This window comes from Rhizobium tumorigenes (genome assembly GCF_003240565.2).
Lineage (GTDB): Bacteria > Pseudomonadota > Alphaproteobacteria > Rhizobiales > Rhizobiaceae > Rhizobium > Rhizobium tumorigenes.
On sequence record NZ_CP117255.1, the window covers coordinates 3,277,501 to 3,334,019 of the forward strand.

Consider the following 56,519-nt stretch of genomic DNA (forward strand, 5'->3'; position numbering starts at 1 on the left):
GGGAAAGGTGAAAAGCACCCCGACAAGGGGAGTGAAATAGAACCTGAAACCGGATGCCTACAAACAGTGGGAGCCCGAAAGGGTGACCGCGTACCTTTTGTATAATGGGTCAACGACTTAGTGTAACTAGCAAGCTTAAGCCGGTAGGTGTAGGCGAAGCGAAAGCGAGTCTGAATAGGGCGATATAGTTAGTTGCATTAGACCCGAAACCGAGTGATCTAGCCATGAGCAGGTTGAAGGTTGGGTAACACCAACTGGAGGACCGAACCCGCATCTGTTGCAATAGATTGGGATGACTTGTGGCTAGGGGTGAAAGGCCAATCAAACTCGGAAATAGCTGGTTCTCCGCGAAATCTATTTAGGTAGAGCGTCTGACGAATACCCCCGGGGGTAGAGCACTGGATGGGCTATGGGGACTCACCGTCTTACTGATCCTAACCAAACTCCGAATACCGGGGAGTACTATCAGGCAGACACACGGCGGGTGCTAACGTCCGTCGTGAAAAGGGCAACAACCCTAACCTCCAGCTAAGGTCCCCAAGTCATGGCTAAGTGGGAAAGGATGTGAGGATCCCAAAACAACCAGGATGTTGGCTTAGAAGCAGCCATCATTTAAAGAAAGCGTAACAGCTCACTGGTCTAGTCAAGGGTCTTTGCGCCGAAAATGTAACGGGGCTGAAGCCATGCACCGAAGCTGAGGATTGGCAAAACTCTAGCGAGTTTGCCAGTGGTAGCGGAGCGTTCCGTAAGCCTGTGAAGGGAGACCCGTGAGGGCTCCTGGAGGTATCGGAAGTGCGAATGTTGACATGAGTAACGATAAAGGGGGTGAGAGACCCCCTCGCCGAAAGACCAAGGGTTCCTGCTTAAAGTTAATCTGAGCAGGGTTAGCCGGCCCCTAAGACGAGGCGGACACGCGTAGTCGATGGGAACCACGTTAATAATCGTGGGCCTGGTGGTAGTGACGGATTGCGTAACTTGTACGATCTTATTGGATTGATTGTGCAGGGAAGCGGTTCCAGGAAATAGCTCCACCGTATAGACCGTACCCGAAACCGACACAGGTGGTCAGGTAGAGCATACCAAGGCGCTTGAGAGAACTATGTTGAAGGAACTCGGCAAATTGCACGCGTAACTTCGGAAGAAGCGTGGCCCCACTCGAGGCAACTCTTGTGGGGTGGCACAGACCAGGGGGTAGCGACTGTTTACCAAAAACACAGGGCTCTGCGAAGTCGCAAGACGACGTATAGGGTCTGACGCCTGCCCGGTGCTGGAAGGTTAAAGGGAGGGGTGCAAGCTCTGAACTGAAGCCCCAGTAAACGGCGGCCGTAACTATAACGGTCCTAAGGTAGCGAAATTCCTTGTCGGGTAAGTTCCGACCTGCACGAATGGCGTAACGACTTCCCCGCTGTCTCCAACATAGACTCAGTGAAATTGAATTCCCCGTGAAGATGCGGGGTTCCTGCGGTCAGACGGAAAGACCCCGTGCACCTTTACTATAGCTTTACACTGGCATTCGTGTCGGCATGTGTAGGATAGGTGGTAGGCTTTGAAGCAGGGACGCCAGTTTCTGTGGAGCCATCCTTGAAATACCACCCTTATCGTCATGGATGTCTAACCGCGGTCCGTTATCCGGATCCGGGACAGTGTATGGTGGGTAGTTTGACTGGGGCGGTCGCCTCCGAAAGAGTAACGGAGGCGCGCGATGGTGGGCTCAGACCGGTCGGAAATCGGTCGTCGAGTGCAATGGCATAAGCCCGCCTGACTGCGAGACTGACAAGTCGAGCAGAGACGAAAGTCGGTCATAGTGATCCGGTGGTCCCGCGTGGAAGGGCCATCGCTCAACGGATAAAAGGTACGCCGGGGATAACAGGCTGATGACCCCCAAGAGTCCATATCGACGGGGTTGTTTGGCACCTCGATGTCGGCTCATCGCATCCTGGGGCTGGAGCAGGTCCCAAGGGTTTGGCTGTTCGCCAATTAAAGCGGTACGTGAGCTGGGTTCAGAACGTCGTGAGACAGTTCGGTCCCTATCTGCCGTGGGTGTAGGAATATTGACAGGATCTGTCCCTAGTACGAGAGGACCGGGATGGACATATCTCTGGTGGACCTGTTGTCCTGCCAAGGGCATAGCAGGGTAGCTAAATATGGAATGGATAACCGCTGAAAGCATCTAAGCGGGAAACCAACCTGAAAACGAGTGTTCCCTATCAGAGCCGTGGAAGACGACCACGTTGATAGGCCGGGTGTGGACGTGCAGCAATGCATGAAGCTTACCGGTACTAATAGCTCGACTGGCTTGATCGTTCTCATTGCTTGTGCTCATCTCAGGGCAAGTGCAAAGCACTTGTCCCGACAGAGCGAAAGCGTAGCTTTTGCGTACAACCCGGCAACCGCTTCGCGGTTGTCCGGACCGACGCCAAACGTGTTCACATAAACTCAAGAAAAGCAGGGCATAGCCCTGCACCAGCTTCTCAAATGTTGCGCTTTGCCGACCTGGTGGTCATGGCGGGGCACCTGCACCCGTTCCCATTCCGAACACGGCCGTGAAATGCCCCTGCGCCTATGGTACTCCGTCTTAAGACGCGGGAGAGTCGGTCGCTGCCAGGTCTGCAAAACGCAACATAATTCTCATTCACAATCGCATAACCACACAACGTCGTTCCAAAAACCAACAATCAATACCGTTTGCATAACGCAAACAGACAACGGCAAATGCCAACGTCACATTCCGCGGGGTGGAGCAGCCCGGTAGCTCGTCAGGCTCATAACCTGAAAAGTCCAAGCTCAGAAATCTCACCTCTATAAATTGATTAATAACCGCCGGCGTCGTGTCTGGCGGGTTTTGCGTTTCTTACGCGGTTGCAGCCAGCTTCGGAGATGCTAAATTTCTGCAGCGGGTGCAAAAGCCACGGATCTCGATCGTCGTCTTCTCGCGCTTGAAATCGCTTTTTTCCTGCCACATCGCCAGACGTTCGCTGATGATGTCGTCGTGGAACTCTTCTACCTTGCCGCATGTCTCGCAGATCGCAAAGACGGTCACGCCACCGCTGTGGCTGTGGCCGGCGTGGCTGCAGGCGACGAAGGCATTGATGCTTTCGAGGCGATGGACCTTGCCGAATGCGAGGAGTTTTTCCAATGCGCGGTAGACCTGAAGCGGGGCCCGAAAGCCATCGTCGCGGAGCCGTTCCAGGATCGTATAGGCGCTGACCGGCTCGTGCGACTTTTCGAGGATGCCGAGCACCAGGGCCTGATTCTTCGTGAGCTTTTCCGGTACGGTCAAATTTTCGTCGCCAATGTTGTTTCTAGCATCCGTTCGTCGCCTGTATCGCCGGATCTATATCAACGAAGCTCCAGGCTCAATCAAGGTGTGGTCGGCGCGACCGGAAATCAATGCCGGACGGCCGACGGTAGCGCCGACTGAGGCGCTACCGTCGATAGACTATTTCTTCTCCAGTGCAGAAGCAATCTGGTTAACGTTATAACGGAACATCTTTATATAAGTGGATGCAGGGCCGTTTTGGTCGGACAGGGCCTCGACGTAGAGCTCGCCGCCCGGCTGTGCCCTTGTCGCGGATGCGACCTGTTTGACCAGCTTCGGATCGTTTGAATTCTCGAAGAAATAGACCTTGACGTTCTCGGCCTTGATCTGGTCGATGAGTTTGGCGACATCGGCAGCCGACGCCTCTGTTTCTGTCGAAAAGCCGATCGGCGCCAGGAACTTGACCTTGTATTCCCGGCCGAAATAACCGAATGCGTCGTGGCTTGTGAGAATCTTGCGCTTGTCGTCAGGCACAGGATCGAGCTTTTCATGGGCGTATACATCGAGAGACTTCAACTGCTTGCGATAGCTCTCGGCATTCTGCTTGAAGGTCGCAGCGTCTTCCGGATCGGCGGCAGCCAGGGCTTTTTCGATATTGTCCACCCAGACCATGACGTTGACCGGGCTGTTCCAGACATGCGGGTCGGTGACGGTTTTTCCGTCTTCTTCCATGGTGCGGGTGTTGATACCGTCGGAAACGGTGATCGGCGTGCCCTTGTAGCCGGATGCGGTGATGAGCCGGTCCATCCACCCTTCCAGCCCGTCGCCGCTGACGAAGACCAGATCAGCCGCCTTTAGGTTGCGGGCGTCGTCCGGGGATGGTTCGAACTCGTGGGGGTCGCCGTTCGGCCCGACCAGCGTCTTGACCTCGACATTCTTGCCGCCGACCTCGTGGACGACGTCGGCAAGGACCGTGAAGCTTGCAACGACATCCAGCGTCTTTGCTGAAGCCGTTGAGGCCATGGCGGTCAACGCCATTAGCGCTGTGCTGGCGTATGCGATAGTGCGAAGGTATGTCACGCTTTCACTCCTGTATTGGCATCATCAGATGCGGCTCGGAAACAGGCGCCGGACGGCGCCAGAGGGGCAGAACAACAGCGACAGGCAATAGAGCGAGGCGGCGACCAGGATGATCGTCGGTCCCGATGCCAGGCCGAAGTGGAAGGAGACGATCAGGCCGACCAGCCCCGAAAGCGCGGCAATGCATGCCGAGATAGCGAGCATCACCGGCAGGGTTTTTGCCCAGAGCTGTGCGATCGAGGCTGGCAGCATCATCAGGCCGACGGCCATCAGCGTGCCCAGCGCCTGAAAGCCGGCGACAAGATTGAGGACGACAAGAAACAGGAACAGCACGTGGTAAAACGACCCGTGGCCACGCACCGAACGCAGGAAACCGGGATCGAAGCACTCGGCCACCAGCGGCCGGTAGACGACTGCAAGCACGAGGGCGGTGAATGTTGCGATGCCGCCAACGAAGTAGAGAGCGGTGGCATCGATTGCGAGGATAGTCCCGAACAGCACATGCAGCAGATCGATGTTCGAGCCGCGTAGCGAAACGATCAATACGCCAAGGGCCAGCGATGTCAGGTAGAAGCTGGCAAAGCTGGCGTCTTCCTTGAGGACCGTGGTGCGGCTGACCAGTCCCGACAGAAGCGCGACAACGAGGCCTGCAACGATGCCGCCGAGACCCATGGCCGGCAGTGACAGGCCACCGGCAATGAGGAAGCCGATGGCAGCTCCTGGCAGGACTGCGTGGCTCATGGCGTCGCCGACGAGGCTCATGCGGCGCAGCATCAGCAGGACGCCGACGGGCCCGGAGCCTAGCCCAAGGGCTACGCAGGCGATCAGTGCGCGGCGCATGAAGCCGTATTCGACAAAGGGATGGACGAGGGCGTCGTAGAGCATCACAGGACTACCGGCTCCGGCTGTTCGATAGCGGCGTTTTCAGCCATGGCGCGCGCCTTCTGCAGGTTTCCAGTCGTCATGGTACTTTCTGTCGGCCCCCAGCTTACGGCCTCACGGGCCATCAGCAGCGTTTGCGGGAAATGGCTGCGGACCTGCTCGAAATCGTGAAGCACCGCGATGATGGTGCGACCGTCATCGTTCCACTGGTGGATGATCTGCAGCAGATCACGCGTGGTAGCGGCATCGATAGCGGTAAACGGCTCGTCGAGCACGATCACCTTGGCATCCTGCAGCAGCAATCGTGCAAACAGGACGCGCTGGAACTGGCCGGCAGACAGCGAACCGATATGCTGTCGCTCGAAACCGCCAAGACCGACCGCTTCGAGCGCTGCCCGTCCACGCTCGGCAGTCTCACGCGAAATGCCGCGGAAAGCGCCGCTGCGGTTCCAGGCACCAAGCATGACGGTATCCGCGACGCTCAGGGGAAAATGCCGATCGATCTCGGCCGCCTGCGGCAGGTAACCGAAATCCTTCGGTCGCAGGGCATCGAGATGGATGGCGCCCGACTTGAGCTTCAGGTCGCCCATCAGGCCTTTCAGAAGCGTCGATTTCCCAGCTCCGTTCGGGCCCGCGATGGCGGTCAGGCTTCCTTCTTCGAAGGTCCCGGAGATATTCTTGACCGCCAGGTTCTTTGCATAGGCAATCGAAACGTTTTCAAGGCGGATACGCTGCATGGTCATGGGAGGCTTACCGCCCATGCTATAGCCAGCCAGAGCATGGCAAGCAAAATCGCCACGGCCACCAGCCGAACGACGGAAGAGCGGCCCATCAGCGACCGGCGAAAGGGATCTGAGTTTGGTGACATCGCGATATCCACTGGCATCGATGGTTTGTTATAACATATCATTTTTTCTGTCGACTATAATTTTGGCATCCGATCCGTTTAGCGTGAGCATGCCCGTAATGTGCGCATCAGCATTTCATTTCCAGCCGCGTTGCAACGAGCTGCGAGAAGTTTGTCCCCATCGGGTCGTTGAAGAACAGGCTGGTCAGGGTCGCCTGGTTCTGCGCGATGATCTCGTCCGGGTTTGGCCGGACGACCTTGCGGCTGCAATGGGAAAAGCCGGCGCCTGATGTCGCCATGTCGTTGTCGCTGGCGAAATCGACTGCGGTATAAAGTGTCTGGTCGTAGATCCCGAAGATAGCCGTGCCCACCAGCTTGGTCTTGGTCACCGGCTTGAGAGAAAAGGTCAGTATCAGCGCGCCATCCTGGTAGTCCGCCTGTATGGACTCAGGCTTGGCCATGGGGACCGCTTTGCCGTTAACGGTGACGTTGGTGTAGTATTTGTATTGTTCGAGCGAGTTTCGCACCGTCTTGCCGACGGCCAGCAACTCTGATTTGTCGAGCGTGTTGTTTTCGTTCTTGTCGAAGTCCAGAAGCACCGAAGACGAGAAGACATCGTCGAATTTCCAGACGTTGCGAAGCTCAGTCAGTGTTCCGTCCGCCGAGGCGACGGCCTCGAACCTGGCGTCGATAAAGATATGCGGATGGGCAAAGGCCTGGGCGGGTACGGATGCGGCGAATGCTGCCATCAGGATCGTCAAGCGGACCACGAGGTCTCTCCGCGCTGCCAGGATGATGAATGATCGTCGCCGTTTTTTCGCTGTCGCGATTTCGGCGTAACGGTTGAGCGTTTCAACACTGCAATGGTGGCGACAAGGAGACGACATGTCCTCCCATGCAAAAAGCATCTTGTCGGATATGAGCAGGCGAAAGAGGGGATTTTCTGCGTCAGGCTCCTCCCAGCACGCGCGAAATTGCTCTTCCGCCAAATTTTCGCTTTCGCGCGCCGTCCGGATTTTCGAGCTCCGGCACGAAAATCTTGGCTACGGTTATCGGCACTTCCGGGCTGGATAGAGTAACGGCAACGGCTCTCCCTATCCCCGCCCGCCTCAGCCCGTCGAGTGAATTGGAGAGCAAAACCGCCGGACCACCCGATATCGCTACAGCTTCGATTGGGCGCAACGCAGGGTCGATCGCAAAGCACTCCAGCGTTTCAACCGGCAGCGGCTGGGTAAAGCAACCTGGATCGATATCGTCGCGCGCGCCGCTGATGAACGTCAAGCGCGATTGCGCGGCTTCTGTGATGGCCCTGATCCCCGCGCGGATCGGATCGGGGTGGGTTCCGCTGCCGTGGCTGACGTCGCGATAGAGCGGCTGGCGTCGTGTCGCAATGTCTGCGGGGCCCAAAAGGGCCGAGTAGCAGGGAATTCCGATGTCGCTGGTAATATCGAACAAGACGAGTTTCAGCCCAGCTTCTGTGATCCGCCTCGCTAGGCCGTCGATGACGGGGTCGCGGAAGGCGCTGGCGGCAATGCAGCATTGATGGCGACGCTCCCGGCTTGTCACCTGCCATAAAACATAGGCATCGCGTTCGATCCTCTCCAGCAATCCATGCAGCACGGCTTCATCATAGGTGTTGCCAGAGGCAAGGCCGTCCGATGACTGCCAGAACCGGCCCGTCTTGGTTCGGTCCAGGACTGCCGCTTCGTAAGGTACATAGGTTGGCTCTCCTGACAGGAGATCGACGCCGGCGACCCATTCGACCGGCTCATCCGGTGCAATGTCGGCTTTTCCGGCGGCAACGAGACCGTCCAATCTATCGGCCAACGCGCCAGCATCCGTGAGCCAATTCCAGCTTCTCAGGGGTTTTGGGATGTCCGGCGCGCCGGCAATGGCTCGCTCCAATGCTTCCATGGCAGCCGAAACCTTGGCATCAATATCCGTGATGCCCTTGCCCTGGTTGATAACGATGGAGAGCGCATTGGGCGATACTGCATTCCAGACGGGAATGCCGATGTTGTCCAGGCCGGTCAGCCTGGAAAGCCGGGTGATACCGTAGCGCTGCAACAGCGGCGAAATTCGGCGCAGAGTTTCCGCAGGCGCGCGGATCCGGTCGGAATAAGCCGATCGCAGGCTTTCGATGTCGGATGAACTCGATACCAAGGCAACTCCCGTCGGCTCCGCAGGGCTGCGCCCAGAGGCTGCATGGCAGACATTATCGAAAGTCGATGCTACCAGACACCGTCATGCAATGCGCTGGCTTCCTCGCAAAGAAGAGGCCCGACGACGACAACCTTCCGCTGGCCAGCCGCAAAGACGGTGCGGCACGGGAGATCGAGCGTCGGGTTTTCCGGATGGTTTCCGGTGATATCCTTCAACTGGCTTTCGCTGAGGCCATAGACGACCCGGCCGACGCCGGCCCAATAGGCCGCGCCGGAGCACATGGCGCAGGGCTCGGCGGAGGTATACATCGTGCAGCCTGCCAGAAACTGGGGACGGTAGGCCTGCGACGCTCGAGTCATCAGCACGCGCTCGGCATGGCCGGTCATGTCCTGCATCGGATTGTAGGCGTTTTCCTGTTCCAGCAGTACTGTGCCATCAGGTCCGGCAAGGATTGCCCCGAACGGATGGTTTCCATTACTTCGGGCCCGGCTTGCGACTGCAAAGGCCTGCCGCAGCAGGCGTTCGTCATTGGCTGCCCAGAAGGCTTGGTCTGTCATGGGATATTCCTTCACGAACGTTGACGACACCTTCGGTGATCGTTCGCCGGCTGACAAGAGTCCATTTTCGATGCCATCGTGCGAGTAACTGCACAATCGGGGCAATGGAGTGCTTCGGCACTACGCTCCTTCCGTACGTGATCAACAAGCTCCATAAAGTCTAGCCTCGCCGGGATAGTCGTTGCCTTCGCGCCTCGGGCGTTGATCAAAAGTGCGTTAGATCGGCTTGCTGTGAAGGTGCGGCCTTTGAAAATGGCATTTCTTCGGTATAGGAATTGACCGCAAGCGATGCAGGACCGAGGACGATGAAGAAATGACATTTGCGCCCGAGGCTGCCGCGACCGAGATGGACCGAAAAGCGCATGGCTTGATCTATACGACGATCTCCAGCCTGCTGTGGCCGTCCTTTTTCATCGGCGGTCTGATCGGCTCCTATTTCGCCTTCAAGACCTCGGTTCCGCTGCTGTGGTTCAACGTCGTTTATCTGACGGTCGTCATCCTCATCAGTCTTTCCGAACGCCTTATGCCCTACGAGCAGACCTGGCTGCGCCGGGATGGCGAGACTTTCAACGATTTCGCCCATACGCTGCTCAACAAGGGCGGCGTACAGATCGTCGCAGCCATTGGCACCTCCTTTCCAATGGCCGTCGCCACCGTCGCCCAGCCCTTGTTCAGTCCGCCGACGTTTCTCTGGCCCCACAATGCACCATTGTTTCTGCAGGTCATTCTCGGGCTGATCGTTGCCGAATTCGGCCTCTACATCGCCCACCGGGTTGCCCACGAAAACCTGTCGCTCTGGCGTTTCCACGCGCTGCACCACAGCGTGGAGCGCCTCTGGGTCATCAACACCGGCCGTTTTCATTTCATCGATTCGCTGCTGAAGATCGCGCTCAGCCAGATCCCGCTCTACCTGCTCGGCGCGCCGCTGCCTGTCTTCCTTTGGATCGGTGCGGTCACTGCCTTTGTCGGGCTGCTGACCCATTGCAACATCGATGTCAGGACCGGTCCGCTCGACTGGATACTCAGCACGCCGCGCCTGCATCGCTGGCACCATTCCAGGCTGCTCGCCGAAGGCAACACGAATTACGGCGAAAACCTTGTTCTCTGGGACCAGATCTTCGGCACCTACTATAATCCGCCCCGCCCGTCGTCCGTTGATATCGGCATCAGTGGGAAGGTCGCCAAGGGGTTTCGTGCCCAACTCGCACAGCCCTTTTCCGCTAAGGGACGCCGGCAGATCATCGGCAAGGCGCCGAAGCCTACCGACGTGGTTCCACCCGTTCTGCAAAGCGACTTTGCCCGGCTGGCAAGAAGGCTGCGACTGATCGGCCGCAAATGAATGGCTGACTCGCAGGATGCGGGTGACGCATTTCTGAATTATTTTAGATCTGATGCCCTCTAAATAGGCATATTGGGGTCCAGCTTACAGCGGCTCTACATTTTATGGATATCAGCCCCGCATATGGCAGTCTTTCCCTTGGCCTAGGGTGGACGCTACTGTTGACTTTAATCTTGAGAGAAGTCCGGGGCGCGAACTTATGGCTTATACGATGACGGCCGGCGGCCAGCGCTTTCGGTTCGACTGTCTGAAGGATGTCCTGGCCGTGGCCTCGCCTGCTCGATCTGGTGATGCTCTTGCGGGGATCGCGGCGCAGTCGGATGTCCAGCGCTTCGCTGCCAAGATGTGCCTCGCCGACCTGCCGCTCTCCATCTTCCTGAATGAGGCCGTCATTCCTTATGAGAATGACGAGATCACGCGGCTGATTATCGACAGCCATGATGCAGATGCCTTTCGACCGATCGCCAGCCTGACTGTCGGCGATTTCAGAAATTGGCTCCTGTCCGAAGAGGCGACCACATCAGCTTTGAAGGCCATTGCGCCTGCCGTGACGCCGGAGATGGCCGCGGCAGTCTCGAAGCTGATGCGCAATCAGGACCTGATCCTCGCCGCAAAGAAATGCAACACGCCGACGGCTTTCCGCAATACGCTGGGGCTTCCCGGCAGGATGGCAGTGCGCCTTCAGCCCAATCATCCGACGGACGACCTCAAAGGCATCCTCGCCTCGACCATCGACGGGCTCCTCTACGGCTGTGGCGATGCCGTGATCGGCATTAATCCCGCCAGCGACAATCCCGCAGTTCTGTCCGGCATCCTGCGGATGCTCGACGAATTGATCGAGCGCTTTTCGATCCCGACGCAGACCTGCGTCTTGACGCATGTGACCTCTTCTATCGAAATGATCAACGCCGGCGCGCCGGTCGACCTGATCTTCCAGTCGGTGGCCGGCAGCCAGAAGGCCAACAGTTCATTCGGCATAGACCTGAAGGTGCTGCAGGAGGGACTGGACGCCGGGCGATCCCTGAACCGCGGCACTGTCGGCAACAATTGCATGTACTTCGAGACCGGCCAGGGGTCGGCCCTGTCTGCCGATGCCCATTTCGGCGTCGATCAGCAGACGATGGAGGCCCGCGCCTATGCTGTTTGCCGGCAGTTCGAACCACTTCTGGTCAACACTGTGGTCGGTTTTATCGGCCCTGAATATCTCTACAACGGAAAGCAGATCGTTCGGGCGGGGCTGGAAGATCATTTCTGCGGCAAGCTGATGGGACTGCCGATCGGTGCCGACATCTGCTATACTAACCACGCCGATGCCGATCAGGACGACATGGACACGCTGCTGACCCTGCTGGCGACGGCCGGCGTCAATTTCGTCATCGGTGTTCCCGGTGCCGACGATATCATGTTGAACTATCAGTCGACCTCGTTTCACGATCAGCTCTATGTACGCGAACTTCTGGGCCTCAGGCGGGCACCGGAGTTTGAGGCATGGCTGCAAAGCAGCGGTATCAGCGATGCCGCTGGCCGGCTTCTGCCGCAAAACGCTTCGAACAACGCGCTGATGTCGCTTGCAGAAGATACGATGATGGGAGCGGCAGCATGAGCAACGGTGACATCCCGGCCGGGCGTCGCGCCTCGCTTGCAAACATCGATGGTTGGGCCGGGCTGAAGAGCCACACCACCGCCCGCATAGCGCTCGGCCGCGCCGGCGCGTCGTTGCCGACATCGGAAGTCCTGAATTTCGGCCTGGCCCATGCGCAGGCGAAGGACGCGGTGCATCTCGCATTCGACGCCGATGCCGTAGCGGCCATTGTCAAGTCGATGGGGCTCGAGCCGTTGCTCGTGGAAAGCGCAGCGCCCGGCCGCGAAAGTTATCTGCGGCGGCCGGACCTCGGACGACGGCTTGCAGACGAAAGTCGGGCCATGCTTTTCGCCGATCGGCAAGAAGGCGCGGATATCGGCATCGTCATCGGCGATGGTTTGTCCGCCACTGCCATCCACCGCAATGTCGAACCTCTTCTGAGGGCACTGACACCGATATTGCGCGTCAAGAACCTGACGGTCTCTCCGGTTGCTATCGCCCGCAATGCCCGCGTGGCTCTTGCCGACGAGGTCGGGGTGGCGCTCGGTGTCCGCTGCGTGCTGATGCTGATCGGCGAGCGGCCCGGCTTGTCGTCTCCCGACAGCATCGGCGCCTATCTGACCTTCGATCCACGCGTCGGAAAGAACGATGCCGACCGCAACTGCGTTTCTAACATCCGGCCCGGCGGTCTGTCTTTCGGGGAAGCGGCCCACAAGCTGGTCTGGTTGATCGAGGAAGCTTTCCGCATGCAGGCGACAGGGGTACAATTGAAAGACAACAGTCCGACATTTGTTTTGCTGGGATAGGCCGCGTTCCCCTACGGGGTGTGTAAACGACGCTGGGCTTCCATCAATTGTGCGCTGGCTCCGTGATGGCGCGGAAAGGGAATTTGCGGCCACAATGGCAGCGGATGATCGAGCTTTCCTGAAATTTCGAGGCACGTTGCTCGTAGAAGCCACGCGGCATCACATCGATCGCAAAACCAGGGTTTTTCCGGTTGCGGTCGTCATCCTCGGATGCTTCGGCAAAACCGGAATGTCCGCATTGAGGACAGATGAGCTTTTTTGAAAAGCGGTCTCGGGCAGCCATTTAAGTCTCCGATGTCGCCCCGGCAGCTCTCATTTCACCTGGGTATCGACAATGCCATCAATCGAAGGGATGGCGGACAAGGTGGGATTCGAACCCACGGTACGCTTTCACGCACACACGCGTTCCAGGCGTGCGCCTTAAACCACTCGGCCACCTGTCCATCTGCACTTCGCATCCGGTAAAGGAGCAATCGTGGGAACGGCGCGATATATACCGAGGAATGCGCGGGGATCAACCCCATAAGCAAGAGTATTTTCGACTTCTCCGCACAAACCGTCCGCCAATGCACATTGCGCAGATAGCGGCTCTGACATATCCATTGCAGGGGGATGGCCAGGTCGGAGGCAGCAGGCCATTGACCGCTGGATCCGGGCCATTGGAGGAATAGATGCTTTTTCTGTTGCGCTTGGGAAGCCTCGTCTGTCTGGTCATGGCGACAATCGCAGGGACTATCGATTCCATCCGCTCAGTCGCCTCTTCGGCCGTGGTCATCACATCTTTCGCCGACCTCTGGAAAAGCTTCAGCCCTTCCACCTTCGAGCGGCTGCAAGCGGCAATCCCGGCCGGGGACGATGGTGGAAAATTCTATATGCCGGCCGTGGAGTGGTCCTTGTCGCAGCCGGCCTTCGCCGTGCTCCTGGCGGTATCGTTGCTGCTGTGGATGGTGGGCTACAGGCGGGTCCCGGCCACTGGCCGGTTTTTGGCTTAGCCTGTGCAGAGCGAGCCTGATATGGCCAAAATCTTGGTTTGGCCTGGAGAATATCGAAGGCTATGGTCTTGAGGCTTCGGTGTTTGGTAGCATCCTGATGACTATAAAAGCCGCATATTAGCGCCTTCTACGTTCAAAAATCAGCCAGCCAAGCTGCCTTTTCGGCAGTTCCCACAAATCTTTACCAACTGAAAAATTTCTGATGAATTTTGGATGTCAGCATGCAAGGATGCGCCCAAGCCAGGCCTCGGGGGAGGTCGGCGGTTCCGCAGACATGTCCCGGAAAACGGGCTTGCGGGAGGACCCCATCAAAGCAACAACAGGGCTGCGCTAATGAAAAAATCTGTTTTGACCCTTTTTGCCTTGGCCGCGATGTCGGCGTCGGCTCTCGCTGCCGATATCAAGCCGGCAATCGTATATGGCACGGGCGGCAAGTTCGATAAATCCTTCAATGAAGCGGCCTACAATGGCGCCGAAAAGTTCAAGAAGGAAACCGGCATCGCGTACCGCGACTTCGAGCCAAGCGGCGATACGCAGGGTGAACAGGCATTGCGCAACTTTGCCAGCAAGGGCTTCAATCCGGTTATCGCAGTTTCCTTTGCCTGGTCTTCGGCACTGCAGAAGGTCGGTGCAGAATTTCCAAAGACCCAGTTCGTCCTGATCGATGACCAGGTCGACCTGCCGAATGTCCGTTCCGTCATGTACAAGGAAAACGAAGGTTCCTACCTTGCCGGCGTCATGGCTGCCATGTCTTCGAAGACAGGCAAGATCGGCTTCATCGGCGGCATGGATATCCCGCTGATTCGCAAGTTCGAATGTGGCTACGAGCAGGGCGCGCGTGCGACCAATCCGAAGATCGAAGTGTTGCAGAACATGACTGGCACCACCGGCGCAGCCTGGAACGATCCGGTGCGCGGCGGCGAACTGACCAAGAACCAGATCGACCAGGGTGCGGACGTTGTCTACGCGGCTGCCGGTGCCACAGGCCTCGGCGTCCTGCAGACCGCTGCCGACAACAAGAAGCTTTCGATCGGCGTCGACTCGAACCAGAACTACCTGCATCCCGGTTCGGTTCTGACCTCGGTCGTCAAGCGCGTCGATCTCGCAGTCTACGATGCCTTCATGGACTCCAAGAACGGCAAGTTCACGCCCGGTGCCCAGCATCTTGGCCTGAAGGAAGACGGCGTTGCCGTTGCCATGGATGACAACAACAAGCCGCTGATATCCGCCGAAATGCTGGCTGCCGTCGACAAGGCCAAGGCCGATGTCGTATCCGGCAAGGTCACCGTACACGACTACACGGCGGACAATACCTGCCCGAAATGAGTTGACGGAAGGGCGTATGGCGAGCGGCCATACGCCCTTTTCATATCCGGACGTGCCGTTTCTGGAGCAGTAAAGTGAGCCAACCGCCTGCCATCGAGCTTGTGGGTATCGACAAGAAGTTCGGTGCCGTACACGCCAATAAAAACATAGACCTGACCGTCGCCAAGGGCACCATCCACGGGATAATCGGCGAAAACGGGGCAGGGAAATCGACGCTGATGTCGATCCTCTACGGATTCTATCAAGCCGACAGCGGCGAGATCCGTGTCAATGGCAAACCGGTCACCATCCGCGACAGCCAAGCCGCAATCGATGTCGGCATCGGAATGGTGCATCAGCATTTCATGCTGGTCGAAAATTTTACGGTCCTCGAAAATGTCATGCTCGGCGCCGAGGGTGGCGCCTTGCTTGCCAAGGGCGTGGCAGCGTCGCGCGCCGAATTGAAGCGGCTGGAAACGGACTATGGCCTCGATGTCGATCCGGACGCGCTGATCGAGGAGCTCCCCGTTGGGCTGCAGCAGCGGGTCGAGATCCTCAAAGCCATGTATCGCGGTGCCGAGATCCTCATTCTCGACGAGCCGACCGGTGTTCTGACGCCGGCAGAGGCCGACCACCTGTTTAGAATTCTCCGCGTCCTGCGCGACCAGGGCAAGACGGTGCTCCTGATCACCCACAAGCTGCGCGAGATCATGGCGATCACCGATACGGTGTCGGTCATGCGTCGCGGCGAGATGGTGGCGACGCGCACGACTGCCGACACCACCGTCGAGGAGCTGGCGGAACTGATGGTCGGCCGCCGCGTCCTCCTGCGGGTCGAGAAAGGCGCCGCCAATCCGGGCAAGATCGTCATGTCCGTACGCAATCTCACGGTCAAGGACGGTCGTGGCGTCACCATGGTCGACAATGTTTCATTCGATGTCCGTGCCGGCGAGATCGTCGGTATCGCTGGCGTGGCTGGCAATGGCCAGTCGGAGCTGCTGGAGGCGCTGGCGGGGATACGCAAGCCGACTTCGGGCGAAATCCTGCTGCATGGCAAGACCATCGACAAGGTCGATCCGGCCCATCTTAGGACATTGGGGCTGGCGCATATTCCGGAAGACCGCCATCACATGGGCCTGGTGCTGCCGTTCGAGGAGTATCAGAATTCCATCCTGGGTTATCATCGGGACCCGGCCTACAGCACCGGTCCATTCATGAACCTCGACGCGATCCGTAAGGATGCGGCGCTGAAGATCGAGAAATACGACATTCGTCCGCCAAATCCCCGGCTGCGGACCGCCAATTTCTCCGGCGGCAACCAGCAGAAGATCGTGGTCGCCCGCGAGATCGAGCGTGATCCGAAGATGCTCCTGATCGGCCAACCGACACGTGGCGTCGATATAGGCGCCATCGAGTTCATCCATCGCCGCATCATCGAGATGCGCGATGCCGGCAAGGGCGTATTGCTGGTCTCGGTCGAACTGGACGAAGTCCGCGCACTGTCCGATCGTATACTCGTGATGTTCGCCGGACATGTGGTCGGTGAAAAGACGGCTGATGCCGGTGAACAGACCCTCGGCCTGATGATGGCCGGTATTGCCGCGTGAGGCCTGAATGAGTACTGCATCCGTCCGCCTCCCCAGTTGGATCACCTACGGGCTGATTCCAGTCATGAACCTGTTGCTTGCCTTCCTGATCTCCGGGATTGTTGTCTGGGTAATCGGCGAGGACCCCATACAGGCCCTCGTGCTGCTGCTTCAGGGTGCTCTTGGAAATGGGGAGGGCATCGGCTTCACGCTGTTCTATGCGACCAGCTTTATTTTCACAGGTCTGTCCGTCGCCGTCGCCGTCCACACCGGCTTGTTCAACATCGGCTCCGAGGGCCAGGCCTATTTCGGCGGCCTCGGCTGTGCGCTGGTGGCACTGACGCTCGACCGCTATGTGCCGTGGTACGTAACCATGCCGTTCGCGGTGGTGGGTGCTGCGATCTTCGGCGCGGCCTGGGCCCTTATTCCTGCCTGGCTGCAGGCCAAGCGTGGCAGCCACATCGTCATCACGACCATCATGTTCAACTACATCTGTTCGGCGCTTATGGTCTATCTGCTCGCGCATATTCTCATCGTGCCCGGAAAGATGGCGCCGGAAACGCGCACCTTCCTCGAAGGGGGACAACTGCCGAAGCTCGGATGGCTGATCGAGATGTTCGGCTCCACTATCGGCGCGGCACCCTTCAATGTCTCCTTCCTGATCGCACTGGTGATGTGTTTTCTCGTCTGGCTGCTGATCTGGCGCACAAAGCTTGGCTACGAGATGCGGACCCTCGGCATCAGCCCGTCGGCTGCCATCTACGCCGGCATTCCCTATGCCCGCACGGTCATCATCGCCATGCTGATCTCGGGCGGTCTCGCTGGTATGATGGCGCTCAACCCAGTGATGGGAGCCTCCGCGCGCCTGCAGGTCGAGTTCGTCGGTGGCGCCGGCTTCGTCGGTATCGCCGTGTCGCTGATGGGGCGCAATCATCCCGTCGGCATCATCCTGGCAGCCCTGCTGTTCGGCATCCTTTATCAGGGTGGGGATGCGCTTTCTTTCGACATGCCGAACATCACACGCGAAATGATCCTGGTCATCCAGGGTCTCGTCATCCTGTTTGCCGGTGCTCTGGAATATATGTTCCGCCCGGCACTGGTGCGCATCTATCAAAAAATCGCCAGGACGGGAGGATAGCATCATGGACTATTACGACGTCCTCATCAGCATCATCGGGTCTACCGTCCGTCTCTCGGTTCCCCTGATTTTCACGGCACTGGCAGGTCTTTTCTCCGAACGGGCAGGCGTGTTCGATATCGGGCTTGAGGGAAAGATGCTGGCCTCTGCCTTTGCGGCCGCCTGCATTGCCTATCTTACCGGCTCGGCCTGGGCCGGCCTGGCGGGCGGCATCACCGCCTCGGTCGCACTCAGCCTCGTGCACGGCTTTGCCTCGATCACCAACCGGGGCAATCAGATCGTGTCGGGCGTCGCCCTCAACTTCTTTGTCGCAGGTATCACTATCGTCCTAGGCCAGGCGTGGTTCGGCCAGGGCGGCCGCACGCCCCAGGTTTCCGGCGACGGCCGTTTCTCGCCGATCATCCTGCCCGGTGCCGATCAGATCCGCAGCGTCCCGGTGATAGGCCCGCTCTATGCTGACGTCCTGTCCGGCAACAACAGCCTGACCTACCTCGCCTTCGTGGCCGTGCCGGTCTCGTGGTGGATCCTCTATCGCACCCGGTTCGGATTGCGGCTGCGCGCCGTCGGTGAAAATCCCGGTGCCGTCGATACGGCCGGTATTTCGGTGAGCTGGCTGCGCTACCGCGCAGTCATCTGCGCCGGCATTCTCTGCGGCTTTTCCGGCACCTATCTGTCGATTGCCCAGTCTGCGGCCTTCATCAAGGACATGTCGGCCGGCAAGGGTTACATCGCTCTGGCAGCATTGATCTTCGCCAAGTGGAAGCCTGTGCCTGTCATGTTTGCCTGCCTGCTGTTCGGCTTCCTCGATGCTTTCGCCAACTTCATGCAGGGCAAGTCCGTGCCGCTGATCGGCCAGGTGCCGGTGCAGATTTTCCAGGCCTTGCCCTACATCCTCACATGTATCCTGCTTGCCGGCTTCATTGGCGTCGCCCGTCCGCCGAAGGCCGGTGGCGTGCCCTATACCAAGGAGCGATAGAATGTCGCACGATCTGTTCGAAGCCGCCCGCGCGGCCATGACACATGCTCATGTGCCCTATTCGAAGTTCCCTGTCGGCGCTGCCATTCTCGCTGATGACGGCAAGGTCTATGCCGGCGCCAACATCGAGAACATCTCCTTCCCGCAAGGCTGGTGCGCCGAGCCGACTGCCATCAGCATGATGATCATGGGCGGCGGCAGGAAGATCGTCGAGATGGCGGTAATCGCCGAGAAACTTGCGCTCTGCCCACCCTGTGGCGGTTGCCGCCAGAAAATCGCCGAGTTTGCCGGCAAGGGCACGAAAATCTACCTCTGCGACGAGGCCGGCGTCCAGAAGACCATGACGATGGAGGAGCTCCTGCCCTTCAGCTTCGAGACCGATATTCTCGGATGACCGGCGCCCTTGTCAGTCTCTTGCGCGACCGGCTGGGTGGCCAGACGCCGCGTACCGGTATCATCCTTGGTTCCGGCCTCGGAGCCCTCGTCGAAGAACTCGATGATGTCGTGCGGATTGCTTATGGCGATCTGCCGGGTTTCCCGGTCAGCGGTGTCTCCGGCCATGCCGGGGAAGTCGTTGCGGGCTCGCTGGGCGGCAAGCCGGTGATCATGCTTTCCGGTCGTGTCCACTACTATGAAAAGGGCGACGCAAACGCCATGCGCGTGCCCATCGAGGTCCTTGCCGGTCTCGGCGTCGAAGAGTTGATCCTCACAAATTCTGCCGGTTCGTTGCGGCAGGATCTTCCGCCGGGCGCGGTTATGCAGATCACCGACCACATCAATTATTCCGGCATGAACCCGCTCATAGGTGTCGACAGCGACAAGCGATTCGTCGGCATGACCAGCGCTTATGACGCCGAACTGGTGTTGCGCATGCATAGCGCAGCCAAAAAATGCGACATCCCGCTGGGGCAGGGTGTCTACATGTGGTTCTCCGGGCCGAGCTTCGAAACACCTGCAGAGATCCGCATGGCTAGGGTTTTGGGCGCCGATGCAGTCGGAATGTCGACGGTGCCGGAAGTCATTCTGGCGCGTTTCTTCGGTCTGCGGGTTGCGGCGGCATCCGTCATCACCAATTATGGTGCCGGCATGACCGGGGGCGAACTCAGTCATGAAGAGACGAAGGATATGGCGCCGATCGGCGGCGCACGTCTCGCGGCGATCCTGAAGCAGATGATCGCCGGTGGAGGAGATGAGATATGACGGACCACACGTATCGGGAAACGGCCGCTTTCGCACTTTCCCTGCTTGATCTGACGAACCTGAAGGACGATTGCACGGATACGCAGATCGTCACGCTTTGTGCGCGCGCGCAGACGCCCTTTGGCCATAGCGCGGCAATCTGTATCTGGCCCCGCTTCGTTACCCGCGCCCGCAGTATTCTTGGCACGAACCATGCGGTGAAAATTGCCACCGTCGTCAATTTTCCGGCAGGCGACATGGAGGTTGCCGACGTGGCCGCCGAAACGCGGGAGGCAATTGCCGATGGCGCAGACGAAATCGACCTCGTCATTCCCTATCGCAAGCTGATTGCCGGCGACGAACAGGCGGTCACCGAGATGGTCGCGTCAATTCGTGCCGAATGTACGAGCCCCATTCTCCTCAAGGTTATTCTCGAAACTGGCGAATTGAAGGACACGGGCCTGATCCGGCGCGCCGGCGAACTGGCGATCGCTGCCGGCGCCGACTTCATCAAGACATCGACCGGCAAGGTCGCCGTCAATGCGACGCTGGAGACGGCGGATGTCATGCTGCGAACCATCCGTGACAGCGGCCGAAAGGTCGGTTTCAAGCCTGCCGGCGGCATCGGCTCGGTTGCCGAGGCAGCTCTTTACCTCCGTCTTGCCGAGACGATCATGGCACCGGACTGGGCCATGCCGTCGACGTTCCGCTTCGGTGCATCCGGTCTGCTGGATGATATTCTGTCAGTCCTTAGTGGCGGTCCGCCGATCACGCTCGCTGCCGGCTATTAACAGATGATGCCGCAGGAGTTCATCCGGCGGAAACGTGACGGCGAAGCCCTGCGCGCCGCCGATATCGACAGCTTTATCGGTGCACTTGCCCGCGGCGAACTGTCGGAAGGCCAGATCGGTGCTTTCGCGATGGCCGTATGGTTCAAGGGCATGTCGCGAGACGAGACGGTGGCGCTGACGCTGGCGATGGCCCACTCAGGCGATAGCCTGAGCTGGAAGGGCATCGATAGGCCGATAGCAGACAAGCATTCTACCGGCGGCATCGGTGACAACGTCTCGCTGGTGCTGGCGCCGGTTGCCGCTGCCTGCGGCCTGGCCGTGCCGATGATTTCCGGTCGTGGCCTCGGCCATACCGGCGGCACGCTGGACAAGCTGGAATCGATCCCCGGATACGACATCACGCCGGATTCGGCACGTTTTCGCAAGGTGGTCGAGGAGGCAGGCTGCGCGATCATCGGCCAGACCGCTTCGCTCGCTCCCGCTGACCGACGCCTCTATGCAATCAGGGATGTGACGGCTACCGTCGATTCGGTACCTCTCATCACGGCCTCGATCCTGTCGAAGAAGCTTGCGGCCGGACTCCAGACGCTGGTCCTCGACGTCAAGATCGGCAATGGCGCCTTCATGACATCCAGGGAAGAGGCGGAAGTGCTGGCTCGCTCGCTGGTAGAAGTCGCCAACGGCGCCGGTTTGCAAACCTCGGCCTTGATCACCGACATGAACGAACCGCTGGCCGACGCCGCCGGCAATGCGTTGGAACTGCGCAATGCAATCGAATGCCTGAAAGGAAATAAGACAGGGACGAGGCTTGAATTGCTGGTACTGGCTTTCGCCGCCGAGATGCTGGTTGGCGCAAAAATGGCAGACAGCCTTGAACTCGGCAAGGATCTGGCGCGGAAAGCGCTGGTGTCCGGCACGGCTGCAGAAGCATTTTCCCGGATGGTCAAGGGCCTCGGCGGACCGGCCGATCTCATGGACCGGCCAGACGCCTATCTCATTGGCTCGCCTGTTCAGAGAGCCGTTCTCGCCACCTCCGATGGCTGGCTCGCAGGCTGCGACGCCCGCGCTATCGGCATGGAGGTCATAGCCCTCGGCGGCGGTCGTCTTCGGCCGGAGGATAAGATCGATCATCGCGTCGGTTTCAGCGACTTGCTGCCGCTTGGGTCATTCGTCCGGAAGGGTGACCGCATCGCCACCGTCCACGCCGCAGAGATGTCCGCCGCCGAAAGGGCCGCTGCCGTTGTTTCAGCGACATACCGCATAGACGAGGAACGGCCCGATCACGCGCCGCTCGTCGTCTCGCGCATTTCAGGCTGAAGAGGCTTACTGTTCAAGGCGGAGCGCGCCATCCTCGACGCTGTAGGAAGCCAGCTTCTTCAGAAAGCTGACGCCTATAAGGGTCGAACTCAACGCTTCATCCTTCAGGACAAGGGCATCGACGTCACGCACGCGGATACCGCCGATATCGATATGGTCGAGGCGCACATAGGCGGCTTTGGTCTGGCCATTCGCGGTGTTAACTGCATTGCGGAAGTCGAGCGATGCCATTGCATAGCCGAGATGGCGGGCCGTCGTCTCGTTCAGGGCCACATAGGTAGCGCCCGTGTCGATCAGGCCCTGCACGGACTTGCCGTTGATCTTGAAATTTCCGCTGTAGTGACCCTGCGCATCTGCCCTGAGCTGTACATTGCCGCGGGTATCCACTGCCAGTGCCTGTTGTGCTGGTGCGGAGATGCTGAGAAGGGATGGTACCGGATTTTGAGCGGCGCCGCTCGTTTGGAAGAACGAGGGCACCTGGGTGGCGAGCGTGGCGAAAACGCCAGCAAATACGAGGCTCCGTACAAGCATCGACAAGAATCCTTCCTGTATAAACCTGGCGTCATGCGAGGCGTGATGTGCTGTGACCCTTATCTTAAGATTACTGCCAAGTTACTAACGTCGCTTGGCGTAATCGAGCGAATTTGAGAAACGAAACGCACAAATACAGGTATAGGTTAAGGAAGTATGAAGTCTATTTGGTCCCATACATCCTGTCGCCGGCATCGCCAAGGCCAGGGACGATATAGCCCTTTTCGTTGAGGTGACTGTCGATCGACGCAGTGTAGACAGGCACATCGGGATGGGCGTCGGTGAAATTCTTCAGACCTTCCGGTGCGGCCAACAGGCAGAGGAAGCGGATGTTGTGAGCGCCGCGTTCCTTCAGCTTGTCGATCGCTGCAATCGATGAATTACCGGTCGCCAGCATCGGATCTACAACAATGATCAGTCGTTCGGCAATATCTTCCGGCGCCTTGAAGTAATACTCCACCGGCTGCAGCGTCTCATGGTCACGATAGACGCCGATATGCGAGACACGTGCTGAAGGCACGAGGTCGAGCATACCCTCGAGCAAGCCATTGCCGGCACGCAGGATCGACGCGAAGACGAGCTTCTTGCCTTCGAGGATCGGCGATTCCATCTCCTGCAATGGCGTCTCGATGGTTTCCATCGTCAGTTCTAGGTCGCGTGTGACTTCATAGCAGAGCAGTGTCGAAATCTCGCGCAACAGGCGTCGAAAGCTGCCGGTCGAGGTGTCCTTGCGCCGCATGATAGTGAGTTTGTGCTGCACAAGCGGGTGATTGATAACCGTAACGCCGTCCATGATTTCAGCCTTCCGCTTGGATTTCAGAATAAAGCCTGTTCTTCCACGGAAGTTGCCCTCACCGCAAGAGAACGTGGCGATTCGGTTCCAGGCATCCCCAGTCTCTGATCGCCGACGTGGTCAAATCATCGCTAGCAGCCTTGAACGTGTCTCCTCGTCGACAAAGGCTGCTTCCAGACCGGTGCGGGTCATCGCGTTGATCTCGGCCTCGCTGAAGCCGAATGCCAAACTCGCCAGCGCATATTCGCGCTCCAGCGACGTCTTGAAAAACGGCGGATCGTCGGAGCTGATTGTGACGCGGACCCCCGCCTCCTTCAAACGGCGTAGCGGATGCGATTTGAAGTCGGGAAAGACATTCAGTGCGATGTTGGAGCGGGGGCAGACCTCGAGGACTGTACCGAGATCCGCCAGACGCCTGACAAGCTCGCTATCCTCGACCGCGCGAACGCCGTGGCCGATGCGGCTCGGGCGAACGAGATCGAGGGCATCCGACACGCTGAAGGCGCCACAGACTTCGCCGGCGTGGATCGTCAGGCCAAGGCCCGCGTCGCGCGCGATATCGAAGGCCCGGGCGTAATCGGCAACACGCCCCATGCGCTCTTCACCTGCCATGTTGAAACCGGTAATCAGCGGATTGTCGCTCCGTGCGGCATATTCCGCAGCCTTGATGACGCGCTCAGGCCCGAAGTGCCGTTCCCCGGTGACGATCAACCGCGCCTCGATCCCCGTTCTCGCCTTTGCCGCGTGAATGCCGGCCGATACTCCGGCAATATAGGCATCTGCACCAAGGCCGATGCGGTCGCCGTGGTCAGGAGATACGATCAACTCGCTGTAGATAGTTCCGATGGCCGCCAACTCGTCGAGATAAGTCTCGGTCAGCAGGGCATAGTCTTCCACTGTGCGGTAGACTGACGCGACCTGGTCGTAGGCGACGATAAATTCCGCGAAATCATTCCAGAGATAGGAACCATCGCGCAGGAAGCCGCTGGTATCGACGCCGTATTTCAGCGCTTGCTCTGCCGTCAGGCTCGGCGGAGCGGCACCCTCGAGGTGGCAGTGAAGCTCGATCTTTTTCAGGTGCGAAGTCACAGGAAGCTCCTCCCGTAGGGTCCAGCGGCAATGCCGAGATGGGCAGCGACGGTCTCGCCGATATCGGCAAAGCTTTGCCGAATGCCGATGGCACGCGAGCGGAGGCCGGGCCCGTAGGCGATGATCGGCACACGTTCACGCGTATGGTCGGTGCCACGCCAGGTAGGATCGCAGCCATGGTCGGCGGTCAGGATCACCAGATCGCCTGCCTTGAGCTTGCGATGCACTTCCGGAAGACGCGCATCGAATGCCTCGAGTGCGGCCGCGTAGCCGGCGACATCGCGACGGTGACCATAGACCATGTCGAAATCGACGAAGTTGGTGAACACAAGATCGCCGTCCTCGGCATATTCCATGGCCTTCAGCGATGCGTCCATCAAAGCGTCGTTGCCGTTTGCCTTGACCTCCGTCGAAATACCTTGATGGGCAAAGATATCGCCGATCTTGCCGATCGCATGGACTTTTCTGCCACCGGCGACCAGCCGATCCAGCAGCGTCGGCTCCGGCGGCAGGACGGAAAAATCACGACGGCTACCGGTGCGCTCGAAATTTGCAGCCGTACTGCCGACGAACGGTCTGGCAATGACACGCCCGATATTGAATTCATCGAGCAGCGCCCGGGCGATGCGGCACACATGCAGCAGGCGATCGAGCCCGAAACTCGCCTCGTGCGCGGCTATCTGGAATACTGAATCCGAGGACGTATAGCAGATGGGCCTGCCGGTCCGCATATGCTCTTCGCCATAGCGGGCAATGATGTCGGTTCCGGATGCGTGGCAATTGCCGAGAATGCCGGGGATTTCGGCAGCACGGCAGAAGCTCGCGACGAATTCCGGGGGAAAGGCGTCGCCCTCCGCTGGAAAATAGCCCCAGTCGAAGGTCACGGGCGTGCCGGCGATTTCCCAATGACCGGAGGGCGTGTCCTTGCCGCGCGACACTTCATTGGCGCATCCGTAAAGACCATAGATGCGTTCCGGCATCGTCATTCCGGCGGGGTAGGCACCAGCCGCACTCTTGGCGATCTGCATCAGCCCCAGTGCCGACATGTTGGGAAGTGCCAGCGGACCCGCGCGAAGGCCTGCACGGTCTGCCGCTCCTGCGGCGCAAAACTCGGCAATATGGCCAAGCGTATCGGCGCCCTGGTCGCCGTAGGATGCTGCGTCCGGGCCACCGCCGACGCCGAAGGAATCAAGAACGAAGAGAAAAGCGCGCGCCATGAGCTACCCGACATAGACGATCAGTATCCGCGACGGATCTTCCGGCGGCTTGCAGGCGAGTACCCATATAGTGGCAGTAGGCACTTGGCAATTTCGGCGGGTTCTCGTCGTCAGCGCATCAGCAATCGTCGCACTTGATCGAAGTGCCGGTCCGCTGGCGGTAGAAGTATTGCCGCTGCATGGTGATCGAATTCATGCCCGCCGGTAGGAAGTTCGGACCAAAGCTGATGAGCGTATATGGCACGGCAAGTTCGGTCCTCACAAGGAACGAATTTGGTTTGTTGAGTGCGGTCGGCACCCCCGTCACAGTACTGCTGACCGCATAGGCAGTCGTCCCGTCCTGCTCCCACGACCAAAGCACCGTAGCCTTGCTGCTGGCATCGATTTGTATGCCGGTGATCTTCAGGGTCATGCCGGCAATGGTGTAAGGCACAAAGATCGCATTGGCGACGGATGGCATGGTCGAGAGGATAGATTTCGATACCGTCGACTGCTGCGTAACAATATCGGCGACAGTTCCTGCCGCCCGGCTCGTTCGCTGAGCGATGCTGAGCGCAACCGTCGTCTGCAGCGCGCCGAGGTACAGAAGCAGCAGGACCGGAACGAGTATGGCGAATTCGATTGCGCCAACGCCGCCTTCGTCGCGCACCAGACGTAAACCGAGGCGCACAACACGACTATCGAGCGCTCGTTGTAGCGTCTGGCGCACCCCGTAGCTGTGCAGATGTGGCTTCGGGGCGCTCAAGGGTATTTCTCATTTTGAAAGGCCGTTGTGGCGACAATCAGGAAATCGGTCGGCATCGAGCCGTTGGCCGGTCGGATAGTGGTGATATAAGGCCGCACGATGTCGGTGGTAATCTTCCAGCGATAGTAAGCGCGCACCATGTTGATGGAACTCGGGCCGCCTGGCGCAAATTTGAAGCCCGACGGATCTATGTCGGCGTACGCAGCAGTGGAGACACGAGGAATTTTCACCGGAATGTCGGCGAAGGACGTGTACGTCTCGACATCAAGATACAATTTCGCCGGTGTGGCGATCTCGCTCGGGGAGCAGCTGATCATGATGGCAATCTCGGCACAGAATGCAGTCCGAAACTTTGTTTGATCCATGTCGGTCGCGGTGCGTCCCATCGCGTAGGTAATCTGGCCGGTGCGAAGTTTTCTCGACAGCGTATCTGTGGCATTCACCACCAGCTGTTCGGCAGTAAAGGCGACGAATGTCTCGATAATTGCAAAGATGATGATGAAGTAGGGGACGGCCAAGAGGGCGAACTCGACCGCAGTCGCCCCATCTTTCGAGCGCAGAATGCCTTGTAGACGCATCAGAAAAGGCCGCCGCCCGAGCGCGGTGTCACCTCTATCCTGCCCATCCACCGTCATAATGATTTCCACGCTTGTACTGCTGCGCAGACCCTAGGCGCATTTAATTGATATTCCGTTGCGTTTTCTTTTAAAGTGCCAGTGGTGAAACATCGTCTATGGCGTGGCGGCAGCTGGCGCGGCAGCGCTGTTCTGCTGAGCGTGAACCTCGCAGTTCGGTGTGCAGGAAAGAACGGAGCGCTCTGTCTGGCGGTAGACGCGCACCGTATTGCCTTCGTCGATCGAGACAAGAATACGCTCGTCGACAATAGCGTTGCCGTCGGAGTCGAGAAGAACGATGTTTGTCGTGCCGAAACTGCGACCTGTCAAAACGATCGTCTTCGGGTCTGCGACTGTCGCATCGGCCACCTGCGAGTTTCCGATTATCACTTTGCTGACCGGGCGATCCAGCCTCAGAATGCGCGCATGATCCATGAACACCCGCAGCATGTTATCCCCGGCCAGGGAGATCTCTGGCACGAGACCTGTAGCTGCGACGATGCAGCCGAATAAAACGGATCTGCCTTGCTGGAACATGAAGGGGGCCTCTCGGGCGAATTCTCGGTGCTGGTACGTGATAGAATGAAAAGTATTAGTAAACTAAGCGTTAATACGTCAAATAAAGCTCCATTTCATAAGTGGTGAATACCCGATATGTGTAGAAATGGGATCTCGGGAGACGCGTCCATGTGCCATAAGAAGCCTCCTGTTTTACTCTGTGACATGTCTGTGGCTGTTACTGGGTTGCAGTCTATGACTCGAAACAATACTATGCGTTATTCGCTCTCTTCGTTAACTACCGCAATCGCGAAAGCTTATTATCATTTTATTTACTATTTTTTTTAAGTCGATCGAAACAGCCATTCGGTAATTTCCTCTCATCCGATCAACGGCAAACAGTTGGCGGACTTGCTGTCAACATGTGGAGTAGGAGTTTCCATGACCAAGCTTTTCGCGCGTTTCTTGAAAGACGAATCCGGTGCGACTGCAATTGAATACGGCTTGATCGCTGCTCTGATCTCCGTAGCCCTGATCGCCGGCGCAACCACCCTCGGCGGTGCCTTGAACAACCAGTTCGCCACCATTGCAACGAAGATCCATTGCACTGCCGGCGCCAACGTCGCTTGCTGATATCGAGTCAAACTGGCCAAACAGAAAGCCGCCTTCTTCCGGAGGGCGGCTTTTCGTAATCTTCGACTTCGTAGACCGGTCATTCTTCCTTAGGCAATGGCTGTTACTATCACAGCGAATTCTCGGAGAAGACGATGATCGGTGCCGCAATTTTCTTGATTTTTCCGCTTTGCATGGCGGTTGCTGCGTTCTCAGATCTTTTCACGATGACGATCCCAAATCGGGTTTCCGTCATCCTCGTCGGCACATTTCTGCTGGTCGCTCCCTTCACGGGCCTGCCGCTGACGGATATCGGAATGCATTTTCTTGGTGCGCTGATTGTCTTTGCCGTTTGCTTTAGCTTCTTCGCGCTCAACATCATGGGCGGGGGCGATGCCAAGCTCCTGAGCGCCGCCGCCTTGTGGTTCGGCTTCGATCAGTCTCTTCTGGAATTTGCCATATATGTCAGTGTCGTTGGCGGCCTCATGACAATGCTGATCTTCGCCATGCGCGCCCGTGCCGACATCCTTTCCGTCATCGGTATGTCGATACCCCAATCCCTGACGCATGCTAAAAAGATACCCTATGGCATCGCCATAGGTATCGGCGGCTTCCTCGCTTTCCCGTCCTCTCCCCTGTTCCTGGCCGCACTCAATCAGTCCTGATGTCGGGATTGGAGGGTAGTCTGTATTCATGACTTCTTAAGCTAAGTTGTAAGTCATTCATTAACCATAAGTATACCAATTGCGGTGCATCCTTGCTCGTGAACAGTCTTGTTCCCAAGGATGGATAATGAAACCCGCTCGCCTGATCATTCTCGTTGTTGCAGTTGGCGCGGCAGGTCTTGCCGGCGTACTGGCAATGCGCCTTGCGGGCGGTCGCAATGTCGTTCCGGAAGTTGCAGCGGTGATGCAGAGGGAACCCTCCGTCAAGGTTCTGGTCGCAGCCGCCAATTTGCCTATCGGCTCACGTTTGAACGATAGCTCGATCCGCTGGATGGACTGGCCGCAGGCGGGTGTGGTCAAGGGCGTCATCACGGAGACGGACCGTCCCGATGCGTTGAAAGACATGCTCGGCGCAGTTGTCCGATTGCCGATCTTCGAAGGCGAACCGATCCGCGAGGAAAAGGTCGCCGATTCCAACAGCCGTATTCTGTCCTCGCTTCTGCCTGCCGGTAAACGGGCCGTGGCGACGGAAATCTCGGTCGCGACAGGCGCCGGTGGCTTTATTCTTCCCAACGACCGCGTCGACATTCTGATGGTCCGCAAGGGCGATGCTGCCAAGTTTCAGACAGAGACGATTTTGAGCAACGTGCGCGTGCTCGCCATCGACCAGCAGATCGAGCAGAAGCCTGATGGCTCGAAGTCAGCCGTCGGTGCGACCGCCACGCTGGAACTGACCCCCGATCAGGCGAAGGTGCTGGCGACGGCACAGCAGATGGCTGACAAATTGTCCATGGCCCTGCGCTCCGTCGCAGATGCGCAGGAGCCCGATACGGGCGCTGCCGACTACCTGTTGTCCGGAGACAGTGGTGCGTCCGTCGTGCAGGTCATCAAATCCGGAGCCATCGTCCCAAGCGGCGCGGCGATCAAGGTACAATGAAAAAGGGCGCGACCATGCGGATGACTAAACCAGGGACTAGCCGTTCGCTCTCGGCGCTGCTCGCATTCTCTGTCGCGTTCGGCGGCCTGCCCCTGCAAATCGTGCCTCACTTCCTGTCGGTAGACGAAGCTCTGGCCGAGACGTCCGACAGCATCGTGACCATCGCCGGGATCGGTAACCACAAGCGGCTGAATCTCGGTCTCAACAAGGCATTGGTCGTCGATCTGCCTGCCGATGCCCATGACATCCTCGTCTCCGACCCGACGATGGCCGATGCGGTGACACGTACCTCGCGCCGCATCTACCTGTTCGGCAAGACAGTTGGCCAGACAAACATCTTCGTGTTCGGCGCCAACGGTGAAGAAGTTGCGACCCTCGACATCTCCATCGAGCGCGACATCACCGGTCTGCAGGCCAATCTCAAGCGCTTCATTCCAGACTCGGATATCCACGTTGAAATCGTCTCCGACAACATCGTCCTGACCGGCACCGTCCGCACGCCGATGGATTCGTCGCGCGCCGTCGACCTTGCGCAGGCCTTCCTCAAGGGTGGCGAAGCAACGACCCGAAACACGACCGCTAGCGGCAGCGGGTCCAGCAGCGCAGTGGCAATTTTCGCTGAAAATCGGCAGACGTCCTCGATCAAGAACTTTTTGCAGATCGATGGTGAAGACCAGGTGACGCTGAAAGTTACCGTTGCTGAGATCAAGCGGAGTGTTCTCAAGCAGATCGGCTTCGATAACCTCGTCGGAAACTCGTCCGGCCTTGCAGTCGCCCAGCTGGGAGTCGCGGGCTCGGATGCATCGACATCGACAAGCGGCGGTGGCCTCTCTGCGTTGTTCAAGGGCGCGATCGGGAAGTATGATATCTCGACCTACATGAACGCTTTGGAGCAGGCCAAGGCCATTCGCACCTTGGCAGAGCCGACGCTGACGGCAATTTCCGGGCAGGCAGCCACCTTCAATTCTGGTGGCCAGACGCTCTATTCCTCGACTGACAGCGATGGCAAGGTCACGATCACCCCTTACACCTACGGCATCAGCCTCTCGTTCACGCCCGTGGTGCTCTCTGCCGGTCGCATCAGCCTGCACATCAACACCCAGGTTTCCGAACCGGTCGGAACGGCCGGTACAGCGACCTACAATCAGCGCGCCGCTGATACGTCTGTAGAGTTGCCCTCCGGCGGCTCCATCGCGCTTGCCGGCTTGCTGAGCGACAACATCCAGCAGATCACCAACGGCACTCCAGGTGCATCTAAGATTCCAATCCTCGGCGCCCTGTTCCGGCAGAAAAGTGTCGAGCGAGACGAAAGCGAACTGGTGATCATCGCCACGCCCTATCTCGTACGTCCCGTTGCTCGCAATGCGCTGTCACGTCCGGACGATAATTTCTCGCCCGCCAACGATGCAGGGGCCTTCTTCCTCAACCGTGTCAACAAGGTCTATGGCCGCCGTGACACTCCCGTCGCGGATGCTGAGTTTCATGGCTCCGTCGGCTTCATCTACAAGTAGGGGCGCGTGATGACGATCCGCCAGTCAACCAACGCCGAGAGAGATGTCGCCATGTCCCGCACCCGACTGCATGTTCTGAACGCAAGCCGCCTGAGGGTGGCGTCCGCGGCACTGCTGGTCGCCATCCTCGCCGGCTGCGCCAACCATGACGACATGACGACCGGCTCTGTCCACGACGATTACCGCCAACGTCATCCCATCGTCCTGACCCAGGCCGAACATAATGTCGACATTCCGGTTGCCGCTAGCGATCGGCGCCTCACCCAGGGCACGCGGGATATGATCCGCGGCTTCGCTCAGGACTACAAAGCCCATGCTACCGGCACTGTCGAGATCATGACGCCGCAGGGCGCAATGAACAGTCAGGCGATTGCCGACGTGCGCCATCAGGTTCGCCAGGAACTGGTGGCCAGCGGCATCCCGTCCCGGCGCATCGCTGATAGCTTCTATCCTGCCGGAGGAGCAGGCGACGCGGCGCCGATCCGGCTGCATTTCATGGCCACCACAGCGGTTACGAACGCCTGCGGGCAGTGGCCTGAGGACCTGGCGGACAAACCGTTCGACAACCAGAATTACTACAATTTCGGCTGTGCGTCTCAAAGCAACCTGGCGGCACAGGTAGCCAACCCTACCGATCTCGTTGCGCCGAGGGCGCAGACACCTATCGATGCGGAACAGCGCGGCAAGGTGATCGACAGCTATCGCAGCGGCTCCACCCCGACGAGTTCGTCGTCGATAGGCGGCTTCAGTGGTAGCGGCGGATGATCTTCGGGCTGGCGGCTCTGACCGGGAAACACGACAGGACAAGACCATGAGCGCGATCGATTACGATATCCAGATGGAGAAGGTGGATGGGGCCAGTCCCCGCACCGGCGATCTCGAGAGCATGCGTCCTCTTCCGCGCATCTCCGTGCACGCGTTTTGCGAGAGCGAATCGCTGCAGCAGCTGATGGAGCGTTTTGGCAACGACCGGCGCATGGCAAAGGTCAGCCTGCGTATCACCAGCGGCGGCGCTGCGGCTGCGGCGAACATGTTTTCCAGCGCCCCGACGCCGAACCTGATCATTATCGAGACCCGCTCTCCGCCGGCATCCATCCTGACCGATCTCGCCCCGGTTGCTGCCGTCTGCGACCCCAGCACCAAGGTCGTCATCGTCGGCTACCACAACGACATCACGCTCTATCGCGAACTGATGCGCAACGGCATCTCGGAATATATGGTCCAGCCAGTGTCGATGTCTGACCTGATGGCGGCGATGTCGACGATCTTCATCGATCCAGATGCGGAGCCGATCGGCCGCAGCATCGCATTCATTGGCGCAAAGGGCGGAGTCGGGGCTTCGACGATTGCTCATAACTGCGCTTTCGGCATCTCCAACCTGTTCTCCACCGAGACTATTCTGGCAGACCTTGATCTCCCTTTCGGTACGGCAAACATCGATTTCGATCAGGATCCGGCCCAGGGAATAGCCGAGGCGGTTTTTGCGCCCGACCGTCTGGACGAGGTCTTCCTTGATCGCCTGCTGACGAAGTGCTCGACCCACTTGTCGCTGCTAGCCGCGCCGTCGATGCTCGACCGTGCCTATGATTTCGAAGGCCATGCCTTCCAGCCCGTGCTGGATGTGTTGCAGCGAAGCGCGCCGGTGACAGTCCTGGACATGCCGCACATGTGGTCGGAATGGACCCGGGCTGTGCTTTCGAGTGTCGACGACGTGGTGATTTGCGCCATGCCAGACCTCGCAAATCTTCGCAACGCCAAGAACATGCTGGATGCATTGCGCAAGATGCGGCCGAACGACAAGGTCCCGCATTTGATCCTCAACCAGGTAGGCATGCCGAAAAGGCCGGAAATCGGCATCTCGGAATTTTGCGAGCCGCTGGAAGTTGATCCGATAGCCATCATTCCATTTGACGTAGCCCTGTTCGGCAATGCGGCGAACAGCGGCCGGATGATTTCGGAGGTCGACGCAAAGTCGCCGATCGCAGAGACATTCTCCCAGATCTCCCACATCGTTACCGGCCGCATCGCAATGAAGAAGTCCCGCAAGGGAGGCCTGATGGGTCTTCTGACGCGCAAATAAGACGACGACCGAGAAGAATTGGAACGACCATGTTTGGTAAGCGCGGAAACGATGGGTTTGGAAAAGGCGAAGGCGCGCCCGCGCCGCTGCAGCCGCGTACGTCGACCGCCGCAGTTTCGGCCTCTACAGTGCTGATGGAGCCGTCCCGCGAAAACACGCAGCGTCAGCAGGTGGCGCCACCACCGATCCAGACTCCGCAACGCCGGCGCCCGCAGCGCACAGAGGAATACTACGATACCAAGGCGCAGGTCTTCGGCGCTTTGATCGACACCATAGACCTGTCCCAGCTCTCTAAGCTCGATGGTGAGAGCGCGCGTGAGGAAATTCGCGACATCGTCAACGACATCATCACGATCAAGAATTTTGCGATGTCGATCTCCGAGCAGGAAGAGCTGCTCGATGACATCTGCAACGACGTACTAGGGTACGGTCCGCTCGAGCCGCTGCTGGCCCGCGACGATATTTCCGACATCATGGTCAACGGTTCCGGCCAGACCTTTATCGAAGTTGGCGGCAAGACGATCGAATCGGAAATCCGCTTTCGCGACAACAGCCAGCTGCTGTCGATCTGCCAGCGTATCGTCAGCCAAGTCGGCCGTCGCGTCGATGAATCCAGCCCCATTTGCGATGCGCGGCTGCCGGATGGATCGCGTGTCAACGTCATCGCGCCGCCGCTGGCGATCGATGGCCCGGTTCTGACAATCCGTAAATTCAAGAAGGACAAGTTGACGCTCGACCAGCTCGTCCGCTTCGGTGCGATCACGCCGGAAGGCGCCACTATCCTGCAGATCATCGGTCGGGTTCGCTGCAATGTGGTCATCTCTGGCGGTACCGGCTCGGGCAAGACGACGCTGCTCAACTGCCTGACGCGTTACATCGACGAAGACGAGCGGATCATCACCTGCGAAGACACAGCAGAACTGCAATTGCAACAGCCGCACGTGGTGCGCCTCGAAACGCGCCCGCCGAATATCGAAGGCGAGGGCGAGATCACCATGCGCGACCTCGTCAAGAACTGCCTGCGCATGCGCCCCGAGCGGATCATCGTCGGCGAAGTGCGCGGGCCTGAGGTGTTCGACCTTTTGCAGGCGATGAACACCGGCCATGACGGATCCATGGGAACGATCCACTCGAATACGCCTCGTGAATGCCTGAGCCGTATCGAGTCGATGATCGCAATGGGCGGCTTCACCTTGCCTGCAAAGACGGTGCGCGAAATCATCGCCGGCTCCGTCGACGTTATCATCCAGGCAGCGCGCTTGAGAGACGGATCCCGCCGCATCACCCAGATCACAGAGGTTATCGGGATGGAGGGTGACGTCATCATCACCCAGGATCTGATGCGCTACGAAATCGAAGGCGAAGACGCCAATGGCCGCATCGTCGGTCGCCACGTGTCGACCGGCATCGGTAAGCCGCATTTCTGGGATCGCGCCCGTTACTACAATGAGGAAAAGCGATTGGCAGCGGTGCTCGACGAGATGGAAAAACAATCGAAGTAGGGTTTGACCGATGTTCGGTATTGATTCCACCGTCCTCCTCATCGTGCTGCTTGCAGCCGTGTCGGCGGCTGCGCTGAGCTATAGCGTCCTGTTTTCGCGGATGGAAACCGACAAGAAGACGGCGGGTCGCGTCAGTCGCGTCAAGTCTTCAGAGAGCGACGTGAACAAGATCAGCGCGGCGCGTGATCGCGTCCAGGAGCTGTCGAAGCGCCGCAAGTCAGTGCAGGATTCGCTGAAAGACCTCGAAAAGAGAAATCTGGAAAAAAGCAAGAAATCACAGTCCCTAAAAGCCCGACTGGCTCAAACAGGCCTGCCGATCACCATCGGTCGCTTCTATTTGTTCAGCGCTCTTTTTGCTCTTGTCGTCATGCTTGCCGCCTTCATCCTGGGCGCCCCGCTGGCGATCGTGCTGGGATTGCCGTTTACCGCCGGTGTCGGGCTGCCCAGGTGGATCATCGGCTTTCTCGTCAAGCGCCGGCAGAACAAGTTCCTCAACGAGTTTCCCAATGCGCTCGATGTGATCACCCGCTCGCTACGTTCCGGCCTGCCGCTCAACGACGCGATCCGTCTTGTGTCAGCCGATGCGCGCGAGCCGGTGAAGACGGAGTTTCGCCAATTGGTGGAGGCCCAGCAGGTCGGTCTCAGCATGGCGGATGCCTGCGCCCGCATGGCTGTCGGACTGCCGCTGCAGGAGGTCAACTTCTTCGCCATTGTGATTGCAATCCAGTCGCAGTCCGGCGGCAACCTTTCGGAAGCGCTCGGAAATCTTGCTCGTGTTCTTCGAGAACGCAAGAAGATGAAGGCCAAGGTGCAGGCCCTATCCATGGAAGCCAAGGCATCCGCCTGTATCATCGGCGCCCTGCCGTTTATCGTCGCGACGCTCGTCTACCTGACGTCGCCGCAGTACATAATGGTCCTGTTCACTGATCCGCGTGGCCATCTTATCCTGATCGGCGCTGGAATTTGGATGAGTGTGGGGATTTTCTTCATGCGCCAAATGATCAATTTCGATATCTGACCGAAGGTTGACACCATGTCCGACATTGCCAGCCAGTTGACCGATCCCAGCCTGATCCTTGCGGTCGTGGTTTCGATTGCGGTGTTCGCGACGTTCTACACGCTGGCCATGCCCTATTTCGAGCGAGGCGACCTGAACAAGCGCATGAAGGCAGTCTCGACCGAGCGCGACCAGATCCGCGCCCGCGAAAGAGCGCGGATGAACGACGGCGGCAAAGCAACGCTTCGCAACCAGAACAATCAGTCGGTCCGCAACATCGCAGAGCGCTTCAATCTCAAAGAGGCGCTGGTCGACGCCAACACCGTCAATCGCCTGCGGGCTGCAGGGCTACGCTCCGAAAATGCCTTGAACACATTCCTGGTTGCGCGCTTCCTGCTGCCGTTCCTGTTCCTCGCTCTTGCAGGCTTCTGGGTCTTCGGTCTTGGAAATCTCGAGAGCAAGGGCTTCATGATCCGGGTGCTTGCGGTTCTAGGCGTAGGGTATCTCGGCTTTTACGCGCCGAACATCTACGTTTCGAACCGCATGGGAAAACGCCAGAAGTCCATCAAGCGGGCGTGGCCGGATGCGCTGGACCTGATGCTGATCTGCGTCGAGTCGGGAATTTCGGTGGAAGCCGGCATGCGCCGCGTCTCGGAGGAGCTTGCGGAGCAATCGCCGGAGCTCGCCGAGGAAATGGTGCTGACCAACGCGGAACTGTCGTTCCTTCAGGACCGCCGTACCGCACTCGACAACCTGGCTGTCCGCACGCAGTTGGAGAATGTCAAATCGGTCACCCAGGCGCTGATCCAGGCCGAGCGCTACGGCACTCCTGTTGCCCAGGCCTTGCGCGTGCTTGCCCAGGAAGGGCGTGACGACCGGATGAACGACGCCGAAAAGAAGGCCGCCGCGCTGCCGCCGAAATTGACCGTGCCGATGATTGTCTTCTTCCTGCCGGTGTTGATCGCGGTCATCCTCGGACCGGCCATCCTGCAGGTCATGGACCGGTTCCACAACTGATCTTTCAGCATCTGTGTCCGCAGGAGCGTATTGGTGTCTGTCGTGGAGGCAGGATAAGCGGAGTCCGTCAGTTGACGGTTCTGGGGGCGCCGTCCTTGCTGGCGAGCTTCTGCCAGGAGTTCTGCTGGGCGAGCATGGTGCGCAGGTAATTGACGTTGGCATTGGCCTGCTGCTGCGTCAGTTCCGACCGGGCGATCTGCTCGGCCTCGGGAAAGCGCCCCTGGAGGCCGACGACAAGCGCGAGGTTTTGTCGGACGCGACTGTCGGCAGTCGGCTGGGCGACCGCTGAGCGCAGATAGGTCTCGGCCGTCTTCAGGTCTCCGGTCAGGACATAGGACATGCCGAGATTGGATAGGATCGAGGGCTCGTTCGGTTGCAGGTCCAATGCATCGCGATATTTGCCCCTGGCTTCGGTGGCGCGGCCAAGCTGATCGAGGATAGCGCCCTGCGCTGAGACCAGCCGCCAGTCTGGTCGGTCGGGTGTCTGGGCGCGCTCGATGGTGGCGAGCGCCTCGTTCAATTGCCCTGCCGCTGCCTGTGCTTTGCCGTAGGCAGCCAGCACGCCGCGGTCGCTGGGATTGGCGATTGCCACCTGCTGCATGACGGCGAGGGATTGGGCATTGCGACCGCTGGCACGCAACGCATTGGCGTAGTTGACGCCGACAATGGGGTTCCTCGGGTTTGCGTCGTAGGCCTTGCCGAGCGCTGCCGTGCTGCCTGAAAGCTCGCCAGGGCTCATGTCGTCGGCAGACTTCGACATCTTCGGGATTGAGCCCGTCGTTGTCTTGTCCGTCGTCGTCGCGCAGCCGGCGAGCAGGAGCGCTGCCAGCAGGGCGATACCGGCCTGAAGCTTGCGGATGGTCAAAAATGAGGGTGCCGAAGCGGTCATGGCGCGATCCGTGAAATCGATTGGTCCTGCGCCAGATCCATAAAGACAGCAGATAATAGTGTGGCGCAATCTTCGCTCCAGCAATAATCTGTTAACCCTAACAGATCGTTAATTTACCGACTCAGGCGGTTCGAAGGATCATCATGGCCCCCTACCAGTATATCGACCGAGCAACGCCCTTTAATACCAAGGGTGGCAAGACCCTCCCGGTCTTCGCAGTTACGCCCGCGCATATCGAAACAGGCACAATCGATCCCATCGCCCTCGATTGGGCTCGAAAGACTGGCTACAAGGCGGACAGCGGCACTTTGCTGCTTATCCCGACGGAGGAGGGCCACCTCGGCGGTGCCTTGTTCGGCCTCGGCGCCAACCCCTCCGAGCAGCCCTATCTGACCGGCCGCCTTGCCCGCTCGCTGCCACCTGGCGACTGGCACATCGAGACAGCCCCGCTCACGGTCCATCGGCTGGCGCTAGGTTTCGGCCTCGGCAGCTATCGGTTCGACCGCTACAAGGTGGACAAGACTGTCGCACCGACGCTGATGATCCCGCGTGATGCTGATGCTGCCGATATCAGGCGGCAGTTGGCTGGTGTGTTTCTTGCCCGCGATCTGATCAACACGCCCACCAACGATATGGGCCCCGGCCATCTGGAAGAAGTCTTCCGGGCACTCGCCGCCCACTACAATGCGCAATGCACCGTCATTTCAGGCGACGACCTGCTGACGCAGAACTTTCCGCTGGTCCATATCGTCGGCCGCGCCAGCGCCGACGCGCCGCGGTTGCTTGAGCTTCGCTGGGGCAAGAAAGGCCATCGTCGCATCACGCTCGTGGGCAAGGGTGTCTGCTTCGATACCGGTGGCCTCGACATCAAGCCGTCTGCCTCGATGCTTCTGATGAAGAAAGACATGGGGGGCGCTGCCAATATCCTGGGTCTGGCGCTGATGATCATGGATGCAAAGCTCAAGGTCGACCTGCGCGTCATCATCCCGGTTGTTGAAAATTCCATTTCCGGCAATGCCTTCCGACCCGGCGATATCTACAAGAGCCGCAAGGGCCTGACTGTCCAGATCGACAATACCGATGCGGAAGGTCGTCTCATCCTGGCGGACGCACTGGCTTACGCCGACGAGGAGGCCCCCGATCTCATGATCGACATGGCCACATTGACGGGTGCTGCGCGCGTCGCACTCGGTCCCGACCTGCCGCCGCTCTTTACCGACGACGAAGGCCTTGCCGATGATCTCGCCGAGGCGAGCCTGGAGACGGACGATCCCCTGTGGCGGATGCCGCTCTACATGGGCTACGACAAGGATATCCGGACCAAGTTTGCCGATATCACCAATGCCCCGGCTGGCGGCATGGCAGGCGCCATCACGGCCGCTTTGTTCCTCAAGCGCTTCGTCACCAATACCAAAAGCTGGGCGCATCTCGATATCTATGGCTGGGCGCCAAGCGAGCGGCCCCATTCGCCGGGCGGCGGTGAAGCACAGGCTATCCGCGCACTGTACCACTACATCCGACAGAAAGTCCGGTAAGCGGCGGGATCCGGAAACGCCTCTTGAAATGGTCACGAACTCGCAGGACAATGAAACGGCTGCGTAACGGACCCCGGAGTGCGTCTTGTCCCTTGAACTGACCGCTTCCCAGGCATTGGGCTTGTGGCATGGCGTTACCATAGAGCAGGTTCATCTCGACAAGCGGGATCTCACCTTGCGACAAATGGCGATCTTGCTGCAGATCTATCTGGTGCCGCCGCCCCATACGGTTCGTGGACTGGCGGCCACACTGGGCGTCAGCAAGCCGGTGATCACTCGCGCCCTCGATACGATGGGGGCGATGGGGCTTGTCGACCGCGTGCGGGACGCCAAGGATCGCCGCAATGTCATCATAAAGCGCACCGTCACCGGTGCGCTTTATCTGGAAAAACTTGGCGATCTGGTCATTGGCCAAAGCCGCCTGCTCACCTCCTGAAGGATACAAGGATGGAACTGGACCGCCGCCTCAATGCCTACCGGCCCGATCTTGCCGACATTGCGCTCGAGGGAATGGTAGATGCCGAGCGCTTCGTTGCAGGAAACCCGGCGCTGATCGGCGCGCCCGTCATTGGTCTGCGTCCCAAAGCGGACACGTCGGCGGGTATCGACACGGAATTGCTACGCGGCGAGGCGGTGAATGTGTTCGAGCGCAAGGACGGGTGGTGCTGGGTGAAGGCAGCCTCAGACGGGTATGTCGGCTATCTGCCGGAGGATGCCCTGTCGGTCGCCGGAGCCAGTCCGACGCATGTCGTCTGGCCCCAACGCAGCCCGCTTTATCCGGAGCCGGAGCTTCGCAAGCCGCAGGTCGCTGTGTTGTCTATGGGGAGCCGGGTCTGTGTTACGGGCGAGGCGGAAGTCCGGGGAAATCGATACGTTGTTCTGGATGACGGTACTGCGCTCTATGCCAAGCATGTGCGGCTGATCGGCGAAGCGGTAGAAAGCGACTACGTTACCGTCGCGGGCCGCTTTATCGAGACGCCCTATCTTTGGGGCGGTCGCTCCGGGCTGGGCATCGATTGCTCCGGGCTGGTCCAGTTGGCGATGGCCATGGTTGGCAAAGCTGCGCCCCGCGATGCCGACATGCAGGCAGCAGGCCTCGGCGAACCGATCGAGCGGGGCGATCTTCGCCGCGGCGATCTTGTGTTCTGGAAAGGGCACGTCGCAATCATGGAGGATGCCGAGACGATCATCCACGCCAACGGTCACACGATGACGGTTGCCCGCGAGAACTTCGCCGACGCCGTCGAGCGGATTGGCTGGCTCTACGAGCAGCCGACGGGATACCGTCGTCCTACCGTCTGAGGGTAGCCTCAGGCAGGTTTGCACACCGCACCCTGCCTTGCCATGGCAGGGCCAATGGCCTATCTATGATGTCATAGAGATGGGTGGAAGACATTGGTTCAGCGGACCGCCGTCAATGTTTTCAACGTTTCAACAACGGCTTCCGAACGGAGCCTTTGTCCCGACCATCGCCGGCTTGCCTCGATCGGTTAGCCTTCTTTCTATGACAGACGAATACGGCGTCATTGCTCCATTGGGTGATGACGAAGCTTATTCGCCCGCCGCTCCAACTCACATCAACGAAGGACACGCGGCATGCCGAAAACTGCAAAAGACTCATTCTTCAAGACGGACAAGACCGGTAAGCGCGACAAGAGCGCTGCCGATGCGCCTCCCTTTCGCACCATTGCCCATGAAGAGTCCGCCGCGCGCCTGCGCAAAACTGCGCGTCTCAAGGAGCAGCGCTTGTTGAAGGAAGCCGAAGACGCAAAGCTGGAGCCTGTCGAAAAGGTGAAGAAGGCAGCTCCGAAGAGCGTCTGACTATAGGGCGGCGCCTGTCGGTCGCTCGTGTTTGATGAACCGAAAGCTCTCGTTCAATTCAGTCCCGGTTAAGGCGCAGAAGCGCAATTTTACCGGGGATGGTTCGAACGAAAGGTCATCAGATATGCGATACTCCTTGATAGCTTCTGCAGTAGTTTGGACGGGTCTCGCCGTCTCCGCAGCCCAGGCAATGCCGGTTGGTCCTTCAACGTTCAGCGCAGACAACGCGTCGATCGTGCAAGTCGATTACGCCTGCGGTCGAGGATGGCACGAATCATGGAATGGCGAATGCCGGCCCAACGAGTGGCGTCGCGGTCCGCCGCCGTTCTGGGACCGCGACCGCTGGCCTCCGCATCATCACCATCATTGGGATGAGTATGGCGGCGGTGATGGAGATTGGGGCCGTCCCCCACCACCCCGCTGGTAAACCGCACCGCTAAATGAGGGACTGCCGTCGCGGGATGGCAGTCCCTTTTTCAGGACGTCGTGCGTTTGCGTTCGAGGAAAACAAGATAGCCGGTCATGCCGAATGACATGATCGCCATCCCGAACCAAGTAAATGCATAGACCAGATGGCTGTTCGGGAAAACGATCTGTGTCAGCCCGCCGACGGGTAATCCGCCCGGATTGGGCTGTGAATCCGCATCGATGAAATAGGGCGCAACGTCCGTAAGGCCCCGGGCAGCGCCCATCGCCGCGACGTCGCGGGAATACCAACGCTCGTCCTGCGGCACGTTTGACCGCAGCAATGTGCCATTTGGTTCGTCGATGCGCAGAAGGCCGGTGATGGTGGTGGGTGTCGAGATTTCGCCTTCCGGCCTCGTCTTAGGATTGCGCTTGTCCGTCGGAACGAAGCCACGATTGATCCAAGTTATCGTTCCGTCCGCGGATTTCATTGGCGTCAGCACCCAGAAACCGGGACCGAGGTTCGTCACTGCGTAGACCTGGGTCTCCTTGTCGTTCAATAAGGTGCCGGCGATGCGTACATGGCGATATTCGTCGTCATTGGTATTTATCGAAGACCATGTCGAAGGGCCGGGTGCGGGCTGCGGCGGGGCATGCACCCGCGCATCGACGCGGGCGATCAGGTCCAGCTTCCAATGCAGCCGTTCGACCTGCCAGGTTCCAAGGCCGATGAAGACTGCGGTCAGCAACAGCAGGCAGATCACCCACATTACCAAGGCAAATCTTGACCGGTGGGACGTCGAAGGGGGGGCGGAAACGGGTGTCATGGCGCGAGGCTCCGTCGGAGGCGCGAAACCGGCGAGCAGGTGCTCAAGCCGGAAAAGCCGGGCGATCGTAGACCGCCCGGTAGTTCTTTACGGCATGTTGCGCATCATATCCGGGGACATTGGCATCATGTTGACGTTGAGGTTGTGCATGACCCAGAGCGAACCGCTGAGCGCGATCACGACGATCACCACGGTGAAGGTCAGCGCCAGTGCGTTCCAGCCGCCTTCAGACTTGGTGTTCATGTGCAGGAAATAGACCATGTGGACGACGATCTGTACGGCGCCGAGCGCCATGACGATGCCGGCTGTCGTTACCGGGCTTTCGATGACCTTTGCCATCACCAGCCAGAAGGGGATCACGGTCAGGATTACCGACAGGATAAACCCGGTCATGTAGCTCTTGAACGTACCGTGTGCGGCTTCGGTCCCGCCGTGCCCGTGGCCATCGTGCCCATGGGCGGCATGTCCGTGATCGCTGTCTGCAGTGTGTGGAGTGTGTGTGTTCGAGCTCATCCGAGAACCCCCATGAGATAGACGAAGGAGAAAACGCCGATCCAGACGACGTCGAGGAAGTGCCAGAACATGCTGAGGCACATCAGGCGGCGCTTGTTCTCGTGAATTAGGCCATGCTTGCCGACTTGAACCATCAGGGTAACCAGCCAGATGATACCGCAGGTGACGTGAAGTCCGTGCGTGCCGACAAGGGTGAAGAACGCCGACAGGAACGCGCTTCGCTGCGGGCCGGCGCCCTCGAGGATCAAGTGATAGAATTCGTTCAGCTCGAGCCCGACGAAGGCGATCCCGAACAGGCCGGTAATCCCCAGCCAGAGCAGTGTCGACCTGGTGTTGTTCTTCTCCATGCTCAGCATGGCAAAGCCATAGGTGATCGAGGAGAGCAGCAGCATCGTGGTATTGATCGCCACGGTCGACAGCTCGAACAGGTCGGCTGGCGAAGGGCCGGCCGCATAGGAGCGGCCGAGCACGGCATAGGTTGCGAAGAGCACTGCGAAGATCAGGCAGTCGCTCATGATGTAGATCCAGAAGCCGAGCATCGTGCTCTCTTCTGGGTGGTGCTCTTCCTTCAGGTAGAAGGCAGGCGTTTTGCCATCTGCGGCGGCGTCTGCATGCATTGCTGTCATTGTCTTATACCCGTTCTGCAAGCAGCTTGGTCCGCGCGTTTTCGGTTCTGATCACTTCTTCGACCGGAATGTAGAAGTCACGCTTGTAGTTGAAGGTGTGGGCGATGGTGACGACCAGCATTGCGACAAAGCCGAGCGCTGCCATCCACCAGATATGCCACACCATGCCGAAACCGAAGACGATGCTGAGAATACCGAGGATAATGCCGGCGCTCGTGCTTTTCGGCATGTGGATCGGCAGGAAGCCTTCCGTCGGACGAACATGGCCGCGTGCCTTCATGTCCCACCACGAGTCGTGATCGTAGACGATCGGGGTGAGGGCGAAGTTGTAGCTCGGGGGTGGCGACGAAGTCGACCATTCGAGCGTACGGCCGCCCCAGGGGTCGCCGGTGAAATCCGCAAGCGCTTCCCGGTTCTTGATGCTGACGAAGATCTGGATCAGGAACGAGGCAATGCCGATGGCAATCAGGCCGGCACCGAAAGCTGCGGTGACGAAGTAGATCTGCAGCGACGGGTCCTCGAACTGGCTGAGGCGGCGGGTGACGCCCATCAGGCCGAGAATGTAGAGCGGCATGAAGGCGAAGTAAAAGCCGACCAGCCAGAACCAGAAAGACATCTTGCCCCAGAACGGATCGAGCTTGAAGCCGAAAGCCTTCGGGAACCAGTAGTTGATGCCTGCGAACGCGCCGAACACGACGCCGCCGATGATGACGTTATGGAAATGGGCGATAAGGAACAACGAGTTGTGCAGCACGAAGTCGGCCGGAGGAATTGCGAGCATGACGCCCGTCATTCCGCCGATGACGAAGGTCACCATGAAGCCCATGGCCCACAGCATCGGAACCTCGAAGCGGATGCGACCACGATACATGGTGAAGAGCCAGTTGAAGATCTTCGCCCCTGTCGGGATCGAGATGATCATCGTGGTGATGCCGAAGAACGAGTTGACGCTGGCGCCGGAACCCATCGTGAAGAAGTGATGCAGCCAGACGAGGTAGGAAAGGATGGTGATGACGACGGTGGCGTAGACCATCGACGCATAGCCAAACAGGCGCTTGCTGCAGAATGTCGCGACAACTTCCGAAAACACGCCGAATGCTGGCAGGATGAGAATGTACACTTCCGGGTGGCCCCAGATCCAGATGAGGTTGACATACATCATCGGGTTGCCGCCGAGGTCGTTGGTAAAGAAGTTCGTTCCGGCATAGCGGTCGAGCGACAGCAAGGCGAGAACGGCGGTCAATACCGGGAAGGCGGCGACGATCAGGACGTTGGTGCAGAGCGCCGTCCAGGTGAAGATAGGCATCTTCATCATGGTCATGCCTGGCGCACGCATCTTGACGATGGTGGCGATCAGGTTGACGCCCGACAAAAGAGTTCCGATACCCGCGATCTGCAGGCCCCAGATATAGTAATCGACACCCACATCGGGACTATAGGCGCTTTCCGACAGCGGCGGGTATGCCAGCCAGCCGGTGCGAGCGAATTCGCCGATGAACAACGAGATCATGATCAGCATCGAGCCGGCCGTTGTCATCCAGAAGCTGAAGTTGTTCAGGAACGGGAAGGACACGTCGCGCGCGCCGATCTGGAGCGGAACCGCAAAGTTCATCAGACCGGTGACGAGCGGCATCGCCACAAAGAAGATCATGATCACGCCGTGCGCCGTAAAGATCTGGTCGTAGTGATGCGGTGGCAGGTAGCCTTCGGATCCGTTGAACGCCATTGCCTGCTGCATGCGCATCAGAAGGGCATCGGAGAAGCCGCGCAACAGCATGATGATCGCAAGCACCATGTACATGATGCCGATCTTCTTGTGGTCGATGCTTGTGAACCATTCGTTCCACAGATAGCCCCAAAGCTTGAAATAGGTCAGCAAGCCGAGGACCGTGGCGCCGCCGATTGCCACGACGATGAACGTCACGATCAGGATCGGTTCGTGATAGGGGATCGAGTCGAGGGTCAGTCGACCGAAGATGAACTTCAAGAGGTCCGGGTTTGAGAACATGGATTGCCTCTGTCCTTATGAATGTCTTGTTCTGAATACGCAGTCACGGAGATCATTTGCTCGGCGTGGCAGGGGCGGCGGAACCGTTGCCCATATCCATGCCCGGCATCGATGTGTCGCCGTGGTCCATAGTGGCCGGCGCGACGTCATTTGCGGCATCGCGATTGTCGTGAATCAGTTTTTCGCGGTTTTCCTGGCTTTCCTTGCCCGCACCACCGCTGGCGTCGATGTGCATCATCTCGTTCATGCACATCTTGCCGGGGGTAGCGCACATGTTGAGGATGGAATTGTAGAGACCGTCGCCAACAGAGGAAAAGTACTGAACCGGGTCCTTGATGCTCGGCTTGGCAAGCTCGGCGTAGCTGGTCGTATCCAGCACCTTACCTTGGCTCTTGGCCTTCTGGACCCACTGATCGAAAGCTGCCTGGTCGAGGCCGTGGAATTTGAAGCGCATGTTCGAGAAGCCGGCGCCGCTGTAGTTAGCAGAGATGCCCTCGAACTCACCCGGCTTGTTGATCACGGCATGCAGCTTCGTTTCCATGCCCGCCATGGCGTAGATCTGGCCAGCCAGTGCCGGGATGTAGAACGAATTCATGACGGTGCCGGACGTGATCTTGAAGTTGATCGGCGTGTTGACCGGAGCTGCGAGTTCGTTGACCGTCGCAATGCCGAGGTCGGGGTAGAAGAACAGCCATTTCCAATCGAGCGCCACGACCTCGACGGTCATAGGCTTCACGTCTTTTGCGAGCGGCGTCGCGCTGTCGATGCGGTCGAGCGGCCTGTAAGGGTCGAGCTTGTGGGTGCTGATCCACGTGACGGCGCCAAGCGCGATGATGATCACCAGCGGAGCCGACCAGATCATGACCTCGAGACGTGTCGAATGATGCCAATCGGGATCATACTTGGCATCCGTGTTCGACTGACGGTATTTCCAGCCGAAAAAGAAGATAAGAAAGATCACCGGGATGATGATGAGGAGCATCAGCACCGTGGAAATCACGATGAGGTCGCGCTGCTGAACGGCGATGTCGCCGGATGGCGCCATGACCACCATGTTACAGCCCGCTAGCAGGACCAGCATGGAAAGGGCGGATAAACGGCTGAAGATTTTCGATGCTCTGTGCACGTCGCAAGCTCTTTTTGTTTCGACACTGCCGTGACTTAATTGACGGAGGTCATGAACGATATGAGGTGTTTCGTCGCAGCGCAGCAAGCTTACTGCGTCGCGGCAACGTCGGTATTGCACCTACCGGCAAAAGGTCGAGAAATCCAGACAGATTTATCGTGCCAAAGGCGTTTCTCGGAAGTGAATATATCCCACCCGTGACAAATCTCCATCGGTTGGTCGAAACAAAGACTCTGGATCTGGGAAATGCTGCAAATCCTGCGATTTTAATGTCTCGATGATCCGATTAGCAGTTTCCGACTTGATAACGGGTAGAGTTAGGTCGAACATCGTTTTCGGGGCGAGTTCGTGGAGGAGCGCGCCCAGGGGCAGGGAGGTTTCACTATGGCTAATTTTACGCATGTGAGCGCAGAACCGACATCGTCTGGACTGGAGCGGGATGCCCGCAAGATACACTCGGACAGACCGGTTGCGGCCGGCAATATCGCCATCGGAGTGATCATTGGTCGCACGTCCGAATTCTTCGATTTCTTCATCTACGGCATCGCCTCGGTGCTGGTCTTTCCGAAGCTTTTCTTTCCGTTCGCCGATGCCCTGCAAGGCACGCTTTATTCGTTCCTCATTTTCTCGCTGGCCTTCATTGCCCGACCAATCGGCTCGGTCATCTTCATGGCGGTCGATCGGACCTACGGGCGCGGCGTGAAGCTGACGATCGCGCTTTTCCTGCTCGGAGGATCGACTGTCTCCATCAGCTTCCTGTCCGGTTATGACGAGATCGGCGTTGCGGCGATCTGGCTGCTGGCCGCATTTCGCATAGGCCAGGGCCTGGCACTGGGAGGAGCCTGGGACGGCCTGGCATCGCTGCTTGCGCTGAATGCGCCAACAAATCGCCGTGGCTGGTATGCGATGATCCCCCAGCTTGGTGCGCCCATCGGCTTCATGATTGCCAGCGCGTTGTTTGCCTATTTCGTCTTCAGCCTGTCGACCGAGGATTTCCTGTCCTGGGGCTGGCGCTATCCGTTCTTCTGCGCTTTCGCCGTCAATGTCGTGGCGCTGTTTGCCCGGTTGCGGCTGGTGGCTACTCCGGAGTTCGGTTCGCTGCTGGAGCGGCACGAGCTGGAAGCAACCAAGGTTGCTGACATGCTGAGTGTCCATGGACGCGATGTCGTCATCGGTGCTTTTGCACCGCTCGCAAGTTTCGCGCTGTTCCACCTGATGACGGTCTTCCCGCTCGGCTGGGTGACGCTTTACAGTGAGCAGGCTCCGGCTTCCTTCCTGATGGTCGAGTTCGTCGGAGCGATCTTTGCCATTGTCGGCATCGTCTGTTCCGGGCTGATTGCCGATCGCATCGGTCGTCGCGGACAACTGGCCGTCTGCGCAGTTCTGATCGCGATCTTCAGCTTTATCGCCCCGCACCTGCTCGATGGTGGCCAGACCGGCCGATACACCTTCGTCATCATCGGCTACTCATTGCTCGGCTTGTCCTTCGGCCAGGCGGCCGGTGCTCTCGCCTCGCGCTTTGGCCAAACCTACCGCTACACGGGCGCTGCAATCACTTCGGACCTCTCCTGGCTGATCGGCGCCGGTTTTGCGCCGTTTGTGGCGCTCAGCCTCTCCAGTCAGTTCGGCATCGCGTTTGCCGGCTACTACCTGCTGTCCGGCGCGCTCTGCACGCTTGCTGCCCTGGCGTTCAGCCGCCGTCTGGAAACGCTGGATACCTGATCGCAGGTGAGTGCATTACGAGGGCCGCAGCGTTACGATGCTGCGGCCTTTCTATATCGGTCACCGGTTACGGTGTGATCGTCACGCTGGCAGTCCGTCCCGCCACCAGCGCGGTGCCTGCAGGCACGTCGGAGAGGGCGACGCGCACCGGCACGCGCTGGGCGAGGCGAACCCAGGTGAAAGTCGGCGTGACGTTGGCAAGCAGGCTGCTCGTTTCCGAGCGCTCCCGGTCCTCGATCCCTCCTGCGATGCCGACAACGCGGCCCTTCAGGGCGTCCTTAGTTCCCATCAGATGGACGACGGCGCCATCGCCGACCTTGATCCGATCCAGTTTGTTTTCCTCGAAATAGCCGTCGATGTAGTAGGAATCCGCGTCGATCAGCGCTGTGACGGCACTCCCGGCGGTCACATAGTTGCCAGGCTGGAGCGAGAAGTTGCTGAGAATCCCGTTGACCGGTGCCCGCACGGTCGAGCGGTCGATATTCAGTTGCGCGGTGTCGCGGCTGACCACCGCTTCCTCCAGCGCCGCCTGATCCTGTGCGACTGTGGCCTGCGTCTGCTGGATCTTCTGGCGCGTTACCGACCCGTCACCGAGGCGCTGGTAGAGTTCGAGGTCGCTCTTGGCCATGCCGAGCGCCGCCTGGGCACTGGTAATTTGCGCGTCGGCCTGCCGCAGGGCGAGGGAAAAGCGCGCCTGGTCGATGCGGAAGATGACATCGCCCTTCTTGATGCTCTGGTTGTCCTTGACGTCGACCTCGGTCACGAAGCCGGAGACATCGGCGGCCACCCGCACAACGTCTGCGCGCACCTTGCCATCCCGCGTCCAGGGCGCGTTCATGTAATAATCCCAGAGGTGCCACCCAAGGACGCCAGCCAGAACGACGACAACGGCCGTGAGCAGGAAACGACCTGAAAATGCCAGGAACTTCATAGGGGTATCCGATTGATTGTCAGCACGAGGGCGCCGAGCAGGCAGAAATAGAGGGCAGTATCGAACAGCGGCCGATGCCAGACGAGGCGATAGAAGCCGGTTGCTGCCAGCGCGCGCCTAAGGATTGCGTTGATAAAGAAGACGATGACGGCCATCGCGCCCAGCGTCGGGATATAAACCCCGTAGATGTCGACCTCCGGTCTCATGCCGCTTTCTCCGTGTTGGTGACGTCCGGGGCTGCGCGGTTTTCATTGGCAGCGAAGATCGGTGCGTCGGGGAAAAGATTGTAGCGCAGTCCGGTCATGGCACGCCGGGCGCCGGCGGCTTCGGTCGATATCGCGTCTGCTCCGAGGATGGCGAGCGAGCGATCGAGCGTTGCCAGCAGGTTGCCGGATGCATCGCCTGCCGCGTCTCGCTTTGCCCGGTAGTGGTTTGCCACCGAGACGAGGACAGCATCCACGGCCGCGCTGTCCGTTTCCGACAGCGAAGGCTTGAGCCGCTGCAGGTCGACGGTATTCAGGCCGTTGCGCAAATCCTTCAGGACATCGTTCGGCGTCAATGCTGCGCTTGCCGGCAAGGAAGCAAGCCGTGGCGCTGCAAGCCCGAGGCGATCGACCATCCGATGCAGGAGCCCGGCAACATCGCGGTCGTTTTGCCGCCGTGTCGCAGCGGCTATGTCCGCCCAGCCTGCGTGGAGAAGGCGGCGGGCGCTCCATTCCGCCCCGACGCTGCGCACAAGCGCGGTCGTGCAGCAGGCAATGACGAGGCCGATAATCAAAGCCGTGTTCGAGTTGAGAAATGTCTGCAGGTCGAGGCTCAGTCGTCCCTGCAGTGACAGCATGTTCGGCAGGTTGACGCCGAAGCCGAGGCCGAGCAGCATGGTCTTCGGCTTCGCCATCAGGATACCTGCAGGAATGAGGAAGAGACCGAGCGCGGCCGAGAGCGCCCAGTAGCTGTAGACCATCGGGAATATGCCGAACTCGAGGACGAAGGCTGCCACGACGGCGGCAAGGCTCGCCGTGATGAAGCCCCGGATTGCCGGTGTCGGATCGTCCATGGCGGCAAACAGGCAGCAGACGACGCCGGCCATCATTGCCGCAGCACTTCCCTGCGGCCAGCCTGTGAGAATCCAGGCGGCGGTCGCAATGCAGGTCGAAAGCATCGCCACGAGTGCCGAATAGATCGCCATGCCGTAGTCCTTGTGCATCGGCTGCGTGTCGAGCGACGAACCGAATCGGTTCCATCGCAGGGCGTGCCGCGATCCCGAGGTGATATCCGATTTGAGGTCGATGCAGTCGCTCCAGATCTGGATGAGATCCCGCATGCGCGCGACGATATTCTGGACCAGCAATTGCGCCCAGGGCGGCCTGTCGCCGGTGTCGTTTTCCGCCTCTTCCATCAGCGTTAGAAAAGTCTGCCGCTGGTCGCGAGAGAGTGGCTGGCCGCTTTCGAGCCAGTCGGACGCAGCATCGATCAGCCGGGTCATGGCCGGCGTATATGTCGTGACACGCGACAGGGTAGCGAGCACGTCTGCAAGACCGGAGGTCACGGGGAGCAGCACGATCATGCGGCGCTGCAGCGCGCGGGCGGAGTCCACCATGTCGCGATGGCTGGAGGTGTCGTAGGAAACATGGGTCGTGAACGCATGCAGATCGACGGCATCGGCTGAAAGGCGTCCGACCAGCGCTGCGTTGGCGGGATCGTCATAGCGGCCACGGAGTGTTCCTAGGGCAAGGGCTGCGCCGTCCTTCAGCCAGGCATCGATGCGCGTGGCAAGGACCGGGCCGGCGTGGCAGGGCAAAAGCACGCGGCTGACAACCGCCGCGCAGACAATAGCCACTGCAATCTCGATGACCCGGGCCGCCGCATAGGTGAAGGCAATCTCCGGCGTTGCAACGATCGGAAATGCCGTCAGCGCCGTCGTATAGCCGGCAAGCATGAAGACATAGCTGCGCGGTGTCCGGTCGAGCAGCGCCACGGCAAGACAGAGCCCCATCCACAGCGAGATGGCGAGCGTCAGGACTTCGGGTGAGTTGACCAGATTGGGAAGCAGAATGACGGTCATGGTCCCGCCTATCGCCGTACCGAGCAAGCGATAGACGGCCTTCGACGTGCTCGCACCCGACAGGGGATGCGAAACGATATAGACAGTGCCAACAGCCCAGTAGGGATTCTGAAGGTCGAAACAGAGGGCAATCGCCAGCGCCAGCATCGCTGCGATAAAGGTCTTCAGCGAAAAGACGACGTCGCCCAGCTCCGGAAAACGGCTTGCATTACTGGTCATCGTCGGATGCTCCGGTAAAGGACGAAGCCTTTGTGGAAATGATCCTGAGGACGTCGAGCGCCGCCAGCATCTGCTCTGGTGGAATGTCGCCGAGCATCGTTTCACGCAGCTTTGCGGCGCATTTCTCACAGCGTTCGGCGACGATTTTTCCGGCCGGAGTCAGTTCCACCAGCTTGATGCGACGATCCGTATCGTCGGGCACGCGGCAGATGAGGCCGTCGCTTTCCAGTCCGTCGAGCACACGCACCAGCGTAGGGCCTTCTATTCCAACCCTGTCGGCCAGTACGCCCTGGGGAATGCGGTCGCCCAGTCGAAGAAGGGTGATCAGCGGTGCGGCAGTCGCGTCCGACAGATTGTGTTCCACCAACATGATGTTGAGAGCCCGACGCCAGCCGCGGCCGGAGACGAGCAGAAGCGGGGCGAACTCGGCCCATAAACTCTTCAAATTAGTTTCCATGCTTATCGATAGCATTCAACTGATTTGAGTGCAATCGGATTTAGGCAAGGAAGAAGGCTGCAAGTCCGGAAGATCTCAAGATCGGGGCCGAAAGCAGCGTTCGGATGCCATTTTCAATATTTTGTGACCCTGCCCCCATTGTCTAAACTTGAAATGCCTACTCATGTTAAATATAGGCTGGGGAAGAAATCTGTCCGCCCACCAAAATCGAGGATGCCATGAAGTTTTCCCGCTCATTTTTTGCCGGCCTGACGCTTGTCTGCGCTACCGCAGCAGGCCCGTTGGCTGTTTCCCTGGCGCACGCGCAGGATGATGGCATCGTCGTCTACAATGCCCAGCATGAGACGCTGACCCAGGCATGGGCCGAAGGGTTCACCAAGGACACCGGCATCAAGGTGACGGTCCGCAATGGCAGCGACATGCAGTTCGCCAATCAGATCATCGAGGAAGGCGCGGCATCGCCCGCCGACGTGTTCCTGACCGAAAACTCCCCGGCGATGGTCCTGGTCGACGCCGCTGGTCTTTTCGCGCCGATCGACGCGGATACGCTGGCCCAGCTTCCTGAGACCTTCAAGGCGGCAGACGGCAAATGGACGGGCGTTGCCGCCCGGACCACCGTCTTTGCCTATGACAAGACGAAGCTGAAGGAAGCCGATCTGCCGAAATCCATGATGGATCTTGCCGATCCGAAGTGGAAGGGACGCTGGGGCGCCTCGCCGGGCGGCGCGGATTTCCAGGCAATCGTCAGCGCCTTTCTGGAATTGAAGGGCGAGGCGGAGACCGCCAAATGGCTGAAGGCGCTGAAAGAGAATGCAACGAGCTACAAGGGTAACAGCGTTGCGATGAAAGCCGTCAATGCTGGCGAGATCGAAGGCGCGCTGATCTATCACTATTACTGGTTCGGCGATCAGGCAAAGACCGGCGAAAACAGCAAGAATGTCGCCCTGCATTACTTCAAGAACCAGGATCCGGGCGCGTTCGTCAGCATTTCCGGCGGCGCTGTGCTTGCCTCCAGCCAGCATCAGAAAGAGGCGCAGGCCTTCATCAAGTGGATCACTGGCAAGGGTGGCCAGACCGTGCTGCGCGATGGCAACTCCTTTGAGTATGCCGTTGGTAACGGTGCGCAGTCCAATCCCAAGCTGGTGCCGCTTGCCGAGTTGCAGGCCCCGAAGATCGAGCCGTCAAAGCTGAACAGCAAGAAGGTGACCGATCTGATGACGGCCGCCGGACTCATCTGATACCTCTTGCGTAAGGCTTGCCTGCCCTGCTAGGGCCTTGGCAACAGCGCCACGCATTGTCATCGGCGATCGCCTACGGGCGATCGCGGTGCTGTGTTCAGAAATGAGGGCAGCCGTCATGCTGCAAAAGAATAGCCAAGCCGCACCCGGCTCTCCGGCCGATGCCCTGCGCCTGACACGGCCGGCAGCGTCTCGCGGCCGCTTGCCGAACATGCCGGTTTTCGTTGTTGCTGCCCTCGTGTCGTTGCTAAGCCTCCTGCCGCTTGGCTTCATAGTCTGGATTACTATCCAGACCGGCTGGCAGCAGGTGATCGCGCTGGTCTTTCGAAATCGCGTCGGTGAACTGCTGATCAACACTGTGCTGCTCGAAGTCTGCACGCTGCCGCTCTGCATCATCCTTGCGGTTACGCTCGCCTGGCTTACCGAACGCACCGACATTTTCGGCGCGCGGATATGGTCGTGGCTCTCGGCGGCGCCGCTCGCAGTTCCTGCCTTCGTTCACAGCTACGCTTGGGTCAGCCTGGTTCCGGGCATGCGCGGCCTGTTGAGCGGCGTGCTCGTTTCGGTTCTCGCCTACTATCCCTTTCTCTACCTCCCGGTCGCAGCCGCCTTGCGCCGTCTCGATCCGGCCATCGAGGATGCGGCCGCCTCTCTCGGGCTGGGGCCCTGGAGCGTCTTTTTCCGCGCCGTACTGCCGCAGTTGCGACTGGCGATTTGCGGCGGTTCGTTGTTGATCGGTCTCCATCTCCTGGCCGAATACGGCCTGTTCATCATGATCCGCTTCGATACGTTCGCGACCGCCATCGTCGATCAGTTCCAGTCTGCCTACAACAGCCCGGCCGCCAATATGCTCGGCGGCGTGCTGGTGCTGTGCTGCCTGCTGATGCTTGGCCTGGATGCGCTGATCCGCGGCAATGAACGATACGCCCGTGTCGGCTCCGGTGCTGCCCGTCCGGCAGATCGCCGCCGTCTCGGCCGCCTCGCGCCGCTCTGCATCCTGTTGCCGGTTATCACGGCAGGGCTGGCTCTGGGCGTGCCCTTCGTGACGCTCGCGCGCTGGCTGGTGATCGGCGGCGCCGATATCTGGCGGATGGATATGCTCGGATCGGCCTTCGCGCAGACAATGGTGCTGGCAATCGCCGGCGGCATCCTGGCAACGGTCGCTGCAGCGCCGATGGCCTGGCTCTCCGTGCGTGCGCCGGGCAGACTGCAACGGCTGCTCGAAGCATGCCACTATTATGTGGGCTCGCTGCCGGGCGTTGTCGTGGCGCTGGCGCTCGTCTCGATCACCGTACGAATGATCCTGCCGCTCTATCAGACATTTGCAACGCTGCTGGTCGCCTACGTGCTGCTGTTTCTGCCGCGTGCCATGGTCGGCCTCAGGGCCAGCATCGCCCAGGCGCCGGTAGAATTGGAGCGCGCAGCCATGGCCCTTGGCCGCACGCCAGCTCAGGCAGTCCGCCAGATTACCATGCGGCTTGCGGCCCCAGGCGCTGCGGCGAGCGTCGCGCTCGTCGCGCTCGGCATCACCAACGAGCTGACGGCAACGCTGATGCTGTCACCAAACGGCACCGTGACGCTGGCGACAAAATTCTGGTCGTTGACCAGCGAGATCGACTATGTCTCGGCCGCCCCCTATGCCCTGATGATGGTCGTGCTGTCGTTGCCGCTCACCCTTCTTCTTCACATGCAATCCAAGCGAACGGCCGGGCAATGACCTTCCTGACAATCCAAGATATCAGCAAGCGCTACGGCCCTGTCCTGGCGCTCGACAGCATCGACCTGCAGGTGGAAGTTGGCAGCCGCACCGCTATCGTTGGCCCGTCCGGCTCCGGCAAGACGACGTTGCTGCGTATCATCGCCGGCTTCGAACAGCCGGATCATGGCCGCGTCGTTCTGCAGGGCGAGACACTGGCCGATGGACCTTCCATCGTGCCTGCGCATCGTCGGGGCATCGGCATAGTCTCCCAGGACGGAGCCCTCTTTCCACATCTGAGCGTGGCCGAAAACATCGGCTTCGGCATCGAGCGCGGCGTCGCTGACCGCAGCAAGATCATTCGCGACCTCGTGGATATGGTCGAGCTCGATCATGCCATGCTCGATCGACGCCCGCATCAGCTGTCCGGCGGCCAGCAGCAGCGTGTCGCACTGGCTCGTGCGCTCGCCCGCAAGCCAAAGCTGATGCTTCTTGACGAGCCCTTTTCGGCACTCGACACCGGGCTGCGCGAAAACATGCGCAAGGCCGTGGCGAGAGTTTTGCAGACGGCCGGTATTACCGCAATTCTCGTTACCCACGATCAGGCCGAGGCCTTGTCCTTCGCCGATCAGGTTGCCGTGTTGCGCTGTGGACAACTGGTCCAGGCAGGCCCGCCCCAGTCCCTTTACCTCCGGCCTGTCGATCGGGAAACGGCAACGTTTCTCGGGGACGCACTGCTTCTGCCTGCCGATCTCGGAGAGGGCTTTGCTGATTGCGTGCTGGGTCGGATCGTAACGGACGCGCCAGCGCAAAGTGGCCGATCCGAAATCATGTTGCGCCCCGAGCAGCTTCATCTCTCCCTTGCCGAAGGCGCGCTGGACGGAACGGGATGCCGGGGAACCGTGGACGACATCGAGTTCGGCGGCGCGCTCTGCATCGTCACGCTGCGTCTCGCCGAACAGAACGGCGGCTCCACACTGATGGTCAAATGCTCCGGGATAGGCCTTCCTACCATTGGCAGCGCCGTCGAGGTGACCGTGCGCGGCAGTGCCCATGTCTTTGCCACGCTTTAGGCATGGCAAAGGTTAGGCCGACAATGCTCTCAGAGAATCGGACTTTCCAGCAGCCGGCCGGTTGTTACGTCGGCAATGCCACGGTCGGTCTGGTGCGGCCCGATGTTGCAAGCGAGCGACGCGCCGAAACACGCCTTGAACACCAGATAGGGCGGCTTCCAGTCGACAACCCGCGTCATGGCCTTGCGTATGGCGCCAAACCCCGCCGCGATCTCCTCCAGCCCAGCCTCGCTGACAAGGCCGGAGAGCGGTAGCGGCAAGATGGCGTCGAGCCTGCCGTTCGAGGCCGCCGCCATACCGCCGCCGGCGGCGATCACGGCGTTCGCAGCCAGCGTCATGTCGCGCACATTGCCACCGAACACAGTCAGGTTGTGGCTGTCATGCGATACAGTCGTACAGAAAGCACCTCGCCATTCACCCCAGCCGGTCAGAAAACCGATGCGCGGCCTACCATCGACGTGGCCATGTCGATGTGCGATTGCAAGCATGGTCGTTCCCGGCGGCGGAACGACGAAGCCGCCTGCAACATCGGCAGCCATCTCGCCCCATGCCGTAAATCGCGGCTGGTCTATGGTGGCGATGCGCACCCTGTCTCCGTCGGCCGACACGCGAAAATCGTCTTCGGAAAGCGGTTCCAGCTTGACGGAATGGCGCAATGGCTCCGGATCGAGCCTCGCCGCTGTAAACAGCGCTTTGCCATGGGAGGCAACGCGCTTGCCGTTGGCGAGCACGAGCCTCGCCTGGAATTCCTCGAGATCTTC

Annotated in this window: 56 protein-coding genes, 1 tRNA gene and 2 rRNA genes (2 of these 59 only partly in view); 32 read left to right on the plus strand and 27 right to left on the minus strand. The window is 59.4% G+C overall.

Features of this window, described 5'->3' with window-relative positions; translation table 11 throughout:
- Nucleotides 1–2,304: ribosomal RNA gene (locus PR017_RS15965) — 23S ribosomal RNA — on the plus strand (it extends 538 nt beyond the left edge of the window).
- Nucleotides 2,305–2,492: 188 nt separating this feature from the next.
- Nucleotides 2,493–2,607: ribosomal RNA gene (gene rrf, locus PR017_RS15970) — 5S ribosomal RNA — on the plus strand.
- A 244-nt stretch (nucleotides 2,608–2,851) separates the two neighbouring features.
- Here rrf and PR017_RS15975 read toward each other — a convergent pair.
- The 7 genes from PR017_RS15975 to PR017_RS16005 form a co-directional block, all read right to left on the minus strand.
- Nucleotides 2,852–3,280 (minus strand): Fur family transcriptional regulator, encoded by a 429-nt coding sequence (locus PR017_RS15975; protein WP_111215824.1) that lies wholly within the window; start codon nucleotides 3,278–3,280, stop codon nucleotides 2,852–2,854.
- Nucleotides 3,281–3,439: 159 nt separating this feature from the next.
- The gene (locus tag PR017_RS15980; protein WP_111215826.1) at nucleotides 3,440–4,297 is read right to left on the minus strand and encodes a metal ABC transporter substrate-binding protein; all 858 of its coding nucleotides are present in this window, start codon (nucleotides 4,295–4,297) and stop codon (nucleotides 3,440–3,442) included.
- Between the two features lie 66 nt (nucleotides 4,298–4,363).
- A complete protein-coding gene (locus PR017_RS15985; protein WP_161959282.1) occupies nucleotides 4,364–5,224 on the minus strand; it encodes a metal ABC transporter permease in 861 nt (286 codons plus the stop codon).
- Nucleotides 5,224–5,964, minus strand: a complete 741-nt coding sequence (locus PR017_RS15990; RefSeq protein WP_111215829.1) for a metal ABC transporter ATP-binding protein — start codon at nucleotides 5,962–5,964, stop codon at nucleotides 5,224–5,226. Before PR017_RS15990 ends, PR017_RS15985 begins: the two co-directional genes overlap by 1 nt.
- 232 nt (nucleotides 5,965–6,196) lie before the next feature.
- Nucleotides 6,197–6,838, minus strand: coding sequence for a DUF1007 family protein (locus tag PR017_RS15995; protein ID WP_111215831.1), 642 nt, complete (start codon nucleotides 6,836–6,838; stop codon nucleotides 6,197–6,199).
- A gap of 178 nt (nucleotides 6,839–7,016) precedes the next feature.
- On the minus strand, nucleotides 7,017–8,231 hold the full coding sequence (locus PR017_RS16000; protein ID WP_240538816.1) for a YcaO-like family protein: 1,215 nt from the start codon (nucleotides 8,229–8,231) through the stop codon (nucleotides 7,017–7,019).
- 68 nt (nucleotides 8,232–8,299) lie between these two features.
- Nucleotides 8,300–8,788 carry a nucleoside deaminase gene (locus PR017_RS16005; RefSeq protein WP_111216870.1) on the minus strand — a complete coding sequence of 163 codons (489 nt, stop codon included), beginning with the start codon at nucleotides 8,786–8,788 and terminating at the stop codon, nucleotides 8,300–8,302.
- Between the two features lie 346 nt (nucleotides 8,789–9,134).
- Here PR017_RS16005 and olsE point away from each other — a divergent pair, with 346 nt between their 5' ends.
- From olsE to eutC, 3 genes are all read left to right on the plus strand, one after another.
- On the plus strand, nucleotides 9,135–10,127 hold the full coding sequence (olsE, locus tag PR017_RS16010) for an ornithine lipid hydroxylase OlsE (RefSeq protein ID WP_111215833.1): 993 nt from the start codon (nucleotides 9,135–9,137) through the stop codon (nucleotides 10,125–10,127).
- A gap of 199 nt (nucleotides 10,128–10,326) precedes the next feature.
- Nucleotides 10,327–11,730, plus strand: coding sequence for an ethanolamine ammonia-lyase subunit EutB (locus PR017_RS16015; RefSeq protein ID WP_111215834.1), 1,404 nt, complete (start codon nucleotides 10,327–10,329; stop codon nucleotides 11,728–11,730).
- Nucleotides 11,727–12,515 carry an ethanolamine ammonia-lyase subunit EutC gene (gene eutC / locus PR017_RS16020; RefSeq protein ID WP_111215836.1) on the plus strand — a complete coding sequence of 263 codons (789 nt, stop codon included), beginning with the start codon at nucleotides 11,727–11,729 and terminating at the stop codon, nucleotides 12,513–12,515. The genes PR017_RS16015 and eutC overlap by 4 nt, the downstream gene beginning before the upstream one ends.
- A 43-nt stretch (nucleotides 12,516–12,558) precedes the next feature.
- On the opposite strand, the gene PR017_RS16025 is transcribed toward eutC, so the two are convergent.
- Both PR017_RS16025 and PR017_RS16030 read right to left on the minus strand, forming a co-directional pair.
- Entirely contained in the window at nucleotides 12,559–12,798 is a 240-nt protein-coding gene (locus tag PR017_RS16025; RefSeq protein WP_111215837.1) for a hypothetical protein, read from the minus strand.
- A 70-nt stretch (nucleotides 12,799–12,868) separates the two neighbouring features.
- A tRNA-Ser gene (locus tag PR017_RS16030) sits at nucleotides 12,869–12,958 on the minus strand.
- Nucleotides 12,959–13,186: 228 nt separating this feature from the next.
- On the opposite strand from PR017_RS16030, the gene PR017_RS16035 reads away from it, so the two are divergent.
- The 9 genes from PR017_RS16035 to deoA all read left to right on the plus strand — a co-directional run bounded on the left by PR017_RS16035 (nucleotide 13,187) and on the right by deoA (nucleotide 21,799).
- Nucleotides 13,187–13,507 carry a hypothetical protein gene (locus PR017_RS16035; RefSeq protein WP_111215839.1) on the plus strand — a complete coding sequence of 107 codons (321 nt, stop codon included), beginning with the start codon at nucleotides 13,187–13,189 and terminating at the stop codon, nucleotides 13,505–13,507.
- Nucleotides 13,508–13,840: 333 nt separating this feature from the next.
- Nucleotides 13,841–14,833: a BMP family lipoprotein gene (locus PR017_RS16040; RefSeq protein ID WP_111215840.1), complete on the plus strand. Its 993-nt coding sequence runs from the start codon at nucleotides 13,841–13,843 to the stop codon at nucleotides 14,831–14,833.
- A 74-nt stretch (nucleotides 14,834–14,907) separates the two neighbouring features.
- A complete protein-coding gene (locus tag PR017_RS16045) occupies nucleotides 14,908–16,419 on the plus strand; it encodes an ABC transporter ATP-binding protein (RefSeq protein WP_111215842.1) in 1,512 nt (503 codons plus the stop codon).
- A 7-nt stretch (nucleotides 16,420–16,426) separates the two neighbouring features.
- A complete protein-coding gene (locus PR017_RS16050; protein ID WP_111215844.1) occupies nucleotides 16,427–17,536 on the plus strand; it encodes an ABC transporter permease in 1,110 nt (369 codons plus the stop codon).
- Between the two features lie 4 nt (nucleotides 17,537–17,540).
- The gene (locus tag PR017_RS16055) at nucleotides 17,541–18,512 is read left to right on the plus strand and encodes an ABC transporter permease (protein ID WP_111215846.1); all 972 of its coding nucleotides are present in this window, start codon (nucleotides 17,541–17,543) and stop codon (nucleotides 18,510–18,512) included.
- 1 nt (nucleotide 18,513) lies between these two features.
- Nucleotides 18,514–18,906 carry a cytidine deaminase gene (locus tag PR017_RS16060; RefSeq protein ID WP_111215847.1) on the plus strand — a complete coding sequence of 131 codons (393 nt, stop codon included), beginning with the start codon at nucleotides 18,514–18,516 and terminating at the stop codon, nucleotides 18,904–18,906.
- The gene (locus tag PR017_RS16065; RefSeq protein WP_111215849.1) at nucleotides 18,903–19,712 is read left to right on the plus strand and encodes a purine-nucleoside phosphorylase; all 810 of its coding nucleotides are present in this window, start codon (nucleotides 18,903–18,905) and stop codon (nucleotides 19,710–19,712) included. Before PR017_RS16060 ends, PR017_RS16065 begins: the two co-directional genes overlap by 4 nt.
- Nucleotides 19,709–20,482: a deoxyribose-phosphate aldolase gene (gene deoC / locus PR017_RS16070; protein WP_111215851.1), complete on the plus strand. Its 774-nt coding sequence runs from the start codon at nucleotides 19,709–19,711 to the stop codon at nucleotides 20,480–20,482. The genes PR017_RS16065 and deoC overlap by 4 nt, the downstream gene beginning before the upstream one ends.
- A 3-nt stretch (nucleotides 20,483–20,485) precedes the next feature.
- On the plus strand, nucleotides 20,486–21,799 hold the full coding sequence (deoA, locus tag PR017_RS16075; protein WP_111215853.1) for a thymidine phosphorylase: 1,314 nt from the start codon (nucleotides 20,486–20,488) through the stop codon (nucleotides 21,797–21,799).
- A 6-nt stretch (nucleotides 21,800–21,805) separates the two neighbouring features.
- Here the strand turns inward: deoA and PR017_RS16080 are convergent, their stop codons facing one another.
- The 7 genes from PR017_RS16080 to PR017_RS16110 form a co-directional block, all read right to left on the minus strand.
- On the minus strand, nucleotides 21,806–22,330 hold the full coding sequence (locus PR017_RS16080) for a TIGR02281 family clan AA aspartic protease (RefSeq protein WP_111216871.1): 525 nt from the start codon (nucleotides 22,328–22,330) through the stop codon (nucleotides 21,806–21,808).
- A gap of 163 nt (nucleotides 22,331–22,493) precedes the next feature.
- Nucleotides 22,494–23,123, minus strand: a complete 630-nt coding sequence (gene upp / locus PR017_RS16085) for a uracil phosphoribosyltransferase (protein ID WP_111215855.1) — start codon at nucleotides 23,121–23,123, stop codon at nucleotides 22,494–22,496.
- Nucleotides 23,124–23,243: 120 nt separating this feature from the next.
- A complete protein-coding gene (locus PR017_RS16090) occupies nucleotides 23,244–24,212 on the minus strand; it encodes an adenosine deaminase (protein ID WP_111215856.1) in 969 nt (322 codons plus the stop codon).
- Nucleotides 24,209–25,429 (minus strand): phosphopentomutase, encoded by a 1,221-nt coding sequence (locus PR017_RS16095; RefSeq protein ID WP_111215858.1) that lies wholly within the window; start codon nucleotides 25,427–25,429, stop codon nucleotides 24,209–24,211. Before PR017_RS16095 ends, PR017_RS16090 begins: the two co-directional genes overlap by 4 nt.
- Nucleotides 25,430–25,547: 118 nt before the next feature.
- Nucleotides 25,548–26,099, minus strand: a complete 552-nt coding sequence (locus PR017_RS16100; RefSeq protein ID WP_111216873.1) for a TadE/TadG family type IV pilus assembly protein — start codon at nucleotides 26,097–26,099, stop codon at nucleotides 25,548–25,550.
- A gap of 71 nt (nucleotides 26,100–26,170) precedes the next feature.
- Nucleotides 26,171–26,809, minus strand: coding sequence for a TadE/TadG family type IV pilus assembly protein (locus tag PR017_RS16105; RefSeq protein WP_111215860.1), 639 nt, complete (start codon nucleotides 26,807–26,809; stop codon nucleotides 26,171–26,173).
- A 96-nt stretch (nucleotides 26,810–26,905) separates the two neighbouring features.
- Entirely contained in the window at nucleotides 26,906–27,325 is a 420-nt protein-coding gene (locus PR017_RS16110; protein WP_111215862.1) for a pilus assembly protein N-terminal domain-containing protein, read from the minus strand.
- A gap of 402 nt (nucleotides 27,326–27,727) precedes the next feature.
- Between PR017_RS16110 and PR017_RS16115 the strand changes: the two genes are divergently transcribed.
- The 9 genes from PR017_RS16115 (at nucleotide 27,728) to PR017_RS16155 (ending at nucleotide 36,607) form a co-directional block, all read left to right on the plus strand.
- Nucleotides 27,728–27,919 carry a Flp family type IVb pilin gene (locus PR017_RS16115; RefSeq protein WP_111215864.1) on the plus strand — a complete coding sequence of 64 codons (192 nt, stop codon included), beginning with the start codon at nucleotides 27,728–27,730 and terminating at the stop codon, nucleotides 27,917–27,919.
- A 173-nt stretch (nucleotides 27,920–28,092) separates the two neighbouring features.
- Nucleotides 28,093–28,563, plus strand: coding sequence for an A24 family peptidase (locus tag PR017_RS16120; protein ID WP_279619520.1), 471 nt, complete (start codon nucleotides 28,093–28,095; stop codon nucleotides 28,561–28,563).
- A gap of 127 nt (nucleotides 28,564–28,690) precedes the next feature.
- Nucleotides 28,691–29,500, plus strand: a complete 810-nt coding sequence (gene cpaB, locus PR017_RS16125; protein ID WP_111215867.1) for a Flp pilus assembly protein CpaB — start codon at nucleotides 28,691–28,693, stop codon at nucleotides 29,498–29,500.
- Nucleotides 29,497–31,011 carry a type II and III secretion system protein family protein gene (locus PR017_RS16130; protein WP_425070005.1) on the plus strand — a complete coding sequence of 505 codons (1,515 nt, stop codon included), beginning with the start codon at nucleotides 29,497–29,499 and terminating at the stop codon, nucleotides 31,009–31,011. Before cpaB ends, PR017_RS16130 begins: the two co-directional genes overlap by 4 nt.
- 9 nt (nucleotides 31,012–31,020) lie before the next feature.
- A complete protein-coding gene (locus PR017_RS16135; RefSeq protein ID WP_111215868.1) occupies nucleotides 31,021–31,776 on the plus strand; it encodes a CpaD family pilus assembly protein in 756 nt (251 codons plus the stop codon).
- 46 nt (nucleotides 31,777–31,822) lie between these two features.
- Nucleotides 31,823–33,091, plus strand: a complete 1,269-nt coding sequence (locus PR017_RS16140; RefSeq protein ID WP_111215870.1) for a CpaE/TadZ family protein — start codon at nucleotides 31,823–31,825, stop codon at nucleotides 33,089–33,091.
- 29 nt (nucleotides 33,092–33,120) lie between these two features.
- A complete protein-coding gene (locus PR017_RS16145; protein ID WP_111215872.1) occupies nucleotides 33,121–34,593 on the plus strand; it encodes a TadA family conjugal transfer-associated ATPase in 1,473 nt (490 codons plus the stop codon).
- A 10-nt stretch (nucleotides 34,594–34,603) separates the two neighbouring features.
- The gene (locus tag PR017_RS16150; RefSeq protein ID WP_111215874.1) at nucleotides 34,604–35,611 is read left to right on the plus strand and encodes a type II secretion system F family protein; all 1,008 of its coding nucleotides are present in this window, start codon (nucleotides 34,604–34,606) and stop codon (nucleotides 35,609–35,611) included.
- 15 nt (nucleotides 35,612–35,626) lie between these two features.
- Nucleotides 35,627–36,607, plus strand: coding sequence for a type II secretion system F family protein (locus tag PR017_RS16155; protein ID WP_111215875.1), 981 nt, complete (start codon nucleotides 35,627–35,629; stop codon nucleotides 36,605–36,607).
- 67 nt (nucleotides 36,608–36,674) lie between these two features.
- On the opposite strand, the gene PR017_RS16160 is transcribed toward PR017_RS16155, so the two are convergent.
- Entirely contained in the window at nucleotides 36,675–37,496 is an 822-nt protein-coding gene (locus tag PR017_RS16160; RefSeq protein ID WP_111215877.1) for a tetratricopeptide repeat protein, read from the minus strand.
- Between the two features lie 143 nt (nucleotides 37,497–37,639).
- Between PR017_RS16160 and PR017_RS16165 the strand changes: the two genes are divergently transcribed.
- From PR017_RS16165 to PR017_RS28425, 5 genes are all read left to right on the plus strand, one after another.
- The gene (locus tag PR017_RS16165; protein ID WP_111215879.1) at nucleotides 37,640–39,031 is read left to right on the plus strand and encodes a leucyl aminopeptidase family protein; all 1,392 of its coding nucleotides are present in this window, start codon (nucleotides 37,640–37,642) and stop codon (nucleotides 39,029–39,031) included.
- Nucleotides 39,032–39,116: 85 nt separating this feature from the next.
- Nucleotides 39,117–39,467, plus strand: a complete 351-nt coding sequence (locus PR017_RS16170; protein WP_111215880.1) for a MarR family winged helix-turn-helix transcriptional regulator — start codon at nucleotides 39,117–39,119, stop codon at nucleotides 39,465–39,467.
- 11 nt (nucleotides 39,468–39,478) lie between these two features.
- Nucleotides 39,479–40,333 (plus strand): C40 family peptidase, encoded by an 855-nt coding sequence (locus PR017_RS16175; protein ID WP_111215882.1) that lies wholly within the window; start codon nucleotides 39,479–39,481, stop codon nucleotides 40,331–40,333.
- Between the two features lie 294 nt (nucleotides 40,334–40,627).
- The gene (locus tag PR017_RS16180) at nucleotides 40,628–40,852 is read left to right on the plus strand and encodes a hypothetical protein (protein ID WP_111215883.1); all 225 of its coding nucleotides are present in this window, start codon (nucleotides 40,628–40,630) and stop codon (nucleotides 40,850–40,852) included.
- Nucleotides 40,853–41,042: 190 nt separating this feature from the next.
- Complete coding sequence (locus PR017_RS28425) at nucleotides 41,043–41,279, plus strand: GCG_CRPN prefix-to-repeats domain-containing protein (protein ID WP_425070032.1); 237 nt, start codon at nucleotides 41,043–41,045, stop codon at nucleotides 41,277–41,279.
- A gap of 49 nt (nucleotides 41,280–41,328) precedes the next feature.
- On the opposite strand, the gene PR017_RS16185 is transcribed toward PR017_RS28425, so the two are convergent.
- The 5 genes from PR017_RS16185 to cyoA form a co-directional block, all read right to left on the minus strand.
- Nucleotides 41,329–42,084 carry an SURF1 family protein gene (locus PR017_RS16185; RefSeq protein WP_111215886.1) on the minus strand — a complete coding sequence of 252 codons (756 nt, stop codon included), beginning with the start codon at nucleotides 42,082–42,084 and terminating at the stop codon, nucleotides 41,329–41,331.
- Between the two features lie 87 nt (nucleotides 42,085–42,171).
- Entirely contained in the window at nucleotides 42,172–42,597 is a 426-nt protein-coding gene (gene cyoD / locus PR017_RS16190; protein WP_111215888.1) for a cytochrome o ubiquinol oxidase subunit IV, read from the minus strand.
- Entirely contained in the window at nucleotides 42,594–43,223 is a 630-nt protein-coding gene (gene cyoC / locus PR017_RS16195) for a cytochrome o ubiquinol oxidase subunit III (RefSeq protein ID WP_111215889.1), read from the minus strand. The genes cyoD and cyoC overlap by 4 nt, the downstream gene beginning before the upstream one ends.
- Before the next feature lie 4 nt (nucleotides 43,224–43,227).
- Entirely contained in the window at nucleotides 43,228–45,231 is a 2,004-nt protein-coding gene (cyoB, locus tag PR017_RS16200; RefSeq protein ID WP_111215891.1) for a cytochrome o ubiquinol oxidase subunit I, read from the minus strand.
- Between the two features lie 52 nt (nucleotides 45,232–45,283).
- Nucleotides 45,284–46,357 (minus strand): ubiquinol oxidase subunit II, encoded by a 1,074-nt coding sequence (cyoA, locus tag PR017_RS16205; protein ID WP_111215893.1) that lies wholly within the window; start codon nucleotides 46,355–46,357, stop codon nucleotides 45,284–45,286.
- Between the two features lie 384 nt (nucleotides 46,358–46,741).
- Between cyoA and PR017_RS16210 the strand changes: the two genes are divergently transcribed.
- Complete coding sequence (locus tag PR017_RS16210; protein ID WP_111215895.1) at nucleotides 46,742–48,079, plus strand: MFS transporter; 1,338 nt, start codon at nucleotides 46,742–46,744, stop codon at nucleotides 48,077–48,079.
- Nucleotides 48,080–48,146: 67 nt separating this feature from the next.
- Here the strand turns inward: PR017_RS16210 and PR017_RS16215 are convergent, their stop codons facing one another.
- From PR017_RS16215 to PR017_RS16230, 4 genes are read right to left on the minus strand one after another with little or no spacing between them, the layout of a single operon-like run.
- On the minus strand, nucleotides 48,147–49,010 hold the full coding sequence (locus tag PR017_RS16215; RefSeq protein ID WP_111215898.1) for an efflux RND transporter periplasmic adaptor subunit: 864 nt from the start codon (nucleotides 49,008–49,010) through the stop codon (nucleotides 48,147–48,149).
- Complete coding sequence (locus PR017_RS16220) at nucleotides 49,007–49,216, minus strand: DUF1656 domain-containing protein (protein WP_111215900.1); 210 nt, start codon at nucleotides 49,214–49,216, stop codon at nucleotides 49,007–49,009. The genes PR017_RS16215 and PR017_RS16220 overlap by 4 nt, the downstream gene beginning before the upstream one ends.
- The gene (locus PR017_RS16225) at nucleotides 49,213–51,294 is read right to left on the minus strand and encodes an FUSC family protein (RefSeq protein WP_111215903.1); all 2,082 of its coding nucleotides are present in this window, start codon (nucleotides 51,292–51,294) and stop codon (nucleotides 49,213–49,215) included. Before PR017_RS16225 ends, PR017_RS16220 begins: the two co-directional genes overlap by 4 nt.
- Nucleotides 51,284–51,739, minus strand: coding sequence for a MarR family winged helix-turn-helix transcriptional regulator (locus PR017_RS16230; RefSeq protein ID WP_202617167.1), 456 nt, complete (start codon nucleotides 51,737–51,739; stop codon nucleotides 51,284–51,286). Before PR017_RS16230 ends, PR017_RS16225 begins: the two co-directional genes overlap by 11 nt.
- Nucleotides 51,740–51,969: 230 nt before the next feature.
- On the opposite strand from PR017_RS16230, the gene PR017_RS16235 reads away from it, so the two are divergent.
- From PR017_RS16235 to PR017_RS16245, 3 genes are all read left to right on the plus strand, one after another.
- Nucleotides 51,970–52,989, plus strand: coding sequence for an iron ABC transporter substrate-binding protein (locus tag PR017_RS16235; RefSeq protein WP_111215914.1), 1,020 nt, complete (start codon nucleotides 51,970–51,972; stop codon nucleotides 52,987–52,989).
- Nucleotides 52,990–53,107: 118 nt separating this feature from the next.
- Entirely contained in the window at nucleotides 53,108–54,706 is a 1,599-nt protein-coding gene (locus PR017_RS16240) for an ABC transporter permease (RefSeq protein WP_111216877.1), read from the plus strand.
- Nucleotides 54,703–55,758, plus strand: a complete 1,056-nt coding sequence (locus PR017_RS16245) for an ABC transporter ATP-binding protein (protein ID WP_111215916.1) — start codon at nucleotides 54,703–54,705, stop codon at nucleotides 55,756–55,758. Before PR017_RS16240 ends, PR017_RS16245 begins: the two co-directional genes overlap by 4 nt.
- A gap of 29 nt (nucleotides 55,759–55,787) precedes the next feature.
- Here PR017_RS16245 and PR017_RS16250 read toward each other — a convergent pair whose 3' ends face one another.
- Nucleotides 55,788–56,519, minus strand: partial view of an adenine deaminase gene (locus PR017_RS16250; RefSeq protein ID WP_111215919.1) — the end only. Its footprint extends 1,047 nt past the window's final position; only the last 732 of its 1,779 coding nucleotides appear in the window; its start codon lies beyond the right edge, outside the window; it ends in the stop codon at nucleotides 55,788–55,790.

Coding starts and splice junctions, on each gene's coding strand:
- PR017_RS16150 (WP_111215874.1), top strand. CDS start 34,604: ATGTTCGGTATTGATTCCACCGTCCTCCTCATCGTGCTGCTTGCAGCC.
- cyoC (WP_111215889.1), bottom strand. CDS start 43,223: ATGACAGCAATGCATGCAGACGCCGCCGCAGATGGCAAAACGCCTGCC.
- PR017_RS16240 (WP_111216877.1), top strand. CDS start 53,108: ATGCTGCAAAAGAATAGCCAAGCCGCACCCGGCTCTCCGGCCGATGCC.
- PR017_RS16080 (WP_111216871.1), bottom strand. CDS start 22,330: ATGCTTGTACGGAGCCTCGTATTTGCTGGCGTTTTCGCCACGCTCGCC.
- PR017_RS16215 (WP_111215898.1), bottom strand. CDS start 49,010: ATGAAGTTCCTGGCATTTTCAGGTCGTTTCCTGCTCACGGCCGTTGTC.
- PR017_RS16145 (WP_111215872.1), top strand. CDS start 33,121: ATGTTTGGTAAGCGCGGAAACGATGGGTTTGGAAAAGGCGAAGGCGCG.
- PR017_RS16220 (WP_111215900.1), bottom strand. CDS start 49,216: ATGAGACCGGAGGTCGACATCTACGGGGTTTATATCCCGACGCTGGGC.
- PR017_RS16055 (WP_111215846.1), top strand. CDS start 17,541: ATGGACTATTACGACGTCCTCATCAGCATCATCGGGTCTACCGTCCGT.
- PR017_RS16040 (WP_111215840.1), top strand. CDS start 13,841: ATGAAAAAATCTGTTTTGACCCTTTTTGCCTTGGCCGCGATGTCGGCG.
- PR017_RS16180 (WP_111215883.1), top strand. CDS start 40,628: ATGCCGAAAACTGCAAAAGACTCATTCTTCAAGACGGACAAGACCGGT.
- PR017_RS16245 (WP_111215916.1), top strand. CDS start 54,703: ATGACCTTCCTGACAATCCAAGATATCAGCAAGCGCTACGGCCCTGTC.
- eutC (WP_111215836.1), top strand. CDS start 11,727: ATGAGCAACGGTGACATCCCGGCCGGGCGTCGCGCCTCGCTTGCAAAC.
- PR017_RS16025 (WP_111215837.1), bottom strand. CDS start 12,798: ATGGCTGCCCGAGACCGCTTTTCAAAAAAGCTCATCTGTCCTCAATGC.
- PR017_RS16060 (WP_111215847.1), top strand. CDS start 18,514: ATGTCGCACGATCTGTTCGAAGCCGCCCGCGCGGCCATGACACATGCT.
- PR017_RS16120 (WP_279619520.1), top strand. CDS start 28,093: ATGGCGGTTGCTGCGTTCTCAGATCTTTTCACGATGACGATCCCAAAT.
- PR017_RS15985 (WP_161959282.1), bottom strand. CDS start 5,224: ATGCTCTACGACGCCCTCGTCCATCCCTTTGTCGAATACGGCTTCATG.
- PR017_RS16105 (WP_111215860.1), bottom strand. CDS start 26,809: ATGACGGTGGATGGGCAGGATAGAGGTGACACCGCGCTCGGGCGGCGG.
- PR017_RS16235 (WP_111215914.1), top strand. CDS start 51,970: ATGAAGTTTTCCCGCTCATTTTTTGCCGGCCTGACGCTTGTCTGCGCT.
- PR017_RS16065 (WP_111215849.1), top strand. CDS start 18,903: ATGACCGGCGCCCTTGTCAGTCTCTTGCGCGACCGGCTGGGTGGCCAG.
- PR017_RS15990 (WP_111215829.1), bottom strand. CDS start 5,964: ATGACCATGCAGCGTATCCGCCTTGAAAACGTTTCGATTGCCTATGCA.
- PR017_RS16130 (WP_425070005.1), top strand. CDS start 29,497: ATGAAAAAGGGCGCGACCATGCGGATGACTAAACCAGGGACTAGCCGT.
- PR017_RS16160 (WP_111215877.1), bottom strand. CDS start 37,496: ATGACCGCTTCGGCACCCTCATTTTTGACCATCCGCAAGCTTCAGGCC.
- PR017_RS16115 (WP_111215864.1), top strand. CDS start 27,728: ATGACCAAGCTTTTCGCGCGTTTCTTGAAAGACGAATCCGGTGCGACT.
- PR017_RS16210 (WP_111215895.1), top strand. CDS start 46,742: ATGGCTAATTTTACGCATGTGAGCGCAGAACCGACATCGTCTGGACTG.
- PR017_RS16035 (WP_111215839.1), top strand. CDS start 13,187: ATGCTTTTTCTGTTGCGCTTGGGAAGCCTCGTCTGTCTGGTCATGGCG.
- PR017_RS16185 (WP_111215886.1), bottom strand. CDS start 42,084: ATGACACCCGTTTCCGCCCCCCCTTCGACGTCCCACCGGTCAAGATTT.
- olsE (WP_111215833.1), top strand. CDS start 9,135: ATGGACCGAAAAGCGCATGGCTTGATCTATACGACGATCTCCAGCCTG.
- PR017_RS16110 (WP_111215862.1), bottom strand. CDS start 27,325: ATGTTCCAGCAAGGCAGATCCGTTTTATTCGGCTGCATCGTCGCAGCT.
- PR017_RS16015 (WP_111215834.1), top strand. CDS start 10,327: ATGGCTTATACGATGACGGCCGGCGGCCAGCGCTTTCGGTTCGACTGT.
- PR017_RS16050 (WP_111215844.1), top strand. CDS start 16,427: ATGAGTACTGCATCCGTCCGCCTCCCCAGTTGGATCACCTACGGGCTG.
- deoC (WP_111215851.1), top strand. CDS start 19,709: ATGACGGACCACACGTATCGGGAAACGGCCGCTTTCGCACTTTCCCTG.
- cpaB (WP_111215867.1), top strand. CDS start 28,691: ATGAAACCCGCTCGCCTGATCATTCTCGTTGTTGCAGTTGGCGCGGCA.
- PR017_RS16140 (WP_111215870.1), top strand. CDS start 31,823: ATGAGCGCGATCGATTACGATATCCAGATGGAGAAGGTGGATGGGGCC.
- upp (WP_111215855.1), bottom strand. CDS start 23,123: ATGGACGGCGTTACGGTTATCAATCACCCGCTTGTGCAGCACAAACTC.
- PR017_RS16225 (WP_111215903.1), bottom strand. CDS start 51,294: ATGACCAGTAATGCAAGCCGTTTTCCGGAGCTGGGCGACGTCGTCTTT.
- PR017_RS16135 (WP_111215868.1), top strand. CDS start 31,021: ATGACGATCCGCCAGTCAACCAACGCCGAGAGAGATGTCGCCATGTCC.
- PR017_RS16095 (WP_111215858.1), bottom strand. CDS start 25,429: ATGGCGCGCGCTTTTCTCTTCGTTCTTGATTCCTTCGGCGTCGGCGGT.
- PR017_RS16175 (WP_111215882.1), top strand. CDS start 39,479: ATGGAACTGGACCGCCGCCTCAATGCCTACCGGCCCGATCTTGCCGAC.
- PR017_RS28425 (WP_425070032.1), top strand. CDS start 41,043: ATGCCGGTTGGTCCTTCAACGTTCAGCGCAGACAACGCGTCGATCGTG.
- cyoB (WP_111215891.1), bottom strand. CDS start 45,231: ATGTTCTCAAACCCGGACCTCTTGAAGTTCATCTTCGGTCGACTGACC.
- PR017_RS15980 (WP_111215826.1), bottom strand. CDS start 4,297: ATGGCGTTGACCGCCATGGCCTCAACGGCTTCAGCAAAGACGCTGGAT.
- PR017_RS16155 (WP_111215875.1), top strand. CDS start 35,627: ATGTCCGACATTGCCAGCCAGTTGACCGATCCCAGCCTGATCCTTGCG.
- PR017_RS16165 (WP_111215879.1), top strand. CDS start 37,640: ATGGCCCCCTACCAGTATATCGACCGAGCAACGCCCTTTAATACCAAG.
- cyoD (WP_111215888.1), bottom strand. CDS start 42,597: ATGAGCTCGAACACACACACTCCACACACTGCAGACAGCGATCACGGA.
- PR017_RS16005 (WP_111216870.1), bottom strand. CDS start 8,788: ATGACAGACCAAGCCTTCTGGGCAGCCAATGACGAACGCCTGCTGCGG.
- deoA (WP_111215853.1), top strand. CDS start 20,486: ATGATGCCGCAGGAGTTCATCCGGCGGAAACGTGACGGCGAAGCCCTG.